The following is a 53,586-nucleotide window of genomic DNA, read 5'->3' on the forward strand; positions in this document are numbered from 1 at the left end:
ATATGGTGATCTCAGAAAATCTTTTTCAGTTTCTGGTTCCTCTATTGGTTGTTCCGCAGCTCACTCATTATCTTCTGGACGGCTTTATTTGGAGAAAACCAAAAAAAGTTAGTTAACTTTGTCCGGAACGTTTAAAATCTGAAAATGAGACAATATTTTTTATCATTAACAATTTTTATTGGAATTATTGTTGGAGCCCAGCAGAAAACTTTCTGTAATCCTATCAATATCGACTACGGATATACCCCTTTTGAAGCCTTTTCCAAGCAGGGAAAGCACCGCGCTACAGCAGATCCGGTAATTGTCAATTTTAAAAATAAACTTTTCCTTTTTTCTACCAATCAGGAAGGATACTGGTACAGTGATGATATGCTGGATTGGAAGTTTGTAAAAAGGAAATTCCTCAGAGATAACAAATACATCCATGATCTTAATGCCCCGGCAGTCTGGGCAATGAAAGATACTTTGTATGTGTATGGCTCTACCTGGGAACAGGATTTCCCGATCTGGAAAAGTACTAATCCCACCAAAGACGATTGGAAAATTGCAGTGGATACTTTAAAAGTAGGAGCGTGGGATCCTGCCTTCCATTATGATGAGGATAAGAATAAATTATATCTGTACTGGGGTTCAAGCAATGAATGGCCATTGCTGGGAACAGAAGTGAAAGTAAAAAACCTTCAGTCCGAAGGTTTCGTAAAACCGATTATTAAGCTAAAACCTGAAGACCACGGTTGGGAAAGGTTTGGGGAATACAATGATAATGTTTTTCTGCAGCCTTTTGTAGAAGGAGCGTGGATGACGAAGCATAACGGGAAATATTATATGCAGTATGGTGCTCCGGCAACAGAATTCAGCGGCTATTCCGATGGAGTGTATGTAAGTAAAAATCCTCTGGAAGGCTTCGAATATCAGCAGCATAATCCGTTCTCTTATAAACCGGGCGGTTTTGCAAGAGGTGCAGGGCACGGAGCGACATTTGAAGACAATTACAAAAACTGGTGGCATGTTTCGACCATCTTTATTTCAACTAAAAATAATTTTGAAAGAAGACTGGGAATCTGGCCGGCAGGTTTTGATAAAGATGATGTGATGTACTGTAACACGGCTTATGGCGATTATCCGACTTATCTTCCCCAATATGCACAGGGAAAAGATTTTACAAAAGGTCTTTTTGCCGGATGGATGCTGTTGAACTATAATAAACCGGTGCAGGTTTCATCTACTTTGGGTGGATATCAGCCCAACTATGCGGTAGATGAAGATATCAAAACGTATTGGAGCGCTAAAACAGGAAATTCCGGGGAATGGTTCCAGACGGATCTGGGTGAAGTTTCTACGATTAATGCCATTCAGATCAATTATGCGGATCAGGATGCAGAATTTATGGGAAAAACGTTGGGGAAAATGCATCAATATAAAATCTATGGCTCCAATGACGGGAAAAAATGGAATGTGATTGTGGATAAAAGTAAAAACATGAAAGATGTTCCTCACGACTATGTAGAACTTGAACAGCCTGCAAAAGCCCGTTTCCTTAAAATGGAAAACCTTAAAATGCCAACAGGAAAATTTGCATTAAGCGGTTTCAGAGTATTCGGAAAAGGAGCAGGAAAGCAGCCTGCTAAAGTGGAAGGGTTTGTTCCTCTGAGAGCTGATCCAAAGAAGTATGGTGAAAGAAGAAGTATCTGGATGAAGTGGCAGCAGAACCCTGATGCGGACGGCTATGTAATCTATTTTGGAAAAACTCCCGATAAATTATACGGAAGCATCATGGTATACGGAAAGAATGAGTATTTCTTTACCGGAGCAGACAGAACGGATGCCTATTATTTCCAGATTGAAGCTTTCAACGCGAATGGTGTTTCTGAAAGAACAGCCGTTGCAAAATCTGAATAGTAAAAAAGAAATAAAAATTAAACCCTTAGAATTGTTATATTCTAAGGGTTTTGTATTTTTATAAAAACTGAAACTACATGGAATATGATTTAATATTGAGAGAAAATTCTAAAGAAGAAATTTTAAAAAGATATTATTTATTTAATAATAACAAATCCATTGAATACTTACCTGATGTAAAGCGAATAAATATTTTCGTTGGGGCTAATAATAGTGGGAAAAGTTGGATGATGAGACATCTTATGGATATAGAAAATTATAGATATTTGAGATTTTCTGAATTGCTATATCAGATTAATTGTTTTAATATGATTTTAAATAAAGAGATTCATGTAAAACAAAGAAATGACAGGTGGAATAGTGGCTTTACAGCACCTACAATAACAATAAAGAGATTTGATAATAGTTCAATCACAAATATCATTAATATTTCTGCAATAAACAGAGAGAACTTTGATAAGCTTTTTAATTTTAATCATTGGGAGTTTTTTGATGAAATCTTAGATAGAGAAGGCGTTTCAAATTTAAGAGAAATTAATATAACAATTATAAATATCTTAACTCAAAATAATAGATCAGAAACTCCAAACAAATATTACATACCAACTCTAAGAACAGCTCATTCGTTATATGATTTGAATGGAGATAAGTTTTTTAAGATAGAAGATGATATATTTCTTTATACATTAAACAGGAATTATTCAACTCCTAAAGATGTAAAAGTATTTACAGGTTTACATTTATATAAATCAATACTCAATTCAAGAAATGCTAGAAAAGAAACTAGAAAAAGATTTGAAGATTTTGAAGCCTTTGTTCAAGATAGCTTTTTTGATGGTAAGAAGATAGATATTGTTGCAGAATTCGATAAAGATAAAAGTTTAAGTGGGGATAATTCTGATGAAATAATAAGTATTCATATTGACGGTGAAAATGATACGAGAAAACTTCATGAATTGGGAGATGGTATTCAGGCAATTATTATATTAATGTATCAAATATTCATGGCTGATATAAATTCTGTTATTTTTATTGATGAACCAGAATTAAATCTTCATCCAGGAATGCAAAGGTTGTTTTTTGAACAAATTTCATTTAATAAAGATATAAGTAAGAAAAATTTAACATATTTTATTTCAACACATTCAAATCATCTATTAGATTTAACTTTAGAAAGTAATGATGTTTCTATTTATTCTTTTAATCCATTATTAGAGAATGGGAATAAAAAAATTATTATAAAAAATGTGAATTTTGGAAATATTGAATTATTGAAGGATTTAGGGGTTAATAATACCTCTGTATTTCTTGCTAATTCTAGTATTTGGGTCGAAGGGATTTCAGATCGTAACTATATTAAAGCATTTTTAAAAGCTTATTGTGATGATAAAGAGGATAGAGTATATCCAAAAGAAGATATTGATTTTACCTTTTTTGAATATTCTGGAGGAAATATTGAGCATTACATTCTAGGAGAAGAATTTAGTGAAAATGAAGAGCACCGATTTTTAGAGGAAATAAGTTCCTTAGCTATATCTAATAGAATTTTTTTATTAGCTGACTCTGATATGGCGAAGGAAGGAACAAAAAAGTTTTCCAGATTAAAATCATTAGAGGATAAGTTTGCTAAAAATAAGAATTTTGAAGGTCTTATTCTTTGGAATATTAGAGAGTCTGAAAATCTTTTACCTAAAGAAATTTGGCGAAAAATATTAATTGAATTCTGTAATAAACATAATATAGATAATCAAACACAAAATAAAATTGATATGTTCTTTATGAGAAATGAGGACTTGAATCGGTCAGAATATATTGGAAAGTTTCTAAAAAAAATAAAGGAATATGGGGTTCCTTTAAAGGAAATTTGTGAGAAAAAGAATAGGGGTAATGGAGAGGAATGGAAAACATTTAAAGATAAAGCTAATTTAAGTAGGATTATATTAGAGAAAACTTTTAACAAAGAGATTACTTGGAAAGATTTTAAGAGCGTTCCCGAAATATTAATTCTTACTGAGAAAATTTATAATTTTATCTATGATCATAATACTCCAATTTATTGATTCATCTTTCGATCAATTCTTTGGAGAAATCGATCAATTCTATTAATTAAAAATTTTTGATTGAAATCTTTATCCCAATCCAGATGTCCTCCATTAAATTGATAAGATTCATGGATAATATGATTGGCTATCAAGGCCGAATCCAGTCTTTTTTCTTGTGTAAACGGAATTACGCGGTCCGAATTTCCATAGTAAGACAAAGTAGGAGGGGAATCGCTTTTTATCCATTTCACAGGACTGGCAAAACCTATCTTTGATGTTCCGGTTTGAATTATTTCAGGAGCCACAAGTCTGCTTTCCACAAAAGAATACTCCTGATAGTTTTTAAACCCCGGATCAGACAGATCAGCCGGACCCACAATATTTATTACAGCTTTTACTTTTTTATCCGCATCAAACTTGTAGGCATACAACATCGATAAATGGCCTCCGGCGCTGTTGCCTAATAAAATCACATTGGGATGGTAGCCTAGTTTATTTTTTAATAATTCAGTTACCTTTTTAATATCATTAGTTTGATTTGGAAGTCCAAAGCTCGTAGCTGAAGCAAGTCTGTAGTTCATATTAACGAAAATATGATCAGGAAATTTCTGCATCATAGAGAGTGTGAAAAAGGTGAGCTGCGATTTATCTCCAGCCCTCCAGCCTCCACCATGAATCATAATAAAAATATCCTTTTCTTTATTTGTTCTTGTAGATGGAATATAGAGATCCATCACCTGCTCTGGATTGTTTCCATAGTGAATATTTTCCTCCTTATCAAAGTGAATATCTTTGCCAAGTTTTATCTTTTTTTCTTTGCAACCTGTCCATAGAAAAAGGAGGCTGAAGGATGTCAAAATAATTTTTATATCTTTTTTCATAATGATTAAATATAAAAAATCCGCTGAAAAGAATCAGCGGATACCGTAAGAATAATTAAATATGAAGAAAGATAATTCTCTATCTTGTTCTGCTTTTGATGGCATCTGATGCCCCTTCGATGTCTCTCACCTTTTTCACTTTCTGGTTTCCGAAATTGTAGGTAAGGCTTACGATTAAACTTCTGTTATAGCGGTTTTGGTGGATATAATTATAATTTCCGTTCTCCTGAAAGTCTTCAATTTTAACAATATTGGTATTCAGTACATCATTTACATTCACTGCAAAAGTCCAGTCGTTCCACATTTTTTTAAGACTGAGATCCAGACTCATTAAGTTTTTCAGTGAACCAAGCTCAATCTGCTGTTTGTCAACAAAGAAATAATTAAGTCCGAAGAACCATGTTTTCTTTTTATCAAGACGGATGGTATTATTAGTCTGGATCAGAAGACTGGTAGAATTGGTTTTATTGGTGTAGGTAATAAAGTTTCCATTAGGCCCTTTTTGATCTTTGAAGCGGTCTCCGGTTGTAGGATCAGTATCAAGACTTCCATTGTTGATATTATGCTGGACTCCGATATTGAAGTTGGTTGTCCAGTACTGTTTGAAAAACGACTTCTGGATACCTACCATGGCCGACATTTCCTGCTTATTTCCAAAGTTGGTTCTGATATATCGTAATGCAGGATTATCTCCGATCTTACCATCCGGCGATACCGGATATCCCTGAAGCGGAACCTGTGTAATGACGTCCTGAATGTAAGAATGGTTTAAAATCAGGAAATACGAATTTCTGTACATATAGGTCAGTTCCTGATTGTAGTTGGAAGAGGCCTTTACAAACGGATCGTTCTGAGTATAATTATCATCGGTCAGAATATTTTTTACCGGATTAAGTTCCCAGAAACTTGGTCTTCTCATTCTGCTTGAAAAGGAATAGGAAATATTGTTTTTATCATTAATCGCATAATTCAGGCTGAGGTAGGGAAGAAGGTTTTTGTAATTTCTCTCAATTCTTCTAAGGGCTTCTGTGGGAGCGTTGTCAGACGTACCAAGACTGTTGGTGATCTCGTATCTGGCACCTACTTTTCCTGAAAGTTTGTCGGAAATTTTTTTCTCAACGGTAAGATACATTCCGTAGATGTTTTCATCATAGATAAAATGGTTGGGTCTTGAATCCGGAGCTGTTACGGGATTAAATGAATAAGTGATGTTTTTAGAATCGTTATCTGTTTTAGTCTTGTTATAATTTCCCCCGACGGAAACGGTAAGATCATTTTTAAACTTTTGATTATAATCCACCATTCCGGAGAAATTATTAATGATCTGCGGAAGGTCCTGAATAACTTGTTTTGTTCTTGCTCCTACATTTCGGTTGATATCTGAGGTAAAGGTTTGGTTATCCGTAAACTGGAACCTTCTGTAGTTGAGATAGGCTGCATTTACATTCAGTTTGCTACCCAGAGAATCCGTTTTTAATTCATAGTTTAAATTCACAGAATTGTTATAAGATCGAGTATTCTCTCTGTTTTTAGACCACGTATATTCCGTATTCGTTTTTTTTATGGTATTGAATAAGTCTACCGTTGAATTATAACTTTTATTGGCCCATGTATTCCATGATAAGGCAAGGTTGCTTTTGTCGTTCAGCTGGTAATCAATATTCAGATAACCTCCTATGTTTTTATTCGGATCGTCAATATCTCCGGTAGATTCGTTGGAAGTTGTTGAGGTTCCGTTTCTCAGGGTATAGGTTTGTGCTTCAATATTTTCACCACCGCTAAGACTGGCACTTACTCCCAGTTTGTCTTTTCTGTAATTCGCTGAGAAACTTGCCTGGCTTCCGTTATACTTATTCGTTGTGTTAGACATTCTCATGTTTCCATTGAGACCGTCACTCATTTTTTTCTTTAAAACGATATTGATGATTCCATCAGAAGATTCTACTTGGTACTCGCTGCCGGGAACAGTAATCACTTCTATTTTCTGGATATTTTCAGCCGGAGTATTTTTCAGAAACTGAGCCAGTGACTCAGAATCCATATTGCTTTTTCTTCCGTTGATATAGACCAGTGCATTGTTTTTTCCTGCTATTTTTAATGTTTTATCATCTGTAGAAGATAACAAAGGAGTTTGTTTTAAAAGGTCAAAAGTGGTGTTTCCTTTGGCAACTGGTGATGCTGCCACATCGTATACAAAACGGTCGCTTTGCTTTTTGAAAACCTGCTTTGTGATGGTAACACCTTCTATGTTTTTTGTTTTTGCCGTATCAGATTTCTTCTCTTGTGCAAATGCACAGGTACCGAATACAATAGCCATTGACAAAATTATACGTTTCATGTTGTTTTTATTTAAGAGTGGATTTAGTGAAATAAATGATTATAGATTAGGTTCTTGATTTTACAGCATCATTAGCCGATTTCATTTCCCTTGCTTTTTTCAGTTTCTGATTTCCGAAATTATAAGTAACCCCGATGCTCATAAGCCTTGGATAATTGAAGTTGGTGATATTGTTAAATTTCCCATCGGGCTGTACGCCTCTAATGCTGTAGAAACTTTGATTAAATAAGTCACTCACTTCCGCTACAATAGTCCAGTCTCCTGCAATTTTTTTCAGACTGAAATCGAAGCTTTGTCTTGCCCGGATCATACCTCCTTCCATGGCAGTCTGGCTGGCAAAGAAGTAATTCACTCCCAGGAACCAGTCTTTTTTAGAAGACAGTCTGATCACATTATTGATGGTTGCAGACATATTATAGTTTTTAACATCAATGATATAAGGATCCACTACTTCAGTTTCTCCCGGAACCGGCATGGAAGTAGGATCTTCAAATACTCCGCCTTTGTAGGTAACATATCCCAGATTGACAGAATAATTGGTTGACCAGATGTCTTTGAACCAGGACTTGTTCATTCCAAGAGTAAGAGCAATCTCTCTGTTTTTACCATAATTGGTTCTGATGTATCTCAGGAATCTGGTAGTTTCCATAATTGGATTTCCTTTGATATCCTTGATGATTTTCCCCTCAGCATCTTTTTTAGGAGCTGTTACCGTTCCCTGCAATGGAATCAAGTCTGAAGCTGCTGCATCTTCCACCATATTAAAACTAAGATTGGCATAGAATGCATTTTTGTACATATAATTTAACTCCTGATTATAATATTTGGAAGCCAGTATAAATGGATTGTTCTGTGTATAATTGGTTGGAGTAAAATAAGTTCTTGAAGGATTCAGTTCCCAGAATCTCGGTCTTCTGATTCTGCTGGAGAAAGTATAGCTCAGATTATGATCGGAATTGATGGCGTAATTTAAATTCAGATAAGGCAGAAGGTTGTTGTAATTTCTTTCAAAACCTGTTTTATCCACAATATCTCCGGTACTTCTGGTCATTTCGTAGCGGGCACCAATCTTTCCTGATATTTTTTCAGTAAGTTTTCTTTCATAGTTCAGGTAAATTCCAAGAATATTTTCTTTATAAATGAAGTGATTGGTTTGGTTGGGATCGATGATAAATTCTCCTTTTATTAGTTTATCCTGTTTGGTATCGTTATCTGTATTGGTGTGATTGTAGCTGATTCCCATTAACCATGTTGCACCCTTTGCCGTTTTTTTCAGATAATCAATATTGGCTGCATAGTTGTTGATAATTTGGGGTACCGCCTGATGCAATGCAGAATATTTATTGATTGTATCATTCGTTAAAGGAAAACTCTCATTGAAACTTACTTTATCTCTGTTGAACCACAGGTAAGAAACGTTTGATGTAAGTTTACTTCCAAGAGAATCTGTTTTCATCTCATAATTTAAATTGAAAGAATGATTTCTGGTCTGTGCATCCTCGTTATTTACTGTTCTGTTGTTTAAGACTCCGTTTTGCCAGTTGGTAATATCCAGTACAGAGTTGAAACTTTTATTGTATCTCATGTTGTAGGAGAATCCCAGACTGTGTTTTTTATTAATCTCATAATCAAGATTGAAACCGCCTCCAAAATTTTTGTTAGGATCATCATTGAAGCCAAAGGATTCATTTTTGAAAGTAGGATCTCCGTTGGACAGCGTATATCTTTGTCTGTCTGTCCAGCTTCCCGTTCTGAAATTGGAATTACCAGACCATTTACCTTGTCTGAAATTAAAAGAAGCTCCTGCATTAGGATTATTGTAATAAGCCTGCTCGTTCTGCATTTTCAGCGTTCCGTTGTAGCCGTTGTTTTTGCTTTTTTTCATCACAATATTGATCACCCCTTCTTTGGATTCAACCTGGAATTCACTGCCGGGAACTGTAATCACTTCAATTTTCTGGATATCCTCAGAGGGAGTAGACTTCAGCATTTCAATCAACGCCTCGGAATCCATATTGGTTTTTTTGTTGTTGATGTAAATGATTGCATCATTTTTTCCCAAAATCTTCAGCGTCTTTCCGTCAATGCTGGAAATCATCGGTGTTTGTTTCAAAAGAGTAAAGGTGTTGGTTCCTTTAGCAATAGATGAAGAAGCTACATCGTATACCAAACGGTCACCTTGTTTTTTGAAAACCTGCTTCTTGAGAGTCACTGCATCAATAGCATTTACTTTCAAACTGTCTTTTTTCTGCTGGGCAGTGATAAGTCCACCGAAAAATAGTGCTGCAATAAGAATTTGAGTCTTCATGATTATTCTTTTTTAATTAATAGCTTGTATGGTTTGTTATTTAACATTACAAAGATATATAATAAATTTAGTATTATGCAATACAAAGTACTTAAAAATATTTTTAAATCATCGCAATTGATTGATTGTCAGTTGATAAAAATTTAGTTTAAAATATTGATTGCTTAACCTTTCTGTATAATAAGACAAATAAATGATGCTAAATGTTACATCGATGAAAGAAATTATGAAGGATTTTAAAAAAAAAATGGATAATTAATACCTGGAATTTATCCCCGTGGTCCAGGAATTATGCTTCACACAAAGGTATCTGCGAAACGGGCTGTAATATCCGTAAAATAAAAAAGGACCGAAAAGGTCCTTTCATAATATTGTTTATTCTCTGTCGAATCGGGCGAGCTTTTTATCTACCCAAACCGTTGCAAAGGGGAAGAATGCAGATAATAAGGCAAAAACAAAATCTTCATCATCCCAATTATAAATTTTTCTGGCAGGAAGGCAGAGTAAAAGGTAAAGGGTAAAAAATAAACCATGTAAACTACCAATAACACTGATGAAGATGATAGAATATAAATTTTCATCGTATCGTATCCAGATCATCGCAACACCATACAACAAAAGACATGAAATGGCCTCCGCAAGACAAATCTGCTTAAACCATCTGATGATTTTTTCCTGAGAATATTTTGAGAATATTTTTTCGATGAAGTCCATGAATAATTATTTATAATAGATAAAAAAGGATGTTTTGCTTTTTACGGGATACCCTCTGTATTTTACAGGCTCAAATTTAGTGTATTTTATAAACTTTTTGATCTCTTTTTCAAAATATGGAATGTATTTCAAATTGTGATCATTATAAATATCATGACTAAATTGATCCTTCAAAACCTTTCCATTTTGATCTAAAATGAGTGTAACCACCGTGCTTGAACGGTATTTTTGAAAAGACCGATTGTAATTTTCATAGCCTTCCGGATAAATAAAATTATTGAAGAAGTCTTTATTTAACTGATCATTATCATCTGTATAGCTGAGATACTTACCTTTATAGGTCCATTCACAATGTTCATCATTATCAAAGATTTTACCAGGATGTTTTTTTACATATAGGGCTACAGATTCTTTAACGAGACCATCCATAAAATCTTTACCAAATTTTTTTTCAGTCAATTCAGTCATTACCGAGTAATAACATTCATCATAATACCAACCTATATCACTGCCCATCCATTCTCCGCCCCAAATGATATTATGCTTTTTTAAAATTGTTTTGAGCTCTTCTCCGGGTAAAAACTTATCACCATCGGGAGCTGCTATATTGATAAAATATTTGTTTTGAATTTCCGAACTTTTTACAGCCCTGATTGAATCTTCGCTGCAATGCTTTTTATTATAGCTTTTTCTTTCAGCAATAGCAATTTTCTGTAATTCTTTAAGAGAGTCACTTTTTAAAGTTGTTGATTCCTGGGCATATAAACAACTTAGCAAAAAAACAGAGAATAAAAATAAATATAGCTTCATTGCTTATTGATAAAAACTACTACCATCCAAATACTCAAAAACTTCTGGTGGCAGCATAGGTCTTACATTTTTACCATCCTTTATCATATTACGGATTTCCGTAGCTGAAAGCTCTATTATGGGTGCTTTTACCAGAGAGATATTTTCATGCTGTAAATATTCAGAATCTTTTTTCTCGCCTTCAAATACCCTTGGGTAAACAATAATATGATGATTTTTGATCAGGATATCAGCATTTTTCCATTTGTGAAGGCTTTTCAGATTATCTTCTCCCATGATCAGACTGAAAGAATAATCAGGGTATTTCTCATGCAGATATGTTAAGGTATCAATAGTATAACTTGGTTTCGGAAGAGAAAACTCCACATTGGAAGCTCTCATATTGGGGTAATTCTTTACTGCCAGTTGTACCATATCAAGCCTGTTATGATCATTCAGTAAAGACTTTTTGTCCTTAAACGGGTTTTGCGGGCTTACCACAAACCAAAGTTCATCCATATCAGAATTTTCCAGAATATAATTGGCCAGAATAAGATGCCCGATATGAATAGGATTAAATGATCCGAAAAATAAACCGATTTTTTTCATTGTTATAAGGAACTAGGTAGCAGGAATTAGGTTTTAGGGGTGTGAAGCTTTGTAATTATTGCATTCAGCATTTTTGATATTTCAGATGTTTTTTTAATTAAAATTTGAAACTCTTCAGGATTCAAATAATGTAAGTTTTTTGAAATAATCAATTGGGTTTCTAGTTCAGCACAACTACCTCTTGCAATTTTTAAAAACTGGAGGTAGTCATTGGTAGACCTTCTGGAATGGCCTTCAGCAATATTAGATGGAATTGAAATTGATGATCTTCGGATCTGGTTTGTAAGTCCGTAAAGTTCCTCTTTTGGGAAGGCTGTCGTCGCGGTATAGATTTCTGTAACGAGATCTACAGACTTTTGCCATACAATTAATTCCTTATAATTTCCCATATGATTCTCCTATTCCCTTATTGCTAAATCCTAATCCCTGAATTTTACATCCTTGATATTAAGATAATGAGTGACATTGCCTTTCCAGTGATTCTCTTCCAGGGTAAAAGCAAGATCAAAATTTTTATTTTTAAAATCTTCAGCAAACTGTCCGAGTTTGAATCCGACACATTCAATATTTCGTCCCGTAGATTCCTGCTTGATATAAAACTTCAGGTGATTATTATCTTTTCCCATGGTTTTTACATATCCGGAAAGCTTCTGATTGGTTAATGTAAAAATAGGCTTCATATTATGAGGCCCGAATGGCGCCAGTTTTCTGTGGAAATTGATGAACTCTCGGTTGATTTCGTCAATTCTTATTTCCGTATCAATCGTAATAGAAGGTTCCTTTTGGTGCTCCTGGATTTTTTCAGAAACAATTCTTTCAAATTTTTCCTTGAAGGCATCAAACTTATCTTTTTCCATCGAAAGTCCGGCGGCAGCATGATGGCCTCCGAATTTAAGGAAATACTCAGAACACATATCAAGAGCTTCATGTACATCGAAATCAGAAACAGACCTTGCGGAAGCTACCATTTCTCCGTTATTGCCATCGGTAAAAACAAGTGTGGGTTTATAATAGGTTTCAATAAGTCTTGAGGCTACAATACCAATCACTCCTTTATTCCATTCAGGATGATAAACGATAGTAGTATGCTTGGTTTCCTGCTGGGATTCTATAATCTGATTCAGAGCGGAAAGGGTGGAATTCATATCCAGTTCACGCCTTTCATCGTTGAGGTTCATGATATCATTCACAATCTGGTTGGCATGTTTCAGATTGTCAGAAACCATAAGCTCTACAGCTGCTTTACCATGAGAAATTCTTCCGGCAGCATTAATTTTGGGAGCTATTTCAAAAACGATATTGGAAATTTCGAAATGAGAAAGTTTATCCTCAGGAATCAATAACCTTAAACCAAGATTTCTGGTTTTCCTCAGGGTTTTTAATCCCATTTTAGCCAAGACCCTGTTTTCTCCCGTCATCGAAACAATATCTGCTGCAATGGAAATGGCGAGAAGATCTGTAAGTTCAAATAATTCTGCTTCCGGTAATTTATAAATCGTATTCAGTCCCTGGCAAAGCTTAAAGCCAACACCGCATCCGGAAAGTTCTTTGAAAGGATAACGGCAGTCACTTCTTTTAGGATCAAGAACAGCTGCAGCATTTGGAATCTCTTCACCCGGCAGGTGATGATCGCAGATAATAAAATCTATACCCAGATTGCTGGCATAGTTGATCATATCAAGTGCCTTGATTCCACAGTCCAGAGCAATGATTAATGAGAAACCATTTTCTTTGGCGAAATCAATTCCTTCCGTGGAAATTCCATATCCTTCAGAATTTCTGTCCGGGATATAATAATCTAAATATTTTTTCTCAACAATTTTGCTGAGATACAGGTACATTAAAGCAACCGCTGTGGTTCCGTCCACATCATAATCACCATATACCAATATTTTTTCACCGTTTTCAATGGCGGTGGCAATACGCTCTACAGCTTTTTGCATATCTGCCATTAAAAAAGGGTTGTGGATATCGTTAAGGTTCGGTTTGAAGAATTCTCTGGCCTTTTGATAATTGTCAATTCCCCTAAGAACGAGGATTTTAGATTCAAAAGTACCAAAACCAAGTGACGAACTTAGTCTGTCCACAACTTCCTCATCGGGTTCAGGCTTGTAAATCCATTTTTGACTCATTTCACAAAAATAAGGAAAAAAAATAGCATTCAGGGAAGAACTGAAACGAAGTTTTGACTTAATAATTGTTAAAAAAAGACTATCTTCGTGCTCCAAATTTTTAAATGACTATGAAAAAAATTACTCTATGCTTCCTGTTACTGGGAACAGCATGTTCGATCAACGCACAGAAAATTAATCTTGGCAAAGCAGCCGGAATGGTTTCAAATGGTGCAAAAGCCTTAACATTTACCAACGAAGATGCGATTAAATTATCCAAAGAATCAGTAGAGTGGATGGATAAAAATAATCCTGTAGCAGGACCGAAAGATCCTTACACTGTGAGACTGAACAGGCTGTTTGGAAAACACAAATCTCAGGATGGTCTGAACCTTAATTATAAAGTTTATAAAGTAAAAGATATCAACGCGTTTGCCTGTGCAGACGGAAGTGTACGTGTATTCTCTTCCTTAATGGATATTATGACTGATAATGAACTGCTTGCCGTAATCGGACATGAGATCGGGCACGTAAAGAATCAGGATACTAAAGATGCTATGAAATCGGCTTATCTGAAGGCGGCTGCATTAGACGCCGCTTCCTCAGCTTCGTCAGATGTAGCTGCGCTAAATGATAGTCAGGTAGGGAAGATGGCAAATGCATTTTTAGATGCTTCGCACAGCAAAAAGCAGGAATCTGAGGCAGATACTTATTCCTATGATTTCATGAAGGCCAATAAATATGATGTGGTAGGAGCGTATACTGCTTTTAAAAAGTTAGCCTTACTTTCACAGGGAAGCACACAGACTAACTTTGAAAAGATGTTCAATTCTCACCCCGATAGCAATAAAAGAGCGGAAGCGATTAAAAAAAGAGCTGAAAAAGACGGCTTGTGGAAAGATCCGGGAACCGTTTCTTTGCCTGCATCCAAATTAACAAAGTAGGTTTTAATTAACTATTTAAAATAATACAACTGTTTTAAAAGTCAAAATTTTCTGAGCTGTTGTTTGACCATTTCAAACATCACGGTAATCTTAGAATAGGCTTTTAAGGCAGTTTTATTTTTTCTTACCTTTTGATTGCAAAAATTGTAATTTTTATTACTGTCTTATAAGCATGCAATATGATCTAAGGTGGATCAGGATCTCCATTTTCCTTATTTTCTTTCAATAGTTCCAATATGAATGGGCCTTTCAACAAAGCGATTTTGAGCTTTCCAACAAAACGAAATCGTGATGGGCTATGTAATTTTGCTTTATCAGGAATACAGGATAAAGTAAAAATATTTTTTGAATAAACTCCGAGCAAAAAATTAAATAAATTAAAACTAGTTCAAAATGGATTTACAATTAAAAGGAAAAACGGCTCTCGTTACCGGCTCAAGCTCAGGTTTAGGTGAGGCTATTGCAAAATTACTGGCAGACGAAGGGGCTTCTGTGATTATTCATGGCAGAGACAAAGATCGCGCAGAAAAAGTTATGCATTCTATATTGGAGAAAGGAGGCACTGCTGAAATTGCTGTAGGTGACCTTTCAACGGATGATGGTGCAGATCAGGTTGCATCTGCGGCTTTGAATTCCGGGAAGATTGATATCCTCATTAATAATGCAGGCACTACTTCTCACAAATCATGGGGTGAAGCTAGTGCTGAGGATTGGCTGGACATTTACAATACTAATGTAGTTTCGTATGTCCGGATGATTCAACGCATTGTTCCTCAGATGAAAAAATTAGGATGGGGAAGGGTAATACATATTGGTGGAGGACTTGGTATACAGCCTATTAAAGAGCAGCCTCATTATAATGCTACTTTGGCGGCCCGACACAATTTGTCTGTTTCTCTTGCAAGATCAGTTAAAGATACGGGAATTACCTCTAATGTAGTTTCACCGGGAGCAATCATGAATCCAATGGTTGAAGAATGGCTAAAAAATGCTGCACCGAAGTTTAATTGGGGAACTGATCCGAAGGAAATTAAATACAAAGCTGTACAGGAGCTCATTCCTAATGATACGGGCAGATTTGGTGAACCTGAAGAAATTGCAGGAGCTGTGGCCTATCTTTGTAGTCCTTTTGCTGATTATATCAGTGGTTCTGTACTTAGGGTTGATGGCGGTACCATCCGTTGCTTGTAAAACAGATATGATTATAAAAAAGGCTGTCCTGAAAGACAGCCTTTGATTTTTATCTGATATTCTTGAAAGATTAAGAATACATTTTCTCTCTTAATTCTTTTACTTTTTTATCAGCAAGGTACTCGTCATAAGTCATTTCTCTGTCGATGATTCCGGTAGGAGTCAATTCGATGATTCTGTTACAGACTGTTGAAAGCATTTCGTGGTCATGAGATGCCAGTAAAAGGTTTCCTTTAAAGTTGGATAAAGAGTTGTTCAAAGTTGTGATACTCTCAAGATCCAGGTGATTGGTAGGTTCGTCCAATAAAAGAACGTTCGCTTTTTGAAGCATCATTCTACTGAACATACATCTCATTTTTTCACCTCCTGAAAGTACTTTACAGGATTTCAAAGCTTCATCTCCTGAGAATAGCATTCTTCCAAGGAATCCTCTTACGAATTCTTCATGGCGCTCTTCATCATTTTTTGTAAACTGTCTCAACCAGTCAACTAAGCTTAAGTCTTCCTGGAAGAAGTTGGTGTTGTCTAAAGGCATGTGAGACTGGTTTGTTGTTACTCCCCATGCGACTGTTCCTTTATCAGCTTCTACATTTCCAGCAAGAATCTCGAAGAATTCTGTGATGGCTAAAGAGTTTTTAGAAAGTACTGCTACTTTGTCCCCCTTTTTAAGATTTAAATCAATATTTGAGAATAATAATTCCCCGTCTTTGGTTTTTTCAAGACCTTTTACATCTAAAATCTGATCTCCGGCTTCTCTTTCCATTTCGAAAATAATAGCAGGATATCTTCTTGAAGAAGGCTTGATATCGTCAATATTTAATTTGTCGATCATTTTCTTTCTTGCAGTCGCTTGTTTGGCCTTAGCAACGTTAGAACTGAATCGAGCAATGAAGTCCTGAAGTTCTTTTTTCTTCTCTTCAGCTTTTTTGTTGGCCTGAGCTCTTTGTCTTGTTGCCAATTGAGACGCCTGGTACCAGAAAGAATAGTTACCTGTATAAAGGTTAAGTTTAGAATAATCAAGGTCACCGATGTGTGTACAAACCGTATCGAGGAAGTGACGGTCGTGAGATACAACAATTACCGTGTTTTCATAATCCGCAAGGAAGTCTTCCAACCATGAGATCGTGTCGATATCAAGGTCATTGGTAGGCTCATCCAGAATCAAAACATCAGGGTTTCCGAAAAGTGCCTGAGCCAAAAGAACTTTTACTTTGTCTTTGTTCTCAAGTTCGCTCATCAGCTGCCAGTGCATATCATCAGAAATACCTACGTTTGAAAGCATGGTCTGTGCATCAGATTCTGCAGTCCAGCCACCCATTTCGTCATAAATTACACCTAGTTCACCGGCTTTAATACCGTCTTCGTCAGAGAAATCTTCTTTTGCGTATAACGCATCCATTTCCTCTTTTATCTCAAATAATTTCTTATTACCTCTTAAAACAGCTTCAAGAACTGTAAACTGATCATAAGCAAAGTGATCCTGCTCCAAAACTGACATTCTTTTCCCTGGTTCCAGAGATACATGCCCTGTTGTAGGATCCTGCTTTCCTGTTAGTATTTTCAGGAATGTAGACTTTCCCGCACCGTTTGCTCCGATGATTCCGTAGCAGTTTCCTTTGGTAAACATAATATTTACCTCGTCAAAAAGAACTCTTTTCCCGAATTGTAAAGATAAGTTAGATACTGTTAACATATAGTTTTGTAAATTTGGCGCAAAAATACGAAAAGAATTTGGGTATTTTGTAATAATATAATAGTCAAGTTTTTAAATGTACGGTATTTTTTATATATTTCATTAACGAAATTTTAAAATGATGAAGATTGAGAAAACAGTTAACATATTAAACAAAAGAGCCCGTTTTGAATATGAAATTCTTGAAGAATATGAAGCCGGAATGGTTTTAACGGGTACCGAAATAAAATCTTTACGTTCATCCAAAGCATCTATCACAGAATCGTTCTGTCAGTTTATTGATGGGGAATTGTACATCATCAACATGATGATTGATGAGTACAAATTGGGAACTTTTTACAACCACAAAACAAAAAGGGAACGGAAATTGCTCTTGCACAAAAAAGAATTACAAAAACTTGAAAAAAAGTTAAAGGATGCCGGGAACACCATAATACCTTTAAAATTATATATCACCGACCGAGGGAAAGCAAAGGTGCTGATAGCGCTTGGTAGAGGGAAAAAACTTTTCGATAAAAGAGAGGCGATAAAAGATAGAGAAAATAAACGGAACCTCGACAGAATATTAAAGAAAAGTTAAAAATCATTTGAAAAACTTTGTATATAAAGAAAAATTATATTTATTTTGCATTATCAATTATTTAATCATTTAATTCTATGAAAAATCTAAAATTAGGAATTTCAGCATTGGCGCTTACTGTTGCCTCTACTGTTTTCGCACAGACTACCAACAATCCGTGGTTAATCGGAGTTGGTGCTCATGCTGAAAACCATGTAGCAGCAAGAAGTAACTTCAGTAATACGTTCTCTGCTAACAATTTGACAAAAAGTATGTTCAATGTGAACAACTTTTCTATTACACCTCCACTATCTAAGTTAACAGTTGCTAGAAACGTTGGTAAAGGTTTAGTAATTGACTGGCAAACTTCTGTTGGAAATGTTGAAAACAAAAGATTCAACATGGGGAAAGAATTTTTCCTAATGACAGGTCTTGGTTTCCAGGCTCACGCTGCAGGTCTTTTATGGAACGAAGAATCTTGGTTTGATCCATATTTAAGAGTTGGTGCTAACTACTTAAGACATGACTATACAGCTCTTACTTTCCCTAGAACATCTGTTGATGATAACGGTAACCCAATCGAGCCGGTTGTTAACGGTAAGGATGGTAACGAAAACGGTAAAGCAAATCACTTTACTGTAGCTACAGGTGCTGGTGCTAACTTCTGGGTAACTAAGAACTTCGGTCTTGGTATTCAGGGAGATTATGTATCAACTCCAGGTGACCACTCTACAGTGGCTAACTTCTGGCAAGCTTCTGCTTCCATCTTATTCAGATTCGGAAACAGAGACAGAGATAAGGATGGTATCCTAGATAAAGATGACCTTTGTCCAGATACTCCAGGTTTACCAGAATTCCAAGGATGTCCTGATACTGACGGTGACGGAGTTCCAGATAAAGACGATCAATGTCCAGAAGTGGCTGGTCCAGTTGAAAACAACGGATGCCCTTGGCCAGATACTGACGGTGATGGTGTAATCGACAAAGATGACGCTTGTCCTACAGTAGCAGGTCCTGCTGAAAACAACGGTTGTCCTTGGCCAGATACAGACGGTGATGGTATCTTAGATAAAGATGATGCTTGTCCTACTGTTCCAGGTCTTCCAGAATACAACGGATGTCCTAAACCAAAAGAAGTAACAGCTACTGACGTTGAGAAAAACCTTAAGAGCGTATACTTCGATTTCAACAAAGCTACTATCAAGCCTGAATCTAAAGGAGCTTTAGATACTGCTGCTGAAATCATTAAGAAAGACGGAGGTAGATTCCTATTAGTTGGTGAAACTGACAAAAAAGGAAGTGATGCTTACAACTTGAAGTTATCTAAAGAAAGAGCTGCTTCTGTAGTTGCTGCTTTAGATGCAAGAGGTGTAGATACCAACGCATTAAAATCAGTTGGTATTGGAGAGCAAAATGCTAAAGTTGCAGAATCTGCTTCTGACGCTGAAAGACAAGCTGATAGAAAAGTAACTGTTAGATACATTGGTGATGACAGTGAGTGGAACAAATATCAGAAATCTGATGTTGTAGCTCCAGCTAAAAAAGCTACTAAAGCTAAAAAAGCTACTAAAAAAGCTCCAGCTAAGAAAAAAGCTGCTGCTAAAAAGAAAAAATAATTAATTTTTCTAAATAATGAATACCTCCAATTTGATTGGAGGTATTTTTTTTTTGTGGACTTTTGAGTAATTTTGTTGGAAATTTAAAAATTAAAATGGGAAGAGCATTTGAATATAGAAAAGCTTCTAAAATGGCCAGATGGGACAAGATGGCCAAAACATTCTCTAAAATAGGAAAAGATATCGCACTGGCAGTAAAAGCTGGAGGAACAGATCCTGAATCTAATCCTGCCTTGAGAAGATGTATCCAAAACGCAAAAGGGGCTAACATGCCTAAGGATAATGTTGAAAGAGCAATTAAAAAGGCAAGCGGTGCGGATGCAGAAAACTATGAAGAAATCACTTATGAAGGTTACGGGCAAGGTGGTGTTGCTTTTTTTGTAGAATGTACTACAAACAATACTACAAGAACGGTAGCCAATGTAAGAGCTATCTTCAATAAGTTTGACGGTAACCTTGGTAAAAATGGTGAATTGGCATTTATCTTCGACAGAAAAGGTATTTTCACCATAGATTTGGCTCAGATCAAAATGGATTGGGATGATTTCGAAATGGAAATGATCGACGGAGGAGCAGAAGATGTAGAAAAAGATGAAGAAGAAGTAATGATTACTACTGCTTTTGAAGATTTCGGTTCTTTATCTCACAAATTGGATGCGCTTGGAATTGAAGCAAAAAGTGCAGAACTTCAGAGAATTCCTAACAATACAAAAGAAGTAAACGCAGAACAGTTCAAAGCGAATATGAAAATGCTTGAGCGTTTCGAAGAAGATGATGATGTGCAAAACGTTTACCACAACATGGAAATCACAGAAGAGCTGATGAACTCTCTATAAAAAATAATATAGCATTCATATACAGTTAATTTTCAATTAGTTTCTTTGTACAAAACTATGAAAAGAAACGTTGAATTAGTTGTTATATCGGATGTTCATTTGGGAACTTATGGATGTAAGGCTAAAGAATTGCTAAGATATCTCAATTCTATCCAGCCTAAAACTTTAGTTTTAAACGGTGATATTATCGATATCTGGCAGTTTAAAAAGTCTTACTTCCCTAAACCTCATTTGAAGGTAATCAGAAAGATTCTTTCACTGGCTACCAAAAACACAGATGTCTATTACATTACAGGCAATCATGATGAAATGTTCCGTAAGTTCACAGATTTTGAACTGGGAAAACTTAAAGTCTGTAACAAGATCTGTCTGAATATCGATCAGAAAAAAACCTGGATTTTTCACGGTGATGTTTTCGATGCATCCGTCCAGCATTCCAAATGGATCGCCAAACTCGGCGGAAAAGGTTATGATCTCCTTATTATTATCAATAATGTTGTAAATTGGTTCTTGGAAAAAATGGGTAAAGAGAAATACTCATTTTCCAAAAAGATCAAAAACAATGTGAAAAAGGCGGTAAAATATATCGGGGATTTTGAATTGACAGCTTCAGAGCTGGCCATTGATAATCAATATGATTATGTGGTATGCGGGCATATTCACCAGCCACAGATCCGCGAGGTTGTTAATAAAAAAGGATCCTGTACTTACCTGAATTCCGGTGACTGGATAGAAAATCTTTCTGCTTTGGAATATCATGATAAACAATGGAAGATTTTTTATTATGATGAACATAAACATTTACTGAAAGATGATGAAGCAGAAGAAATCCCGGAGATGGATAATTCTGCTCTTTTAAAAATTGTAACTAATTTTTCCTAAATGAAGATTCTGTATGCATTCCAGGGTACCGGAAACGGGCATATTGCCAGGGCACAGGAAATTATTCCTCTTCTCAAGAAGCATGCGTCTGTTGATACCTTGATCAGTGGTCATCAATCGCAATTGAAGGCTGATTTTGACATTAACTTTCAATACAGAGGTATTTCCCTTCTTTATAATAAAACAGGCGGTCTATCTTACCGAAAAACATTTACCGAAAATAAATTCTTTGAAGCAGCTAAAACAATCAGAGAGCTAGAGCTGTCACAGTATGATTTAATTATTAATGATTATGAACCTCTGACTGGCTGGGCTTCCAAACTTAAAAAGCTACCGTTGATAGAACTCAGCCATCAGGCTTCCATGAGTTTTCCTGAAACACCCAAACCAAAGGAAAAAGATTTTCTGGGAGAAATGATCCTAAAATATTACGTTCCCAGTAAAAGGAAAATCGGGTTTCATTTTGAAAATTATCATCCGCAGATCAAAAAGCCTGTCATCAGGAGAAAGATCAGAAACCTTAATCCTTACAAACATGGATATTATCTTGTTTACCTGCCTAGTTTTGCAGATGAAAATATCATCAAGGTTTTAAGAAAAATTCCTGTGGAGTGGAAAGTTTTTTCAAAATACAGCAAAGTACAGGTGAAAATAAAAAATGTAGAAGTATTTCCCATTGATGAAAACCAGTACCTGAAATATTTTGAAGGCTGTGACGGAATTTTATGCAATGCAGGTTTTGAAACCCCGGCAGAAGCACTATTTATGGATAAGAAACTATTTGTGATTCCTATCCACAATCAATATGAGCAGGAATGCAATGCATGTGCTCTGGATAAAATGGGAATTCCCAATTCCAAGGTGTTAAATCTTCAGGAAATAATGGAATGGGTAGCATCAGATCATCATCTCAGAGTAGATTATCCGGATGATATTGAAGATATCCTGGTAAACGAGGTTTTAATTCTTTAGAAAAATATCGTCCACATCACTCATTCTCATCATCACAGACCTTGCATAAGAACAATGCGGATATACTTTCCAGTTATTTTCTCTTGCAAATCTGATGGCTTCTTCCACTAAAAATTTTCCCATTCCTCTGCCTTCAAATTCGGGATGTACCAATACAAAAGAAATAATAAATTTATGATCTTCAGGGAAAATAGTGTAGGTAAGCCTTCCGACTTCTTTTATTTCGTTATTTAAAGTGAGAACTCCGCCGTTCCCGGATTTATTGTTTTCAAATTTCATTGCAGTAAAAATTTGTTATTATTGTTTTTCCAATATTTTTATACGCTTTGTAAGTTCCTGAATTTCTTTTTTTAGAAGGTTAATATATTCCTGCTGATTTTGAAAAAGAAATTCAGGAATGTTATAAAAGTAATTGTTACTAGCGGAATAATTACCAGAAATATTGTCGTAATTATTCACATGATGAATATTAGCTGGATCATCCTCTTTTATATTTTCTACACAAGTATTCAGAACTTTTGCCATACGCTCCCATTCTTCATCTGAAATCTTAATTTCACCCTTTTCTCTTCTATGGTATTGTGATTGCGTCATATGCAGTATTTTGGCCATACTTTCCTGTGTGTATTCTTTGTCCTTTCGGGCTTTGATAAGTTTGTTTTTGATCATCTTTGTGTTTTTATGTTGATACAAATATAGTATTTTACGGATTAGATAAATATAAAAACAGTCATACCTATATCTTTTTTAATAATTCATGAGGGGGTGGTTTTATTACAGGAAAAAATATTATTTAATAATTATAATTAGTATTTATGTGGTAAAATCACATAAAATTCACATAAAAATCATGGATTTATTTCATTCTTGTTTGATATATTTGGAATGGTAAAAACACACAAAACAATTTTAAAAAAATTATTATGAGAAAAATTAAATTACAAAAGGTGCATTTGCATGATGCAAAACCATTATCCAGAACAGAATTGAAAAACGTTTTTGGAGGTAATACTCCGACATCCCCTGGCGGCGGCGGTAATTATAAATGCTGTTCAAATAATAGTGATAGATGCAGTGAATGTGTATATATCGACAGTAATCCTGTTTGTAGTACTGGCTCATATGTTGTGAAATGTTAGATTATTGCCACCATTTATAATAGCTATAATGGTGGCTTTTTATGTAATCTTATAACTTAGTTTTTAATGATGAAAAAAAAGCAAATTTTATTTATTCTGATTATGTTTTATGTATGTTCATCTATAAAAGCACAATATATTCGTTTTATGTACGAATATAGATCAGTTCCTGATACTCTTCAGAAAGATAGTATCATTAAAGAAGTTATGTTTTTAGATGTGTTACCCAATAAAAAATCCATTTTCTATAATGGGAAAAGATTTATTTCAGATTCAACAATGAAAGCTGATGCTAAAAAAGGAGTGATTACAATGCCGGATAAAACTATCAGCACATACTATATAATCAAAAAAAATTATGCAGACTCAAAAACAACTATGGTTATTGATGATCTTTCGACGATCTTAAAATTTCTTGTTGATGAGAATGTCAAATTGGATTGGAAAATCCTTACAGATAAACAACTTATTAATGGATATGATTGTCAAAAAGCCACTGTGGCTTTTGGAGGAAGATTTTGGTATGCTTGGTTTACCAACTATTTTCCATTTAATGATGGACCTTATAAATTTCAGGGGTTACCTGGCCTAATCGTAAAAATAGAGGATGCTCAAAGGTACCATATTTTTCAATTAAAAGGGGTGAAAAAAATTAATCAAGATTCATTGTATGAAGACAATGTCCAAAGTAATAAAAATATAAAAAGACTAAGCAAAGACAAATTTATAGCTTTCTACAGGACGTACCGAAAAGATCCTGCGAGAGAATTTAGACAAAAAGCAATGAATGGAATGATTTATTATGAATCTGATGAAAAAAGACGTGAGCATAATATAATGGTTGAAAAGCTACGGGAAGAAAAAATTCTTCATGATAATAATATAATTGAAATCAATTGGATAAAATAAATGGTTGCAGATGAAATCACTAGTAACACAAAATTGTATGTAAAATCAGACAATGGTTAAATACTTTACGAGCATATGTTGAAGTAAGTCAATAGTAACATGGAAATATGATACAGGAAAAATGTAAATGACCTGATTTTCCTCCTTTCCTTTATACATTACAAATAATGAAAAATATTCTATTTTTTCTTCTTATCATAATAAATATTAATGCTCAAAAGAAGAGATTTATATATGACTATCAATATGTTTCCGATTCTACAAAACACTCAGAAGTAAAATCTGAAACCATGTATCTGGATATTGGGTCAAAAGGGTCTGTCTATTATAGCAGTAGTGCTTATGTGAATGATTCAACTATGATTGCTGATGCAAAACTGGGAAAAATGACTATGCCTGCTGAAGGAAAAATTAATGAGCGTGTATGCAAAAATTACCTGATTATAAAACTTTTCTTTGTACGAAATTCTATATAGAAAAATATAAGGTTTTAGACGAAAGGCAGCAAAATTGGAAAATACATAAAGAGAAGGATAAAATAAGCGGTTTTAATGTCCAAAAGGCCAGCCTGGAATTTGCGGGAAGAAAATGGATAGCTTGGTTTACCACAGAAATCCCAATCCAAGATGGACCGTATAAATTTCATGGATTACCTGGTTTAATATTGAAAATTGAAGATGAGACGAAAAGCCATTGTTTTTTATTGAAGGGCATGAGGTCATTATCTAACAATACAGTTTATCCTAATATTGATCAATCAAAAAAAGAAATAGAGATTAATCAAAGGAAATATGGGAAGTTATTTAGAGAATACAGACAAGATCCTGTAAAAGATTTAAAACAGTTATTTAATGAAGGAAAAATGGTGAGTTATACTGACAGATCCGGAAATATTGTTACTCCTTCACAAATAATTAAAAATTTAGAATCTGAGCGCAAGAGGATGATGTTAAAGGACAATAATATTATAGAGCTTGACTTATTACAATAATTTTCTTTCAGTTACAGATAAGATAATTCAATCAGATTTATTTTGAAGAAACAGTAACAGTTGGAACTTAATATAATCCGATTGGGTTAGACGGTCGTTAAATACACAAAAATGATATTTCTTTCGGCGCAACCAGATGACACATACTTTATATGGCAGCTGGAAATACAACTGAGAAACTTTCGTTCATTAGGAATTTTAAAAGAAAAAATTCATATTGTGATTGGTTACCATCCAATAGTAGGATTGAAGTCTGATTTTAAGGTGTTCATTCATAATAATATGGATTTTGCTCTTTTTTTTCTTTACCCCGATACAAGGAAAAGGAAGAAATACCTTTCTTCCATAAGACCTCATTTGCTGAAAAAGCATTGGAAACAATTTCCATTTCTGGAAAATCATTATATTTTTTATCATGACTCTGATATTTTGTTAAGCAGGATTCCAGTTGTTAATACTAATGCTATGAATTATGTTTCCGATACACGCTCTTACCTGAACTGTCAATATATTACCTCAGGAGCCGATACTGATCTTCTGTATAAAATGGCTGAGTTGGTAGGAATTACGGTAGAGACAGTCTTTAGAAATGATGATCATATGGGTGGAGCCCAATATCTTTTACATGATATTTCGTCTGAATTCTGGGATAAAGTAGAGGAAGATTCTGAAAATATTTTTAATTTACTTACTCAGTATAATACAAAAGAAAAGCAAAAAAAAATAAATCTTCCAGATTATCTGCCAAAAGAAATCAATGCATGGTATGCTGATATGTGGTCTGTACTCTGGAATCTATGGTTTTTTAATAAAGAAGTCCGGATACATGAAGAAATGAATTTTTCATGGCCTACATATCCCATTGAATATTGGAAGACTAACCCAATTCTTCATTATGCTGGAGACCATGATGATAAAAAACAATTTTTTTATAAGAGAGACTATGTACATTATGCCCCATGGTATGATGAAAATTTGCATTTTATTCCTGATACAAACTGTAGTTTCCCAATTATCGAACTTATAAAAAAAAGCAGAGAGGAACGTGATGCTCAAAGACTAGAATTAAGGAATATCACATTTTCTTTTATGGAAGACATCGGAAAGAAATATTTTGATAAATATTTTGTCACCAAAGAAAATCAGAATACCATTGAAATCTCCGGTTTTATAGTAATTCCTGAAAGTTTAGTAAATGAGATAGATATTCTTTTGAAAGAAGACAGCTATACAGAAATACAATTTACTAAAGTGTATATAGTAGATGAGCTCTTTACAGAAGCCTTTAAAAGAGTACTGGATATTATGATTTTAGAATTAAATAGGGGAAAGTTTTCCTTACATGATACAGATTGGATTATAAAAGTTAAAGAAAGTTATAATACAACCCCTCTTAGAATTACTAAAGAAATCTACCTCTTACAATGAATGTTGGCTTGCTCAATGGCTTATCAGGAGAAGCTCTCCGACTATTCTTAAGTGAGAATGAAGCTTGTCATAAAAAAGGTCTGGCTTTGCTGGATTTTATTGCTGAAAAAATATTTTCTTGTAAAGATTATAGTTTTGAAAATGGGATTACGGGATTCGGCTGGCTAATTGCTTTTTTGCATCAAAAAAAATACTTGAACATTAACAGCGATGAAATTTTAGAAGATGTGGATGATCAGATTTATAAAATAACACTTTCTTACATTGGGTATGAAGAACCATATATTGATCAGGTATTAGGGTTAGTTAACTATTTTTTGATTAGATATAGGAATAGCAACGTTGGGGAAAATCATTACAGGAAATTTGCTCATTCGGAATGTCTACATTTACTCTTCAATTATCTCATAAGCTACATTGAAAATTGTATTCGTGATACTCATATTACCTCTTATGAATTTAACTTTTGCTGTAAAATCTTACTAAAGCTGGGATATAGTACTGAGTATATAAGCTTTAAAAATGTCAATGATCAATTAATTGAATTTCATATTCATTTTATTCTTTTGTATGAGGCAAAAATCAAAATATCCAAAGACTTTGGAAACGAAATATGTACTGAAGGATTACTGTACCTTCTTTTGTCTGCGAAACAAAAAAAGTATGAAATTCTTGAGCAAAAACTTCTTTATATAGGCAAAAAAGCAGGGAAATTATTCCTGCAGCATTTTATGTACAAAATATATTCTAAGGGAGAATTTAATTATTCTTTATTAGAAGGTAAAAAATTATTGTTCGTACTCACCAATTATATAGACGAAGAAATATAATTATTTAAATATTAATATGGTAAACATTCATTGTTGAATACCTACCTAATTATCTTTCCCCGTATAATAATTATAATCTTTGATAATTACACCGATGAACTGTCTTTCCGTCATTTTAGTGGGATCTATTTCCAGTTTCAGAATACTTTTAATTTTATTGGATAGTTTACTGATGATCTGGCGGTCATCTGCTTTCAATGCTTTGGTATAATTGTCTTTGATAATTCTCATATCATTATCACTCAAAGCAATCACCTGAGGGAAAGAGGGAATGTAATTTTCATGGATATTCTCCAGAATGGTATGGGAGATATTAATATTGTTCTTTAAAGAAATAACAGCTGTTCCGGAAGCGATATCACCCAAACGCTGATTGTTTTTAGAAACAATCATAGAAATAAGTCCTACTACTCCGGCAAATGAAACATCTACAATTCTGAAAACCCACCGGATCATATAATCTGCGAAACTGGCCTGGTAACCGTCAATTTTCACCACTTTTATTTTCATGAGTCTTTTACCGGGAGTCTGGCCTTCCATCAAACTTTCCAATACAAGAGGATAAACGTAAACAGGAAAAGTAAGGACAAGATATACCGCACGTATCGACCAGCCGTCAAGACCATTCAGAAGATATCCCAAATCAAGAATATTGAAGAACAGATACAGGATAGCAACTACATAAGCAATCCTGATCAGAAGATCAATAATGAAGGCAAGCATCCTTTCTCCTACACCTGCAACAGTAAAATTAATATTTACATTTTGTGAGGTATTTATCGCAATTTGAGACATATTTTTTATTATTTTAGCCTTAATAATTATGAGAGAAGTTTATTTCATTAAACAAAATAAAGAAAAATGGTTGGGAATCGAACAGGTTATTCAAGGGAAAATTAAAAAAAATCCTGATGACCTGTCTTCATTGTATATAAACCTGATCAATGATCTTTCTTTTGCCCAGACTTATTATCCCAAAAGCAATACTACCGTTTATCTGAACCATTTATCTGCCCAGATTTTTCAGAAGATTTATAAAACAAAAAGAGTAGAGGAGAACAGGCTGGTTTATTTTTTCAAAACCGAAGTTCCGCTGCTGATGTACCAGTACCGGAGATATCTGATGTATGCCTTCCTCTTTTTCATTTTATTTACATCAATAGGAGTGCTTTCTGCCATTTATGATAAGAACTTTGTGAATATTATACTGGGCGAAGAGTATGTGAATGAAACGATCGAAAATATTAAAAATAATAATGCGGTAGGCGTTTATCAGAGCGGAAGCACCTGGGGAAGTACAATTGGGATCATTTTTAATAATATTCAGGTTGGAGCAAAGTTGTATATTTACGGTATTGCCGGAGGAGTGGGAACATTGTTTGCACTGCTCTCCAACAGTGTGATGCTGGGTGCTTTTCAATATTTTTTCTATGATTATGGAGCATTGAAAGACAGTGCAAGAGGAATATGGCTTCACGGAGTCTTTGAAATTTTTGCCATGGTTGTGGAAGCCATGTGCGGATTGATTCTGGGAGCTTCTATCTTATTTCCGAGAACGTTTTCAAGATTTAATTCATTTAAAAAAGGATTTAAAGATTCATTTAAAATATTTTTGAGTACGGTTCCTTTCACTATTTGTGCAGGGATTATAGAAGGATATGTCACCAGACACGCATTGAAGATGCCTTTAATTTTGAACCTTATCATCATTTTTGGCTCACTGGCAATTATTGGATACTACTATTTTGTATATCCGTCTGTTGTTTACAAAAAAACTAATAAACACATTAATGATACAATTTTATAAAAAAAGAGACTTCGGAACTTTTATCAGTGATAGTTTCAATTTTTTCAAATTATACGGGAAGAATTATTTTAAAAACTATATTCTGATCAACGGCTTGCTTTTGATCTTAATGGTTACAGTTGTTATTTTCGGCTATAAGGAACTGTTTTCACAGATATTCGGATCTAACCTTGGAGGAGAAACCTATTATTTTGAACAGTATTTTTCAGAAAATTCCGGAATGCTGATCACAGTAGGATTACTGACTTTCCTGCTTTTCATGGTCCTGATGATTGTCAATTATCTGTATCCTGTTTTTTATTTAAAAAGAATTGCACAGGGAGCAGAAAAAATAAAGACTGATGAAATTCTCGGCGACTTTAAAAACAATGCCGGAAGAATCGGAAAACTATGTCTGGGAATGATCTTTATCGTTACTCCGGCCATTTTATTTGTAGTAGGTTTTTCTTATATCCTGGTTCTTATCATTATCGGATTTTTCCTCATCCTGCTTCTTTATCCTACGATATTTAATTTTACTACATTTCTGATGTATGATTATTTTAATTCGGACCGAGGGTTCTGGGGAAGCTTGAGCTATGCTTTGCGTTCTCAGTTTTCTTATCCCAATGGAAGTGAAAAATCACCATTCTGGAAATATTGGGGAGCTGCATTTGTGATGTTTATTATCATGTATATTATAACGTCTATCTTTACGTTTATTCCGATGATGTTTTTTTACGGATCACTGCTTACCTCTACACCGGACGGAAATTTTGAACAGAATCCTTTTACCGGAACTGTCGGAATCATTTTTTTTGTATTCTATGGAGTTTCTATGTTACTTTCATTTTTTCTTTCCAACCTTATGTATGTGAATGCGGGATTAATGTATTATGACAGCAGAACAGATCTTCACCAGAAAGTTGAATTGGCAGAAATAGACACGATTGGAATCAATGAATAAAACTCTTTTTTTCATACTGCTTTTCTTTTCTCCCGGGCTGGTTCATGCTCAGGATAACCCTCCTGCTTCTGATGATCTGGTAGATTCATTGTACACAACCGGGCATTACAGAAATATGCTGCGTGCAGATTCTGTACTGATGAAATACCCGGTATCGGAGAATGAAGTGTACCCGAAAACATTTAAAGAGAATATTCCGTCAAGATACAAAGGAAATGAGTTTGATTATTCCGTTTCAAAGCCGAGAGAATCTTTCTTTCAAAAGCTGATGCGTAAGATCAATCAGATTATACAGGGAATCTTTGGAGATACGGCACTCACGAAGTCGGCAGAACTTACTACTGTTCTTATCAGACTGTTTGCTATTATTCTTGTTGGATTTCTGCTTTATTTCATCATCAGATACATCATGGGAAAAGACGGGAATTTTATTTTTGGTAAAAAGAATAAAAAACTGGATCTTAATGTGCAGGAACTTCATGAGAATATCCATGAAATTAATTTTCCTGAAAGTATCGCGAAATTTGAACTTGCAGGGGATTACCGTTCAGCAGTCCGTTATCAGTTCCTGTTTATTCTTAAAAAGCTGAGTGATAAAAAACTGATCAACTGGAATCCGGAAAAAACCAATAAAGATTATACTGCAGAGTTAAAAGCGGCCCACCTGAAAAATGACTTTTCTGATCTGTCTTATATTTTTGATTATGTCTGGTACGGAGAATTCAGTATTGATGAAGAAAACTACCGGAAATTTAAAAATCAATATCAGGCCTTTAAACCATAACAATAATAACCATGAATAAAACTTTCAAAACATATGCTGTAATTTTCGTCATTGTGATGATTATTCTGGCATTGCTTGAAGTTAACAAAAAAGAAACGACAGACTGGCGGAAGAATTTTGATATCAACGAAAAATCTCCGTTCGGGTTGTTTGTTTTCAATAAAGAAGCCAACAATCTTTTTAAAAATAAGCTGAAGAAGATTGAGCAGGTTCCTTACGAATATTACAGCCAGCATACAAAACAGGCTCACAATATTGTCGTCATTGAAAATAATCTTGACAGAGAGTCATGGCATAAAATTCTGACTCAGATATCTGAAGGCTCAGATGCATTTCTGATGGTAACCCGTATGCCTAAAGAAATTTCAGACAGTATCGGATACTATGATTCTGAAATCTCTTTTGAAGAAGAAAATGTTTTGAAACTTACCGACAAAAAATTTCAGAATGATTTTATTAAGCTGGATAAATTTCCGTCGGGCAGAGGATTCTCATTCATAAAACCGGGAGTGCAAGTACTGGGAAAAACTGTAGAGAAAAAGAATACAGATCAGGCTAATTTTATTAAGGTGAAGTTTGGTAAAGGATATATCTATGCTCATACCGAACCTCTTTTCCTGACGAATTATTATCTTCTGAAGCCCGGAAATGTGAAATATGCTCAGGACGTATTTTCATATCTTCCTGATAGGGAAACCCTTTGGTTTGTCTCAAACAAAAGCTATGAATCGCGTTTTTTTATGAGGTTTATATTGTCAAATCCGGCTCTAAAATATGCATGGTGGGTATTTTTAGGAGGGATGGTTCTTTTTATCTTTTTTAATGCAAAAAGGAAGCAGAGAATAGTCCCAGTAACAGAACCATTGAGAAATACTTCCCTGGATTTTGTGAAAAGCATTGGAAATCTGTATCTTCAGGAAGGCGATTTCCACGATATGATGGCCAAGAAAGCTCAATATTTCCTGAACAAGATAAGAATGGATCTATTGATAGACACCCAGAGTTTAGATGAAGAATTCGCGAAAAAATTACAGTTGAAAACCGGGAAAACTATGGAAATGATCAATGAAGCTATGGCACTTATCAAAAAAGCCCAGGATCCTTACGCCAGCGTAATGAAAGAAGACCTTACAAGGATCAATAAGCTCCTTGATGAAATACTTAAATAATATAACAATAGAAATAACCTAACAATGTAGATTTGCTCAATGCTATCACCAAAGGGATACACTGTTAGAATGATAAATAAAAATTTTATTATGGAAAACCTGGATAACCCCAACATAGAAAACCCAAACTCTATTAATCTTAATAAGCAGGAGGAGCAGTTTCAGTCGAGAATTGATATGATTGAACTTCGTGCAAGTTTGGAAAAAGTAAAATCTGAGATCGGAAAAGTGATCGTAGGGCAGGAGAAAATGATTGAACATCTTTTGGCAGCTTTGCTTTCAAACGGACATGTTTTGATTGAAGGTGTTCCGGGAGTGGCAAAAACAATCACTGCAAAACTATTAGCCAAAACCATTGATGTAGGTTTCAGCAGAATTCAGTTTACACCGGACCTTATGCCTTCCGATATTTTGGGAACATCCGTATTCAATGTGAAAAACTCAGAATTTGAATTTAAAAAAGGACCTATATTCTCCAATTTCATCCTGATTGATGAGATCAACAGATCGCCGGCAAAAACGCAGTCCGCATTATTTGAAGTCATGGAAGAGAGACAGATCACGATGGACGGCACACGGTATACCCTTGAGGAACCTTTCCTGGTGATCGCTACACAAAACCCTATTGAACATGAAGGAACGTACAGGCTTCCGGAAGCGCAGCTGGACCGTTTTTTATTCAAAATCAATGTAGGATATCCTGATCTTGAGCAGGAAATTGCGATCATTAAAAATCAGCACGAAAGCAAAAAAGAAGATAAAACAGAAGGAATCAACCGCGTTATCACAGCTGAACAATTGAAAAACTACCAGCATCTGGTAAAAGAAATCATTGTGGAAAGCCAGCTGATGGAATATATTGCTAAAATTATTATCAATACCAGAGAAAACCAATTCTTATATCTGGGAGCTTCACCACGAGCTTCATTGGCACTTCTTACGGCATCAAAGTCATTTGCCGCTTTAAGAGGCAGAGATTTTGTGACTCCTGAAGATATTAAAGAAGCAAGCTACGCCGTATTAAGACACAGAGTCATCGTATCTCCGGAAAGAGAAATGGAAGGTCTTACCGCAGATGAAATTATCCGTCAGATTTTAGAAGGAATAGAAATACCGAGATAGGTTAGTAGAAGAAGGGTTTGGATTATAATTCCTAAAACCTATCATCTGCAACCTGCCACCTAACCAATGAAAAACTTATACATCAATACACGTTTCTTTTTTGCACTCATCGGAGTGGGGATTCTGTATGTCCTTGCATTTTTCTTTCCGGTGCTGATGTGGGTAGCCCATATCACACTCCTGATTTGTTTTTTGGCAGCAATGGTAGATTTTCTGTTGATTTTTAATCAGAAGAATGCATTGCAGGTTCAAAGGATTCTGCCGGAAAAATTGTCTAATGGAGATGAGAATTTTGTGAAAATTGATATCAAAAATAATTACAACTTTACCATAGCCACTAAAATTATTGATGAAATCCCGTTCCAATTCCAGAAAAGAGATTTTCTGATCGAAAAGCAGATCGCTTCCGGAGGAAATACATTTTTTCAATATTCATTAGAACCTAAAGAAAGGGGAGAATATCATTTCGGAGGTTTGAATGTATATGCATCATCACCAATAGGACTGATTTCAAAAAGATTTATTTTCCAGAAAGATGCAATGCTTCCTTCCTATCCATCCTTTATTCATCTCAGAAAATATGAGCTGATGGCCATTCAGAGTGAATTTTTATTAGGCGGAATCAAGAAAGTCAGAAAGCTGGGACATACCATGGAATTTGAGCAGATCAAAGAATATGTACCCGGAGATGATATCAGAACGATCAACTGGAAAGCAACTTCGAAAACAAATCGTTTAATGGTCAATCAGTTTCAGGATGAAAAATCACAGCGTATTTTTATGCTGATTGATAAAGGACGAACCATGAAAATGCCTTTCAACGGATTGAGTTTACTTGATTATTCTATCAATGCAACCATGGCGCTGTCTCATATTATTTTGAGAAAAGGAGACAGAGCCGGAATGATGACCTTTTCCAAGAAAGCTGAAAATAAAATTGCTGCAGATAATAAATCCGGACAGCTGAAGAAAATTTCCGAGGCACTTTATAATATTAAAACAGATTTCTTCGAAAGTGATTTCAACAGATTGTATCAGGATGTAAAATATTCCATCAACCAAAGAAGTTTAATTCTGCTTTTTACCAATTTTGAAACGTTAGACGGACTAAACCGACAGCTGAAATATCTTCGCGGAATTGCAAAAAACCATTTGCTGGTCGTGGTATTCTTTAAAAATTCAGAACTGCAGACGCTGATCAACAAAAATCCTGAAAGTATGCAGGAAATTTATGACGAGATCATTGCTGAAAAATTTGAGTTTGAAAAGAAACTGATCATCCAGGAACTCCGCAAATATGGAATCTATACCGTTTATACCCTTCCGGAAAATTTGAATATCGATATTATCAATAAATATCTGGAGATAAAAGCGAGAGGAATTTTATAAAATATGTAAATACAAATCACAAAAAATAAATGGAACTAAAAGAAAAAGCAGGTGCTCTGTTGAAAATAGCAGCATTAAATGAAGGGGCAAAGGAATATATTCTTAACAATCCTGAGCTCTTTAAACTCCTGCTTAAAGCAGCTAAAAGATATATAGGAGGCGAAAAAATGGAGGAAGCTATTGCTACTGCTAAAAGAATTAATGCTAAAGGAATTCCCACTTCATTAGAGTTTATGGGAGAAAGTACCCGTTCAGTGAAAGAGTCAGAATCGGTAACTCAACATTTCCTTCGTTTGATTAATAATGTGAAAGAAGAGAATATTAATTCTATTGTTTCTTTGGATTTATCACATATCGGACTTGCAATTGATAAAGATATCACTTATAGTAATTTAGTATTGTTAGCGGAATCAGCTTATAAAAAAGATATTGAAATAGTGATTAGTGCAGAAGGAGTTGAAAGAACTGATGATATTATTAATACCTATTGTAAAATATCAAACGATTTTTCAAATGTGGGAATTACCCTTCAGGCTTATTTAAATCGTACTCCAAAAGACCTTGAACGGATATTGGCTGAAACACAAGGAAAAATAAGAATTGTAAAAGGAGCTTTTGCTGTTCCTCCGGGACATGCTGTAGAAAGAGGAAAACACTTAGACGATTTATATATTAAATATATTGAAACTCTTTTCACTAATAACAGAAAATGTTCAATAGCTACCCATCATAATATCATTCAAAATAGAGTTAAAGAACTTATTGAACAATATGATATTCCAAAATCTAAATATGAATTTGAAATGTTACTGGGAATACAGGAAGACCTGTTGAATGAAATCCATAAAGAAGGTTACCCGTGCAGGCAGTATATTGTGTATGGTGATGAATGGTATCTGTACATGTGTAACCGAATTGCAGAAAATCCCGATAATGTTTTTCAGGCTATGGTTGATATCATGTCTTAGCCTCAGGTTTAATCCACAAAGTTTTTTATATTTGAATAAGAATATAAAAAGAATTCTGAATTATAAATTCTTACAATGAAAATTACACTCAACAGAATAAACGACGATTTTTTATTTGAATGTACCAATGCTCAGGGAAATTCTATTCTTTTAGATAATACTTCCCAGCCGGGAGCAAAAGGAGTTTCTCCAATGGAAAGTGTACTGATGGCTGTAGCAGGCTGCAGCGGAATTGATGTAGTTTCTATTTTAAAGAAGCAGCGTCAGGAGATCAGAAGCTTTCAGGCAGAGGTAGAAGGAGAGAGAGTACAGGTAGAAGATGCGAAACCTTTTAAATCAATTAATGTTAAATTCCTTCTGGAAGGAGAAATTGATCCTAAAAAAGCATTAAAGGCCGCAGAGCTTTCTTTTGAAAAATACTGTTCCGTATCAAAAACATTAGAACCGAATGTGGAAATCGGATACGAAGTCTTTGTGAACGGAGAAAAAATTTAATCTCTTATATAAAAAAGGAAAAGCCGGATGTTTCATCCGGCTTTTATATTACTCACTACCAATTACTCATTGCTAATTAAAAGGTGAGCCTTGGTTTTATCAGTTTTGCTACAGTGGCTGTCCATCCTGTCTGGTGAGAAGCACCCACACCACGGCCGTTATCACCATGGAAATACTCAAAGAAGGTAATATAATCTCTGAAATGTTCATCATAATTGAACTTTGGATTCCCTCCGTTGAAAGCCCTTTGGCCATGTTCATCCTTTAAAAATATTGAGCAGAGTCTTTTGCTGATATTCTGGGCTACTTCATCAAGGTTTCTTTTATCGCCGCTGCCTGTCGGAAGTTCTACTTTCAGACTGTTTCCATAATAATAATGGAAGCGCTGCAGGCTTTCCACAATCAGGAAATTGATAGGAAACCAGATGGGGCCTCGCCAGTTGCTGTTTCCGCCAAACATCCGGCTGTCACTTTCGGCAGGTGTATAGTAGACCATATTTTCCGTTCCGTGCACAGAAAAGACAAAGGGATTTTCTTCATATACCTTAGACATGGCGCGGATTCCGTAAGAACTCAGGAACTCGTTTTCATCAAGCATTCTGGTCAGAACTTTTGTCAGCCTGTTTTTACGAAGTATGCTCATCAGGTGTTTGCGTCCTTGTCCTTCCTCGTCCCAATGGGAAACGAGTTTGGTAAGCTCCGGTTTATTTTTTAAAATCCACTCCATTCGGGTTCTGAAATTCGGCATCTTTTCCAGTAAGCGGTGGTCTACAATTTCAACAGCAAACATGGGGATCAAACCAACAATACTTCTTAACCTCAAAGAAACACTGTCTCCGTTTCCAAGCTGCAATACATCATAGAAAAATCCATCTTCTTCATTCCAAAGCCCTTTTGTGCCTTCACCAAGATTTTCCATAGCCTCAGCGATGTAAAGATAATGTTCAAAAAACTTGATGGCCATATCTTCATACACCTGGTAATATTGGGCAAGTTCCATCGCAATACGCATCATATTCAATGCATACATGGCCATCCAGCTGGTTCCGTCTGCCTGTTCGAGGTGCTGGCCATCCTTTAAAACCATGTTACGGTCAAAAGCTCCGATATTATCGAGACCCAGGAAACCTCCTCCGAAAATATTTTTTCCGTTTTTATCCTTTCGGTTCACCCACCACGTGAAATTGAGCAGGAGTTTCTGGAATACTTTTTCTAAGAATAATAAATCCGGCTTTCCGTTATTTTTTTCATCAATTTTAAAAACACGGAAACAAGACCATGCGTGCACCGGCGGATTCACATCACTCATATTCCACTCATAGGCAGGAAGCTGTCCATTAGGGTGCATATACCATTCTTTCGTAAGCAGTAACAGCTGCCCCTTGGCAAACTCTGCATCGATGATGGAAAAAGGAACACAGTGAAACGCCAGGTCCCATGTTGCATACCATGGATATTCCCATTTATCAGGCATGGAAATAATATCCTTGTTGTGCAGATGATTCCACTCCGTATTTCTTACATATTCATTGAAATTTCTTGGCGCTTCAAAATTGGGATCACCTTTCAGCCATTTTCCGATATTATAATGATAAAACTGTTTGTTCCAGAGAAGCCCGGCAAAAGCCTGTCTCTGTACATTTCTCTCATCTTCGTTAACGGTATCACTCTGAATCTCCTGATAAAATTCTTCAGCTTCAGCCTGCCGGGTATTGAAAATTTCATCAAAGTTTTCAAAAGGCTCATCGGCTTCATCCGGGCACAATCTGAATTCAAAAACCTTTGATTCTCCGGCTCCGATAAGCTCATCAATCAGAAAAGAAGCCTTTGTTCCTCTTTTTTCGGGATTTACCGTATCCGTTTGATGGATAATATAATTATTAATTCCGTCTTTGAAATAAGTGTTTTCAACTGCAGGAGCTCCGTAAAGCTTAGAAGTATTGGTTTCATTATCACAAAATACACTTTGTGCATTTGAATTTCTGGAATACAGCTTCTTTATCGAAATACTGTCGTGGGCAATATTGATACTTCCGTCATGAGAAACATTAAGTTCTGCCTTATAGGTGTTGTATCCCCATTTCCAGTTATTTCTGAACCATGCTGTAGGTGCCACCACGATAGGTGCCTCATGCTGGCTTCGGTTACAGACTGTCACCCTGGCCAGAATATCATTGTGATCGGCTTTACAATATTCTATGAAAATATCAAAATATTCATCATTATCAAAAATCCCGGTGTCGAAAAGCTCATACTCAGGTTCCTTTTTGCTGCGTTTTCCATTTTCAGCAAGAATGTCATCATAAGGAAACTCATTGATCGGGTATTTATACACCATTTTCATATAGCTATGGGTAGGCGTATTATCCAGGTAATAAAAGATTTCTTTGATGTCTTCCCCATGGTTTCCCTGAGGATTGCTCAGGCCAAAGAACCGTTCTTTTACCATTTTATCTTTCTTGTTCCAGAATGAAAAAGCAAAACATAAAAGTTGCTTTACATCGGAAATTCCGGCAATGCCTTCTTCACCCCAGCGGTAGGCATAGCTTTCGGCATTATTATGATTGGTGAAATTCCAGGCATTCCCGTTCGGGCTATAATCTTCACGTACATTTCCCCACTGCCGGTTGCTTACATAAGGTCCCCAGTTTTTCCATTTGGTATCTTGTAATCTATCTTTTTCGGCGGTCATATGGCATCATTTTTCAATACGAAGTTAGTTTTTTTGAGAAGTAATTCCAATTTTTTTCATCTGAACAATTATTAATATGGTCTTGGAATACTTGTATTTAAGGGCTTTTTTAAATATTAAAATAATTTTTTTTTGAAATTAAAAGAAAAGAACTACCTTTGCACCATTCGTTCATTCAAATATTGAAAATGTTATCAAGAAAGGTTGAGGGATTAGACCCTATGAAACCTTAGCAACCCTTTGCGCAAGCAAAGAAGGTGCTACGTTCTACCAAATAATTTTGGACAGATAACTCACTGAAGTTCTTTTTCAGCCATTTCCTGTGGCATTTTCAATTGTATTAAAATTTAATAGAATTGAAAACAGAACTAAACTATATTAATCTTTCTTATCAAACTCATTCCCAAAAGGAATACCATATCCCGTTGAGCTATCAGCTCTTTGGGAAAGATCTGTTTACAGCCCCTGTTATCTTAATCAACCATGCTCTCACCGGAAACTCAAATGTATCCGGAGAAAAAGGCTGGTGGAAACAGCTGGTAGGGAAAAATCAGATTGTTGATACTGATCGATATACTGTTCTATGTTTTAATATACCCGGAAACGGATACGACGATTTTTTAATTGAAGATTATGAAGACTTTACTCCTTCAGATATCGCTGCGATATTTCTGAAAGGGCTTGAAGTTTTACAGATCAAAAATTTATATGCCATTATAGGAGGCTCTCTGGGAGGAGGGATTGCCTGGGAAATGCTTGCCCAGCAGCCTGATCTTGCTGAGATTTTTATTCCTATTGCCTGCGATTACAGAACGCACGACTGGCTTCATGCACAGTGTCTGGTTCAGAAATTTTTATTAAATGATAAGGAAGAACCATTACAGAAAGCAAGAATTCATGCCATGTTGTGCTACAGAACACCGCAGTCGCTCAATGACAGATTTCAAAACCAATATAACCAGGACAAACAACGCCTGGAATCAGAAGACTGGCTGGTTTATCATGGTAATGCACTAAACGAAAGATTTAGTTTGAAAGCGTACAAATTGATGAATCATCTCTTAATGAATATAAATGCTGCTGATACAGCACTGGAGAACATTCAGGCACGAATGCACATGATCTCCGTAGATACAGATTTATTTTTCCCGGCTTCTGAAATCCGAATGTGTTTTGAAAACTTAAAAGAGAAAAATAAAGATGTTTCTTATCACGAGATCCAATCTATACACGGGCATGATGCCTTCCTAATGGAATATCAACAATTAAATAATATCATTAAAAACATTTTATAGAAGTAATGAAAAATGCTAACGAAATAAAATTTTTGAAGAACAGATCAATCGTCAAATTTGAAGGAGAAGATTTCCTGGGAGAAATCGGGATTGACGGACGAATTTTTAAAGCGCTTACTTTGGCGCGTATCAGTGTAGGAGTAATCTCTCAGCAGGCCATAGAAAACGGAATTTCTATTCTGGTTCATGAAAATGATGCAGAAAAAGCAGTTGCCTGTCTTATTGATGAATTTGAGGCAGAAAGAAAATCAGGAAAAGTTTCTCAGATTTATAGTATCAATAATGTTTCTGTGATTGGTTTTGTAGCAGAAGATTTCAATAAAGTTTTTGCTGAGCTGGCAAGAAATAATGTTTTCCCGTTACTTTTAAATCAGGTGGCAGGAGAAAACAGAGTCAATATCGTAGTGACCTCTTCGCAGGATGAAAAAACAAGAAATATCATAGAATCTGAAATTTTCAAAAAGCCGAAGACCGTTCATCTGGCCATTATTGGTCACGGAAACGTAGGGAAAACCTTGATAGAACAGGTACTTGAATCTGCAGAAGAAATTAAAAAACGTAAAAAAATAGACCTTAAAGTAGTTGCAGTAGCCAACTCAAAGAAAATTGCCTTCAACAAAAAAGGGTTTGATGCCAATTGGGGAGATGAGGTTTTAACAGCAGAAAGACCGTCAAATGTTGAAGAACTGATTAATTTCTCCAACGAGAATCAACTGGAAAATCTGATCGTTGTGGATAACACAGCAAGCAAAGATTTTGTTAAAAACTATCATGCCCTGGCAGAAAACGGTTTCGATCTGGTTTCTTCCAACAAGATTTTCAATACCCTTCCGATAGAAGAATACAGAAAACTAAGATATACGTTGAATAAAAATAACAGACGTTACCTGTATGAAACCAATGTTGGGGCTGGATTACCTTTAATTGATACCATCAAATTACTGCACCTTTCAGGAGAAAATATCACAAGAATCAAAGGCGTATTCTCAGGAACATTGAGTTATGTGTTCAATAATTTTTCTTTGAGAGACGATAAATTTTCAACCATCATCAACGAAGCTTTGGAAAAAGGATACACAGAACCGGATCCGAGAGAAGATTTATCAGGAAATGACGTAGCAAGAAAATTATTGATCCTGGCGAGAGAATTAGACTTAATCAACGAGTTCGGAGATATCAATATCCAAAATCTTGTTCCTGAAAGTTTGCTTGAAGTTTCAAAATCAGAATTCCTTTCAAGACTGGAAGAACTTGATGAAGAATATCAGAAAATAAAAGAAAATCAGGAGCCCGGACATGTATTAAGATATGTGGGAGATCTACACGGAGATTTACAGAAAGATAAAGGTGAACTGGATGTAAAACTGGTTTCTGTTCCTGCAACTTCAGCATTGGGACAACTGAAAGGTTCAGACTCCATCTTTGAAATCTACACAGAAAGCTATGGCGAAAATCCAATCGTGATTATGGGGGCCGGAGCCGGAGCAAAGGTAACAGCAAGAGGAGTATTCGGGGATATTCTAAGAGTAAGTGAAACAAAATAATATTTAATGTAACAATCTAATAATGTACCAGTTTACCAATAATTGGTGTCGTTATTCTGAGCAAAGCGAAGATTTTAATTGGTACATTGTTAGACTGCTATATTGGTAAATTAATTAAAACTATATGGAAAATTTTGAAACATCAGCAATAAGAACCCAGACGGAAAGATCTCAGTTTGATGAGCACTCTACACCATTATATCTTACCTCCAGCTTTATATTTCAGGATGCAGAGGATATGAGAGCAAGCTTTGCAGAAGAAAAGTCTAAGAATTTATACAGCCGTTTCTCTAATCCAAACGTAACCGAGTTTACAGATAAGATTGCTAAAATGGAAGGTGCAGAAGCAGGATATGCCTTTGCAACAGGAATGGCAGCCATCTATTCTACATTTGCGGCGTTATTGAATGCTGGTGATCATATCGTAAGCTGCCAGTCGGTTTTCGGGTCGACACACACTTTGTTTACCAAATATTTCCCGAAATGGAATATTGAAACTTCTTATTTCAAGGCAGAAGATGCAGCAAATGTGGAGCAATACATCAAACCTAATACAAAGATCTTATACCTTGAAACTCCTACCAATCCCGCTATTGAAATTCTGGATCTGGAGTTTTTCGGACAAATTGCAAAAAAGCATAACCTTATTTTCATTGTAGATAACTGTTTTGCAACACCTTATCTTCAGCAGCCTATCAAATATGGTGCAGATATTGTTGTACATTCAGCAACGAAACTAATTGACGGGCAGGGAAGAGTTTTAGGAGGAATAGCAGTAGGAAAAGAAGATCTGATCAGAGAAATTTATCTTTTCGCAAGAAATACAGGACCTGCATTATCTCCTTTCAACGCGTGGGTATTATCAAAAAGTCTGGAAACATTGGCAATTCGTGTAGAAAAGCACTGTGAGAATGCCTTGAAGGTAGCGGAGTTTTTAGAAAGCCATCCTAATGTAGAATTGGTAAAATATCCATTCCTGAAATCCCATCCAAGCTATGAAGTAGCCAAAAAGCAGATGAAGCTCGGGGGAAATATCGTAGCCTTTGAAATAAAAGGAGGAATAGAAGGAGGAAGAAACTTTTTAGATAAGATACAAATGTGTTCATTGTCCGCCAACTTAGGTGATACAAGAACGATCGTTACCCATCCGGCTTCTACAACGCACTCCAAATTGTCAGACGAAGAAAGAAATGAAGTAGGAATTACTGCGGGGCTGGTACGTTGTTCAGTAGGATTGGAAAATGTGGATGATATCATTGCAGATTTAAAACAAGCCTTGGATTAATCCAAATAGCAACTGGTTTTAGCCAAAAAAGATTAAAATGAAAAATTCAGAACAATTATATAAAGCTTTATCCGAAAGAATTTTAATTCTTGACGGAGCGATGGGTACCATGCTTCAGAGATACAAATTCGAAGAAGAAGATTACCGTGGAGAGCGTTTCAAAGACTGGGAACATCCGGTAAAAGGAAATAATGACCTCCTTTCTCTGACACAGCCGCAGGCGATTGAAGAAGTTCACAAGAAATATCTGGAAGCCGGAGCAGACATCATTGAAACCAATACGTTCTCAGGAACTACGATTGCGATGGCAGATTATCATATGGAAGATCTTGTATATGATCTGAATTATGAATCTGCAAAGATTGCAAGAAAAGCCTGTGACGAGTACACCGCAAAAAATCCGGACAAACCGAGATTTGTAGCAGGATCTATCGGACCTACAAACAGAACAGCAAGTTTAAGCCCTGATGTGAATGATCCGGGATACAGAGCCATCACCTTTGAAGAATTGAGAGTAGCTTACAAACAGCAATGTGAAGCTTTGCTGGATGGAGGTTCAGATATTCTTCTGGTAGAAACCATCTTTGATACCTTGAATGCGAAAGCAGCTTTATTTGCGATTGATGAACTGCAGGATGAAAGAGGAATTAAGATCCCGATCATGGTTTCAGGAACTATTACAGATGCTTCAGGAAGAACATTGAGCGGACAGACCGCAGAAGCTTTTCTGATCTCAGTTTCCCACCTGAATTTACTAAGCGTAGGTTTCAACTGTGCATTGGGAGCAGATCAGCTGACTCCTTATCTTGAAACACTGGCTCATAATTCAGAATTCTATGTTTCAGCATACCCGAATGCCGGTTTACCAAATGCTTTCGGAAAATATGACGAAACTCCTGAGGACATGGCAAGACAGATTAAAGAATATGTAGAAAAAGGATTAATCAATATTATTGGAGGATGCTGCGGAACTACCCCTGAGCATATCAGGGCGATTGCAGATCTGGTGAAAGATTATCCGCCTAGAAAATTGAAAGAATTTGTCTGATTTGATAGATTTTTTTAATTAAAATCAAGAATGAAGGCTCGGTTATAAATATTATCTTTAAATAAACCACAAAATTTAATGTAATGGAAAAGCCGATTTACTTAAAAGATTCAGAAGATGTTAAGCTTTTTAATGAGTTGAGGAAGAAAGTAAACCAAAGGGTGGAAGGGATTTCTGAAAACAGGGACATCTATATTCAGATTAAAGCAGTTATTCTGCCGATGATCTATCTGGGATTATATGTTCTGGCTTTTTTGAATGCTGAAAAACACTGGATTTATATTCTGAGTTTTGTTTTAATGGGAATCTCTCTGGTTTTAATTTATTTAAACTTAATCCACGAAGCAGCCCATAATAACATTTATAAGAGTAAAAGACTCAATGGGCTAGTCCTTCACATTTTTGATTTTATAGGTGCCAACTCCTATATCTGGAAAAAAAGACATATCGCAAGCCATCACGCCTATCCTAATGTAGATGGATGGGACACGGATATCGAACAGAGCGGACTGCTTTTAATCGTACCGTGGATCAAAGCGAAAGGTATACAGAAGTATCAGGATAAGTTTTTCTTTTTAGTCTATCCGTTGTATTTGTTCAACTGGATGTTTATAAGAGACTTCAGAGACTTCTTTGATAAAGAAAGAGTGATTTTAAAAACCCAGGGAAAAATTCCCACCATTGAAAAAGTAAAAATGATAAGCTATAAGCTGTTCTATTTCTTTTATCAGATTGTGGTTCCTGTAATGTTCTTTAAAGTATCAATAGGGTTGGCTTTAGGAGCGTGGTTTTTACAGGTGATATCAGCAAGTATTTTTGCATTGTTTGTGTTACTGCCTTTGCATCCGCTTCCTGATAATGCCTTTCCAAAATTAAATAAAGAGAATGGTTTGCCGTTTAGCTGGCTTCGTCACCAGCTGGAAGTAACCAATGATCTCAAAGAAAATAACTGGTTTGTAAGAAATGTGTTGGGAAATTTCAATTTTCACGTTGCTCACCATCTGTTTCCCAATTACAGTTATATGTATTATAATGAAATTACAGAGGAGATTGAGGAGTTTGCTAAAGAACATGGTTTAGCATACAAAAGATTTCCGCTGATTACGGCTTTAAGTAAGCATAGGGATTTATTGAAGCAGAATGCCAATAATGCCTACTATATTTTAGAAGAATAAAATGAAGTATTTAAGATTATCAGGCCTCGAGCCTCTTATCATAACCCCGGAAAGTAATTTCATCAACGTTGGTGAAAGAACGAATGTTGCCGGTTCCAAAAAGTTTTTAAGACTTATCAAAGAGGAGAAATTCTCTGAAGCATTAGATATTGCCCGCCATCAGGTAGAAGGAGGTGCCCAGATTCTGGATGTTAACTTTGATGATGGTTTGATTGATGGGAAAGCTTCCATGATCAAATTTCTGAACTTAATTGCCTCAGAACCGGATATTGCAAGAATTCCGATCATGGTAGACTCTTCCAAATGGGAGATCCTTGAAGCAGGTCTTCAGGTGGCTCAGGGAAAATGTGTCGTGAATTCCATTAGCTTAAAAGAAGGCGAGGAAGAATTTATCAAACACGCCAAGGCCATCAAAAGGTATGGTGCAGCTGTCATTGTAATGGCATTTGATGAGGTAGGGCAGGCTGACAATCTTGAACGAAGAATTGAAATTTCAAAACGTTCCTATGATATTTTGGTGAACCAGATTGGTTTCCCCGCAGAAGATATCATTTTCGACTTAAATATCTTTCCGGTGGCAACTGGAATGGATGAGCACAGAAGAAATGCCATCGACTTTATTGAAGCCACACGCTGGGTAAGACAAAATCTTCCTTATGCATCCGTGAGTGGAGGAGTGAGTAATGTTTCATTCTCTTTCCGTGGAAATGATACGGTGAGAGAAGCCATGCACTCCGTATTCCTGTACCATGCGATTCAGGCAGGAATGAACATCGGTATTGTAAATCCGGCTATGTTGGAGGTTTATGATGAAATCAATAAAGAATTGCTGGAGCTGGTAGAAGATGTCATCCTGGATAAAAGAGAAGATGCTACAGAAAGACTTCTCGACTATTCCGAAAAGCATAAATCAGTTAAGAAAGAAAAGACTGAAGACTTAGAGTGGAGAAATAATCCTCTACAGGAAAGGATTACCCATGCTTTGGTAAAAGGAATCGACCGTTTTATTGAAGAAGATGTAGAAGAAGCAAGGCTAACAGCCGAAAGACCGCTTCATGTCATCGAAGTGAACCTGATGACAGGTATGGGAGTGGTAGGAGATTTATTCGGAAGTGGAAAAATGTTCCTTCCACAGGTAGTAAAATCCGCAAGGGTAATGAAAAAGGCAGTAGCTTATTTACAGCCTTTCATTGAAGCAGAAAAAGACGGAACAAAACCTGCCAACGGAAAAATATTAATGGCAACCGTAAAAGGAGATGTTCATGATATCGGCAAAAACATTGTGAGTGTCGTTCTGGGTTGTAACAACTATGAAATTGTTGACCTTGGAGTAATGGTTCCTGCCGAAAAGATTATTCAGACTGCCATTGAAGAAAAAGTAGATGTTATTGGGCTAAGCGGACTGATTACCCCTAGTTTGGATGAAATGGTGTACATCGCTTCAGAATTGGAAAGACAAAATTTAGATTTTCCATTATTAATCGGTGGTGCTACAACTTCAAAAGCACATACCGCAGTGAAAATCGATTTGAAATATAAAAATGCCGTCGTCCACGTAAATGATGCTTCAAGAGCAGTAAATGTTGTGAGTTCATTGTTAGGTGACAGAAATAAAGAATATGTTTCGGATTTAAAGAACGACTACTCTGATTTCAGAGAAAAATTTCTGAACAGACAGGTGGATAAAGATTATGTTTCAATCAAAGAAGCAAGGGAAAATCACTTTAAAATTGACTGGGAAAATGAAGAAATTTTCACACCGAATAATCTCGGAATAAAAGTAATTGAAAATCAGGATCTGAGAGAACTTCTTCCTTTCATCGACTGGTCCCCGTTTTTCAGAAGCTGGGATCTTCATGGAAAATACCCGAATATTCTGGAAGATGAGGTGGTAGGAGTTCAGGCGAAAGAACTATTCAAAGATGCTCAGGTCATTTTGAATAGAATTCTGGATGAGAAACTGTTAACAGCAAAAGCCATTTTCGGAATCTTTAAAGCCAATTCCAATGAATCTGATGATATTTTGATTTTTGACGAAAATAATAATGAGCAGGCAAAATTTTTAACCCTAAGACAACAGGCTCAAAGATCAAAAGGAAAAGACTATCTGGCGCTAAGTGATTTCATTGCTCCTCAAAGCTCTGGAAAAACCGATTATGTGGGAGCATTCTGCGTAACCACCGGATTTGGAACCGATGAGCTGTCTGCGGAATACGAAAAAGCCAATGATGATTACAATTCTATCATGGTCAAAGCTTTGGCAGACCGTTTTGCAGAAGCTTATGCCGAATTCTTACATAAAAAAGTCAGAACAGAATACTGGGGATACGCCAATCAGGAAAACTTAAGCAACGAAGAGCTTATTGCCGAAAAATATAAAGGAATCCGTCCGGCTCCGGGATATCCGGCATGCCCGGACCATCTGGAGAAGAAAACCATCTGGGATCTTTTAAAAGTAGAAGAGAATACTGGGGTTTTCCTTACAGAAAGCCTTGCCATGTTCCCAACAGCATCTGTTTCCGGATATTATTTCGGAAGCCCGCATGCCAAATATTTCGGATTAGGAAAAATTACAGCAGACCAGCTTGAAGATTATGCAGCAAGAAGAGGTTGTAGCATCCAGGAAGCGAAAAAATGGTTGTCACCCAATTTAGCAGATTAACATTAACATGAAGATAACAGAACACATTAAAAATGCAAATGGAAAAACTTTATTCTCCTTAGAAGTTGTTCCACCACAAAAGGGAATAGGTATTGAAGATCTTTATACAAACATAGATCCGTTGATGGAGTTCAAACCTCCTTTCATTGATGTTACCACATCCAGAGAAGAATATATCTATCTGGACAAAGGAAATGGCTTGATGGAGCGTCGTATTACAAGGATGCGCCCCGGAACCTTAGGAATTTGTGCAGCCATCCAGCATAAATATAATGTAGATACAGTGCCGCATCTTCTTTGTGGAGGTTTTACAAAAGAAGAAACAGAATATCTGCTGGTAGATTGTATGTACCTTGGAATAGATAATGTAATGGCCTTAAGAGGTGACGCCATGAAAGGGCATCAATATTTTGAACCTACTCAGGGAGGGCACGCCAGTGCGATGGATCTTGTTAACCAGATTAATGATCTGGGAAGAGGAAAATATCTTCATAACGAAGAACAGGTTTGTGATGAACTGAACAAATTCTGCATCGGTGTTGCTGGATATCCCGAAAAACATATGGAAGCGCCCTCCATGAATTATGATCTGAAGTGGCTGAAGCAAAAAGTAGATGCCGGAGCAGATTACATCGTTACCCAAATGTTTTTTGACAATAAAAAGTATATTGAATTCGTTCAGAAAGCAAGAGAAATGGGAATAACGGTTCCAATTATTCCGGGAATCAAACCTATTGCCACTAAGAAGCACTTGAAAATCCTGCCACAGGTATTCAAAATAGATCTTCCTGAAGAACTGATCAATGAGGTGGAAAATGCAAAAAATAATGAAGCGGTAAAACAGATCGGAATAGAATGGTCTATTGCTCAGTGTAAAGAACTTCTGGACTTTGGAGTTCCTGTTCTCCACTTTTACTCAATGGGGAAAAGTGATAATATCAAAAAAGTAGCCGGCGAGCTATTCTAATAAAAGTACCAAAATGAAGGAACCCTGCCATAAAAAGCAGGGTTTTTATTTTTAAAATCTGATACCGAATTAATTTTAAAGATAGAAGAAATGAAGAAAGCCGTAGGCTATACACCCGCTTAGAAAGAATCAACTTTGTTGATTCCATCTTTGCTCCCTATAAAATATAACATCAGCAAATAAGACTTTGCGTCAAATAAATTAAAGTATCCAAGAAAAATTAAACTTCTATCTTTCTTACTCTAAAGACCAGTATGTCTCTCAAATTCCTTATTTCTGTCAAACAAATACCGGTAAGTAGCAAGCTTTCGCGTTACTGTAGTGTCAAGAGTTTCTGCAATCTTGATCATTTTCGGATTAAAATCACCAATCCACTGTAGTTCAGTAATCGTAAAATCGGTATGTTTTCTCAAATGCTGAGTTCCTTCCCAGATCATATATCCGTCAATACCTTTCTTCTGCCATTCGGGGACAACACCAAAAACAAGCCCCACCATTTTTTCATTCTTTTTAAAACGTTTTAGAAACAAAAATTTAAGCTTTTGAAAAATCCCGAATTTCCCGTTCAGATATTTAAACCACTGGTTGAGATCAGGAATATTGATCCACATCGCAATCGGTTTTTCGTTTTCGTAGACAAACCAGGAGATATGTTCATTAATGATTGGTTTCATGGTGTTGAACATCTTCAGAACTTTTGCTTCTTCCAGATGCTTTCCTTCTCCATGAGATGCCCATGCTTTATTATAAATCTCTGTAAAATCCTTTGCAAACTTTGGCAGATTATTCTTTTTCATTGATTGTGCAGAAATCGCAGGATTTCTTCTGTTCTTTTCATGCGCAATAGTAAATATCCTCGACACTTCCGCAAAAACAGGTCTGGTAAAACATAGCTGCTCAAAATAAATCTGAAAACCATAATTTTCAAAAAGATCTTTGTAATAAGGGAAATTGTAGTTCATTCCAAATAAAGGCTCAATAAAACCTTCAATTAGAAGCCCCCAGAATTTATCCCGTTCCCCAAAATTGATAGGTCCGTCCATTGCTTCCATTCCTTTTCTTTGAAGCCAGTCTTTACAATGGTCAAAAATAAAATTGGCAGTTTCCTGATCATTAATACAGTCAAAAAAGCCAATTCCTCCCGTAGGCTGCTTTTGCTCATAACAGCCGTTCACAAAAACAGCTACTTTCCCAACGGTGTTGCTATTTTTTTTAAACAGAAACCTTTTACATTCTCCGTTTTTGAAGAATTTATTCTTGGCAGGATCAAAAATCTCCTCAATATGTTTATCTAAAGGACGGATATAATTTTTGTCGTGTTCATAAAGGCGGGCCGGGAATTTCAGAAATTCCCTTTTATGGAGTTGGTTTTGTACTTCTTCGACAATAATCATAGGCTTTCTAATCTGAGCTGGTTATAAAAGATAATGTTTTTCATCCCAATTGAATAGAGATGAACAGATATTATCCGTATTTTTGCTGCAAATTAAATAAAAATGGTTGATTTTACTGATAACGACGATGATATTTTCACTGGAAAAGAACATACGCCTATAAGGGAAGATGCTTTTGATAAATCGCCACAGGAAAAAATTGAAAAAATTACTGAGCTTTTTGGTGAGATTATGGAAACGTTGGGATTGGATATGACAGATGACTCTCTGAAGGATTCTCCAAGACGTGTTGCCAAAATGTATGTGAACGAGATTTTCGGAGGACTGCTTCCTGAAAACAAACCAGGAATCTCCACTTTCTCCAACAAATACAAATACCGCCAGATGCTGGTAGAAAAGGATATCACGGTATACTCTTTTTGCGAGCACCACTTTTTACCCATCATAGGGAGAGCCCATGTTGCTTATATTTCCAATGGCGAAGTAATCGGTCTTTCAAAAATTAACAGAATTGTTGATTATTATGCGAAAAGACCACAGGTTCAGGAAAGACTTACCATGCAGATTGTAGATGCTTTGAAAGAAGCTTTGGGAACGAAAGATGTGGCGTGTATCATTGATGCAAAACACCTTTGTGTCAACTGCAGAGGAATAAAAGATACAGCAAGCTCCACAATTACTGCGGAACTCAGTGGTATTTTCAGAACAAACCCTATCACAAGACAGGAATTCTTACATTACGTAGGAAGTCATGCAAAGCTTGATTAATAAACAATGAACTACCAGATCCTTAAAAATATTATTGATGCAGAGCTTCAGAGATTCCAAAATATTACTGAAGAAGAATGGACATATAAAAATTCCTCGGAAAAATGGTCTAAAAAAGAAATTATTGGCCATCTTTGTGACAGCGCTTTTACAAATATCCGTAGATTTGTTGTGACACAATATAAAGAGAACGAAAATATTGTATATGACCAGAACTTCTGGGTAAAAGCTCAGAACTATCAGAATGTTCCTACCTCAGATCTTATTAATCTGTGGAAATCCTTGAACTATCAGATTGTTCATATCGTAGAAAATATCCCGGACGAAGCATTACAGAGAACCTGTGATACGACCAAAACAGAACCACGGGTCTATACATTGGAGTTTATTATCGATGATTATGTAGATCATTTACAGCATCATTTAAAAGCGATTTAATTATGATAAAATTTAAAAAAGTTTCAGATAAGATTTTTATCACGACAATTATTTGTTGTGACAAAAATATTTTTTAACTCAATTTTGAATCTTTAAAATCATTAAATCTTTAACTTAAAATAAATGCAATTAAAATTATATAACTCCCTTACAGCGGAAAAAGAAATATTCAAACCTATTTTGGAAGGAAACGTCGGAATGTATGTCTGCGGACCTACCGTGTACAGCAATGTACATTTGGGAAATGTAAGAACTTTCCTTTCTTTCGACTTTATCTACCGTACCCTGATGCATTTGGGATACAAAGTAAGATATGTAAGAAATATTACCGACGCAGGACACCTTACCGATGATGGAAATGTAGATAACGACAGATTCGTAAAACAAACCAGACTTGAAAAGCTGGAACCTATGGAAATTGTACAGAAATATACTGTAGATTTCCACAAAGTACTGGATATGTTCAATCTGCTGCCACCCAATATCGAACCTACCGCTACAGGACATATTGTAGAACAGATCGAATTAACTCAAAAGCTGATTGAAAGAGGTTTTGCCTACGAAAGCAACGGTTCAGTATACTTTGATGTTTTGGAATACAATAAAAGAGGACTGAATTACGGTGAACTTTCAAAACGTAATATAGAAGAGCTTTTTGCCAATACCAGAGATCTCGACGGCCAGGGAGAAAAGAAAAACCCACAGGATTTTGCATTGTGGAAAAAAGCATCCCCAGCTCACATTATGAGATGGAATTCCCCTTGGGGAGAAGGTTTTCCGGGATGGCACCTTGAATGTACTGCAATGAGTACAAAATATCTTGGCGAAACATTCGATATCCATGGAGGAGGAATGGATCTTAAATTTCCCCACCACGAATGTGAAATCGCACAAGGGAAAGCCTGCAACGATGCTGCGCCGGTAAATTACTGGATGCACGCCAATATGCTGACGATGAATTCTCAGCGTATGAGCAAATCTACAGGAAACTATATCCTGCCCATGCAGCTGGTGACAGGAGATAACGACTTCTTTGAAAAACCGTTCCACCCTTCAATTGTACGTTTCTGCTTCCTGCAGGCGCACTACCGAAGCGTTCTGGATATTTCAAACGATGCCATGATAGCGAGCGAAAAAGGATTTATCAGATTAATGGAAGCTGTGAAAGTATTGGCTTCTATTACCCCTGATGATTCAAAACAATCCGGTTTCAGCCTGAAAGAATGGAAAAATAAAGCCTATGAAGCATTAACAGATGACTTTAATTCACCAATCCTGATTGCCCACTTGTTTGAAGCGGTGAAATATATCTTTGCGCTGAAAGATGGCAAAGAAACAATTGCAACAGAAGATCTTGAAGACTTAAAATCAACACTGAATGCTTTCATCTTAGACGTTCTGGGATTACAGACCGTAGAAGAAAATAACAATGAAAAACTTGATCAGACCTTAAAAGTTTTGATCGAATTGAGAAACCAGGCAAGAAAATCCAAAAACTTCGAACTTTCAGACCAGATCAGAGATAAACTGCTTGCAGAAGGGATCGAATTAAAAGACGGAAGAGACGGAACATCATACGTTCTGAACTAGAAATATAACTTCGTTTTATCCCCATTCCGTAGGAGTCCCACATATTTAGGATTCTTACGGAATGTTTTTTTATCCTTTCTAGAGAATATGTCCGTATTTCAGATTATGTCTCTTTGTCCTTCACTTTCCCACTCTCAAACTCTATTACCCTCCAACTCTCCAATTTTCTCAGGAGCTATTTCCTGCTATCCATTCATACTCCTCGCGCCCTCGCCCTCCAACGCTCTCACCCTGAGCGAAGCCGAAGGGCCCCCACCCCTAAAACCCGCCCTCCAACGCAAGCTGCGGGGTAACCATTACTATCAGGGCTAGGGTAGGAGTTGTTAATGATGAGAGGTTCGGGTTATTGAGTTTCGAGTTTCGGGTT

General features: G+C 35.9%; 47 protein-coding genes and 1 riboswitch (1 of these 48 running past the window's edge). Of the genes, 33 read left to right on the plus strand and 14 right to left on the minus strand.

Annotated elements, in window-relative coordinates; translation table 11 throughout:
* From AC5YGI_RS16575 to AC5YGI_RS16585, 3 genes are all read left to right on the plus strand, one after another.
* Nucleotides 1-116: the 3' end of a hypothetical protein gene (locus tag AC5YGI_RS16575; RefSeq protein ID WP_446106873.1), read on the plus strand. It extends 910 nt beyond the left edge of the window; the window shows 116 of its 1,026 coding nt (coding positions 911-1,026); its start codon lies beyond the left edge, outside the window; it ends in the stop codon at nt 114-116.
* A 28-nt stretch (nt 117-144) separates the two neighbouring features.
* Nucleotides 145-1,899 (plus strand): discoidin domain-containing protein, encoded by a 1,755-nt coding sequence (locus tag AC5YGI_RS16580; RefSeq protein ID WP_496169020.1) that lies wholly within the window; start codon nt 145-147, stop codon nt 1,897-1,899.
* Between the two features lie 77 nt (nt 1,900-1,976).
* Nucleotides 1,977-3,959 (plus strand): AAA family ATPase, encoded by a 1,983-nt coding sequence (locus AC5YGI_RS16585; RefSeq protein WP_496169021.1) that lies wholly within the window; start codon nt 1,977-1,979, stop codon nt 3,957-3,959.
* On the opposite strand, the gene AC5YGI_RS16590 is transcribed toward AC5YGI_RS16585, so the two are convergent.
* From AC5YGI_RS16590 to recJ, 8 genes are all read right to left on the minus strand, one after another.
* Nucleotides 3,953-4,822, minus strand: a complete 870-nt coding sequence (locus tag AC5YGI_RS16590; RefSeq protein WP_496169023.1) for an alpha/beta hydrolase fold domain-containing protein — start codon at nt 4,820-4,822, stop codon at nt 3,953-3,955. The genes AC5YGI_RS16585 and AC5YGI_RS16590 overlap by 7 nt on opposite strands.
* 79 nt (nt 4,823-4,901) lie before the next feature.
* Nucleotides 4,902-7,160, minus strand: coding sequence for a TonB-dependent receptor domain-containing protein (locus tag AC5YGI_RS16595; RefSeq protein WP_496169024.1), 2,259 nt, complete (start codon nt 7,158-7,160; stop codon nt 4,902-4,904).
* Between the two features lie 46 nt (nt 7,161-7,206).
* Nucleotides 7,207-9,468, minus strand: coding sequence for a TonB-dependent receptor domain-containing protein (locus tag AC5YGI_RS16600; RefSeq protein WP_496169025.1), 2,262 nt, complete (start codon nt 9,466-9,468; stop codon nt 7,207-7,209).
* Nucleotides 9,469-9,843: 375 nt separating this feature from the next.
* Nucleotides 9,844-10,182 (minus strand): DUF3817 domain-containing protein, encoded by a 339-nt coding sequence (locus AC5YGI_RS16605; protein ID WP_062673669.1) that lies wholly within the window; start codon nt 10,180-10,182, stop codon nt 9,844-9,846.
* Between the two features lie 6 nt (nt 10,183-10,188).
* Nucleotides 10,189-10,992: a hypothetical protein gene (locus AC5YGI_RS16610; RefSeq protein WP_496169027.1), complete on the minus strand. Its 804-nt coding sequence runs from the start codon at nt 10,990-10,992 to the stop codon at nt 10,189-10,191.
* Between the two features lie 3 nt (nt 10,993-10,995).
* Entirely contained in the window at nt 10,996-11,580 is a 585-nt protein-coding gene (gene nadD, locus AC5YGI_RS16615; RefSeq protein ID WP_496169028.1) for a nicotinate (nicotinamide) nucleotide adenylyltransferase, read from the minus strand.
* Between the two features lie 26 nt (nt 11,581-11,606).
* Nucleotides 11,607-11,969, minus strand: a complete 363-nt coding sequence (locus tag AC5YGI_RS16620; protein WP_330745129.1) for a four helix bundle protein — start codon at nt 11,967-11,969, stop codon at nt 11,607-11,609.
* Nucleotides 11,970-11,999: 30 nt separating this feature from the next.
* The gene (recJ, locus tag AC5YGI_RS16625) at nt 12,000-13,712 is read right to left on the minus strand and encodes a single-stranded-DNA-specific exonuclease RecJ (RefSeq protein ID WP_227940877.1); all 1,713 of its coding nucleotides are present in this window, start codon (nt 13,710-13,712) and stop codon (nt 12,000-12,002) included.
* Nucleotides 13,713-13,822: 110 nt separating this feature from the next.
* On the opposite strand from recJ, the gene AC5YGI_RS16630 reads away from it, so the two are divergent.
* Together AC5YGI_RS16630 and AC5YGI_RS16635 are read left to right on the plus strand one after the other, a co-directional pair.
* Nucleotides 13,823-14,635, plus strand: a complete 813-nt coding sequence (locus AC5YGI_RS16630) for a M48 family metallopeptidase (RefSeq protein WP_330745130.1) — start codon at nt 13,823-13,825, stop codon at nt 14,633-14,635.
* 393 nt (nt 14,636-15,028) lie between these two features.
* Nucleotides 15,029-15,826, plus strand: coding sequence for an SDR family NAD(P)-dependent oxidoreductase (locus tag AC5YGI_RS16635; RefSeq protein WP_330745131.1), 798 nt, complete (start codon nt 15,029-15,031; stop codon nt 15,824-15,826).
* Between the two features lie 70 nt (nt 15,827-15,896).
* On the opposite strand, the gene AC5YGI_RS16640 is transcribed toward AC5YGI_RS16635, so the two are convergent.
* Entirely contained in the window at nt 15,897-17,519 is a 1,623-nt protein-coding gene (locus AC5YGI_RS16640; RefSeq protein ID WP_330745132.1) for an ABC-F family ATP-binding cassette domain-containing protein, read from the minus strand.
* A 121-nt stretch (nt 17,520-17,640) separates the two neighbouring features.
* On the opposite strand from AC5YGI_RS16640, the gene smpB reads away from it, so the two are divergent.
* The 5 genes from smpB to AC5YGI_RS16665 all read left to right on the plus strand — a co-directional run bounded on the left by smpB (nt 17,641) and on the right by AC5YGI_RS16665 (nt 22,384).
* Nucleotides 17,641-18,099: an SsrA-binding protein SmpB gene (smpB, locus tag AC5YGI_RS16645; protein ID WP_047427948.1), complete on the plus strand. Its 459-nt coding sequence runs from the start codon at nt 17,641-17,643 to the stop codon at nt 18,097-18,099.
* A 77-nt stretch (nt 18,100-18,176) separates the two neighbouring features.
* Nucleotides 18,177-19,694, plus strand: coding sequence for an OmpA family protein (locus AC5YGI_RS16650; protein WP_330745133.1), 1,518 nt, complete (start codon nt 18,177-18,179; stop codon nt 19,692-19,694).
* Between the two features lie 95 nt (nt 19,695-19,789).
* The gene (locus AC5YGI_RS16655; protein WP_076596963.1) at nt 19,790-20,530 is read left to right on the plus strand and encodes a YebC/PmpR family DNA-binding transcriptional regulator; all 741 of its coding nucleotides are present in this window, start codon (nt 19,790-19,792) and stop codon (nt 20,528-20,530) included.
* A gap of 57 nt (nt 20,531-20,587) precedes the next feature.
* Nucleotides 20,588-21,412, plus strand: coding sequence for a UDP-2,3-diacylglucosamine diphosphatase (locus AC5YGI_RS16660; RefSeq protein WP_330745134.1), 825 nt, complete (start codon nt 20,588-20,590; stop codon nt 21,410-21,412).
* Entirely contained in the window at nt 21,413-22,384 is a 972-nt protein-coding gene (locus AC5YGI_RS16665) for a glycosyltransferase family protein (protein WP_330745135.1), read from the plus strand. It begins immediately after the preceding gene.
* Here AC5YGI_RS16665 and AC5YGI_RS16670 read toward each other — a convergent pair.
* Both AC5YGI_RS16670 and AC5YGI_RS16675 read right to left on the minus strand, forming a co-directional pair.
* On the minus strand, nt 22,373-22,663 hold the full coding sequence (locus AC5YGI_RS16670; RefSeq protein ID WP_105683371.1) for a GNAT family N-acetyltransferase: 291 nt from the start codon (nt 22,661-22,663) through the stop codon (nt 22,373-22,375). The genes AC5YGI_RS16665 and AC5YGI_RS16670 overlap by 12 nt on opposite strands.
* Before the next feature lie 18 nt (nt 22,664-22,681).
* Nucleotides 22,682-23,053 (minus strand): helix-turn-helix transcriptional regulator, encoded by a 372-nt coding sequence (locus AC5YGI_RS16675; RefSeq protein ID WP_330745136.1) that lies wholly within the window; start codon nt 23,051-23,053, stop codon nt 22,682-22,684.
* A gap of 536 nt (nt 23,054-23,589) precedes the next feature.
* Here AC5YGI_RS16675 and AC5YGI_RS16680 point away from each other — a divergent pair.
* The 5 genes from AC5YGI_RS16680 to AC5YGI_RS16700 all read left to right on the plus strand — a co-directional run bounded on the left by AC5YGI_RS16680 (nt 23,590) and on the right by AC5YGI_RS16700 (nt 27,681).
* On the plus strand, nt 23,590-24,432 hold the full coding sequence (locus AC5YGI_RS16680; protein WP_496169029.1) for a GLPGLI family protein: 843 nt from the start codon (nt 23,590-23,592) through the stop codon (nt 24,430-24,432).
* Nucleotides 24,433-24,599: 167 nt separating this feature from the next.
* Nucleotides 24,600-24,908 carry a hypothetical protein gene (locus AC5YGI_RS16685; RefSeq protein ID WP_330745138.1) on the plus strand — a complete coding sequence of 103 codons (309 nt, stop codon included), beginning with the start codon at nt 24,600-24,602 and terminating at the stop codon, nt 24,906-24,908.
* Entirely contained in the window at nt 24,857-25,423 is a 567-nt protein-coding gene (locus AC5YGI_RS16690; RefSeq protein ID WP_330745139.1) for a GLPGLI family protein, read from the plus strand. Before AC5YGI_RS16685 ends, AC5YGI_RS16690 begins: the two co-directional genes overlap by 52 nt.
* 111 nt (nt 25,424-25,534) lie before the next feature.
* On the plus strand, nt 25,535-26,851 hold the full coding sequence (locus AC5YGI_RS16695; protein ID WP_496169030.1) for a hypothetical protein: 1,317 nt from the start codon (nt 25,535-25,537) through the stop codon (nt 26,849-26,851).
* Complete coding sequence (locus tag AC5YGI_RS16700; protein WP_330745141.1) at nt 26,848-27,681, plus strand: glycoside hydrolase family protein; 834 nt, start codon at nt 26,848-26,850, stop codon at nt 27,679-27,681. Before AC5YGI_RS16695 ends, AC5YGI_RS16700 begins: the two co-directional genes overlap by 4 nt.
* A 45-nt stretch (nt 27,682-27,726) precedes the next feature.
* Here AC5YGI_RS16700 and AC5YGI_RS16705 read toward each other — a convergent pair whose 3' ends face one another.
* Nucleotides 27,727-28,476: an RDD family protein gene (locus tag AC5YGI_RS16705; RefSeq protein ID WP_330745142.1), complete on the minus strand. Its 750-nt coding sequence runs from the start codon at nt 28,474-28,476 to the stop codon at nt 27,727-27,729.
* 28 nt (nt 28,477-28,504) lie between these two features.
* Here AC5YGI_RS16705 and AC5YGI_RS16710 point away from each other — a divergent pair, with 28 nt between their 5' ends.
* The 8 genes from AC5YGI_RS16710 (at nt 28,505) to AC5YGI_RS16745 (ending at nt 36,361) form a co-directional block, all read left to right on the plus strand.
* A complete protein-coding gene (locus tag AC5YGI_RS16710; RefSeq protein ID WP_110008586.1) occupies nt 28,505-29,488 on the plus strand; it encodes a stage II sporulation protein M in 984 nt (327 codons plus the stop codon).
* Nucleotides 29,472-30,434, plus strand: a complete 963-nt coding sequence (locus AC5YGI_RS16715) for a DUF4013 domain-containing protein (protein ID WP_330745143.1) — start codon at nt 29,472-29,474, stop codon at nt 30,432-30,434. Before AC5YGI_RS16710 ends, AC5YGI_RS16715 begins: the two co-directional genes overlap by 17 nt.
* Nucleotides 30,427-31,218: a DUF4129 domain-containing protein gene (locus AC5YGI_RS16720; protein ID WP_227940847.1), complete on the plus strand. Its 792-nt coding sequence runs from the start codon at nt 30,427-30,429 to the stop codon at nt 31,216-31,218. The genes AC5YGI_RS16715 and AC5YGI_RS16720 overlap by 8 nt, the downstream gene beginning before the upstream one ends.
* 11 nt (nt 31,219-31,229) lie before the next feature.
* Nucleotides 31,230-32,387 (plus strand): DUF4350 family protein, encoded by a 1,158-nt coding sequence (locus AC5YGI_RS16725; protein WP_330745144.1) that lies wholly within the window; start codon nt 31,230-31,232, stop codon nt 32,385-32,387.
* A 90-nt stretch (nt 32,388-32,477) separates the two neighbouring features.
* Nucleotides 32,478-33,509 carry an AAA family ATPase gene (locus AC5YGI_RS16730; RefSeq protein ID WP_330745145.1) on the plus strand — a complete coding sequence of 344 codons (1,032 nt, stop codon included), beginning with the start codon at nt 32,478-32,480 and terminating at the stop codon, nt 33,507-33,509.
* 66 nt (nt 33,510-33,575) lie between these two features.
* Nucleotides 33,576-34,898, plus strand: coding sequence for a DUF58 domain-containing protein (locus AC5YGI_RS16735; protein WP_330745146.1), 1,323 nt, complete (start codon nt 33,576-33,578; stop codon nt 34,896-34,898).
* A gap of 29 nt (nt 34,899-34,927) precedes the next feature.
* Nucleotides 34,928-35,866 (plus strand): proline dehydrogenase family protein, encoded by a 939-nt coding sequence (locus AC5YGI_RS16740; RefSeq protein ID WP_330745147.1) that lies wholly within the window; start codon nt 34,928-34,930, stop codon nt 35,864-35,866.
* A 75-nt stretch (nt 35,867-35,941) separates the two neighbouring features.
* Complete coding sequence (locus AC5YGI_RS16745; RefSeq protein ID WP_330745148.1) at nt 35,942-36,361, plus strand: OsmC family protein; 420 nt, start codon at nt 35,942-35,944, stop codon at nt 36,359-36,361.
* A 76-nt stretch (nt 36,362-36,437) separates the two neighbouring features.
* Here AC5YGI_RS16745 and AC5YGI_RS16750 read toward each other — a convergent pair whose 3' ends face one another.
* A complete protein-coding gene (locus AC5YGI_RS16750) occupies nt 36,438-39,053 on the minus strand; it encodes an MGH1-like glycoside hydrolase domain-containing protein (protein WP_330745149.1) in 2,616 nt (871 codons plus the stop codon).
* 188 nt (nt 39,054-39,241) lie between these two features.
* Nucleotides 39,242-39,348, plus strand: a riboswitch (SAM riboswitch).
* A 61-nt stretch (nt 39,349-39,409) separates the two neighbouring features.
* Here AC5YGI_RS16750 and AC5YGI_RS16755 point away from each other — a divergent pair.
* The 7 genes from AC5YGI_RS16755 to metF all read left to right on the plus strand — a co-directional run bounded on the left by AC5YGI_RS16755 (nt 39,410) and on the right by metF (nt 49,029).
* Complete coding sequence (locus tag AC5YGI_RS16755; protein WP_330745150.1) at nt 39,410-40,348, plus strand: alpha/beta fold hydrolase; 939 nt, start codon at nt 39,410-39,412, stop codon at nt 40,346-40,348.
* Nucleotides 40,349-40,353: 5 nt separating this feature from the next.
* Nucleotides 40,354-41,892, plus strand: coding sequence for an ACT domain-containing protein (locus AC5YGI_RS16760; RefSeq protein WP_110008596.1), 1,539 nt, complete (start codon nt 40,354-40,356; stop codon nt 41,890-41,892).
* Nucleotides 41,893-42,016: 124 nt separating this feature from the next.
* Nucleotides 42,017-43,177, plus strand: coding sequence for an O-succinylhomoserine sulfhydrylase (locus tag AC5YGI_RS16765; protein WP_330745151.1), 1,161 nt, complete (start codon nt 42,017-42,019; stop codon nt 43,175-43,177).
* A gap of 37 nt (nt 43,178-43,214) precedes the next feature.
* On the plus strand, nt 43,215-44,225 hold the full coding sequence (locus AC5YGI_RS16770) for a homocysteine S-methyltransferase family protein (protein WP_202840782.1): 1,011 nt from the start codon (nt 43,215-43,217) through the stop codon (nt 44,223-44,225).
* Between the two features lie 83 nt (nt 44,226-44,308).
* Nucleotides 44,309-45,400 carry a fatty acid desaturase family protein gene (locus AC5YGI_RS16775; protein ID WP_330745152.1) on the plus strand — a complete coding sequence of 364 codons (1,092 nt, stop codon included), beginning with the start codon at nt 44,309-44,311 and terminating at the stop codon, nt 45,398-45,400.
* Between the two features lies 1 nt (nt 45,401).
* A complete protein-coding gene (gene metH / locus AC5YGI_RS16780) occupies nt 45,402-48,062 on the plus strand; it encodes a methionine synthase (protein WP_330745153.1) in 2,661 nt (886 codons plus the stop codon).
* A 7-nt stretch (nt 48,063-48,069) separates the two neighbouring features.
* Nucleotides 48,070-49,029: a methylenetetrahydrofolate reductase [NAD(P)H] gene (gene metF / locus AC5YGI_RS16785; RefSeq protein ID WP_110008601.1), complete on the plus strand. Its 960-nt coding sequence runs from the start codon at nt 48,070-48,072 to the stop codon at nt 49,027-49,029.
* 242 nt (nt 49,030-49,271) lie between these two features.
* Here metF and AC5YGI_RS16790 read toward each other — a convergent pair whose 3' ends face one another.
* The gene (locus AC5YGI_RS16790; protein ID WP_330745154.1) at nt 49,272-50,423 is read right to left on the minus strand and encodes a hypothetical protein; all 1,152 of its coding nucleotides are present in this window, start codon (nt 50,421-50,423) and stop codon (nt 49,272-49,274) included.
* A 102-nt stretch (nt 50,424-50,525) separates the two neighbouring features.
* On the opposite strand from AC5YGI_RS16790, the gene folE reads away from it, so the two are divergent.
* The 3 genes from folE (at nt 50,526) to cysS (ending at nt 53,219) form a co-directional block, all read left to right on the plus strand.
* Nucleotides 50,526-51,191: a GTP cyclohydrolase I FolE gene (gene folE, locus AC5YGI_RS16795; protein WP_002983392.1), complete on the plus strand. Its 666-nt coding sequence runs from the start codon at nt 50,526-50,528 to the stop codon at nt 51,189-51,191.
* 6 nt (nt 51,192-51,197) lie between these two features.
* A complete protein-coding gene (locus AC5YGI_RS16800; protein ID WP_330745155.1) occupies nt 51,198-51,629 on the plus strand; it encodes a DinB family protein in 432 nt (143 codons plus the stop codon).
* Nucleotides 51,630-51,752: 123 nt separating this feature from the next.
* Nucleotides 51,753-53,219, plus strand: coding sequence for a cysteine--tRNA ligase (cysS, locus tag AC5YGI_RS16805; RefSeq protein WP_496169031.1), 1,467 nt, complete (start codon nt 51,753-51,755; stop codon nt 53,217-53,219).
* The last annotated feature ends 367 nt before the right edge of the window (nt 53,220-53,586 follow it).

Source organism: Chryseobacterium sp. CS3K3.1, from assembly GCF_059515165.1.

What these genes read in the sequence shown, in the direction of transcription:
- AC5YGI_RS16580 (WP_496169020.1), top strand. Translation starts at nt 145, where the DNA reads ATGAGACAATATTTTTTATCATTAACAATTTTTATTGGAATTATTGTT.
- AC5YGI_RS16585 (WP_496169021.1), top strand. Translation starts at nt 1,977, where the DNA reads ATGGAATATGATTTAATATTGAGAGAAAATTCTAAAGAAGAAATTTTA.
- AC5YGI_RS16590 (WP_496169023.1), bottom strand. Translation starts at nt 4,822, where the DNA reads ATGAAAAAAGATATAAAAATTATTTTGACATCCTTCAGCCTCCTTTTT.
- AC5YGI_RS16595 (WP_496169024.1), bottom strand. Translation starts at nt 7,160, where the DNA reads ATGAAACGTATAATTTTGTCAATGGCTATTGTATTCGGTACCTGTGCA.
- AC5YGI_RS16600 (WP_496169025.1), bottom strand. Translation starts at nt 9,468, where the DNA reads ATGAAGACTCAAATTCTTATTGCAGCACTATTTTTCGGTGGACTTATC.
- AC5YGI_RS16605 (WP_062673669.1), bottom strand. Translation starts at nt 10,182, where the DNA reads ATGGACTTCATCGAAAAAATATTCTCAAAATATTCTCAGGAAAAAATC.
- AC5YGI_RS16610 (WP_496169027.1), bottom strand. Translation starts at nt 10,992, where the DNA reads ATGAAGCTATATTTATTTTTATTCTCTGTTTTTTTGCTAAGTTGTTTA.
- nadD (WP_496169028.1), bottom strand. Translation starts at nt 11,580, where the DNA reads ATGAAAAAAATCGGTTTATTTTTCGGATCATTTAATCCTATTCATATC.
- AC5YGI_RS16620 (WP_330745129.1), bottom strand. Translation starts at nt 11,969, where the DNA reads ATGGGAAATTATAAGGAATTAATTGTATGGCAAAAGTCTGTAGATCTC.
- recJ (WP_227940877.1), bottom strand. Translation starts at nt 13,712, where the DNA reads ATGAGTCAAAAATGGATTTACAAGCCTGAACCCGATGAGGAAGTTGTG.
- AC5YGI_RS16630 (WP_330745130.1), top strand. Translation starts at nt 13,823, where the DNA reads ATGAAAAAAATTACTCTATGCTTCCTGTTACTGGGAACAGCATGTTCG.
- AC5YGI_RS16635 (WP_330745131.1), top strand. Translation starts at nt 15,029, where the DNA reads ATGGATTTACAATTAAAAGGAAAAACGGCTCTCGTTACCGGCTCAAGC.
- AC5YGI_RS16640 (WP_330745132.1), bottom strand. Translation starts at nt 17,519, where the DNA reads ATGTTAACAGTATCTAACTTATCTTTACAATTCGGGAAAAGAGTTCTT.
- smpB (WP_047427948.1), top strand. Translation starts at nt 17,641, where the DNA reads ATGAAGATTGAGAAAACAGTTAACATATTAAACAAAAGAGCCCGTTTT.
- AC5YGI_RS16650 (WP_330745133.1), top strand. Translation starts at nt 18,177, where the DNA reads ATGAAAAATCTAAAATTAGGAATTTCAGCATTGGCGCTTACTGTTGCC.
- AC5YGI_RS16655 (WP_076596963.1), top strand. Translation starts at nt 19,790, where the DNA reads ATGGGAAGAGCATTTGAATATAGAAAAGCTTCTAAAATGGCCAGATGG.
- AC5YGI_RS16660 (WP_330745134.1), top strand. Translation starts at nt 20,588, where the DNA reads ATGAAAAGAAACGTTGAATTAGTTGTTATATCGGATGTTCATTTGGGA.
- AC5YGI_RS16665 (WP_330745135.1), top strand. Translation starts at nt 21,413, where the DNA reads ATGAAGATTCTGTATGCATTCCAGGGTACCGGAAACGGGCATATTGCC.
- AC5YGI_RS16670 (WP_105683371.1), bottom strand. Translation starts at nt 22,663, where the DNA reads ATGAAATTTGAAAACAATAAATCCGGGAACGGCGGAGTTCTCACTTTA.
- AC5YGI_RS16675 (WP_330745136.1), bottom strand. Translation starts at nt 23,053, where the DNA reads ATGATCAAAAACAAACTTATCAAAGCCCGAAAGGACAAAGAATACACA.
- AC5YGI_RS16680 (WP_496169029.1), top strand. Translation starts at nt 23,590, where the DNA reads ATGATGAAAAAAAAGCAAATTTTATTTATTCTGATTATGTTTTATGTA.
- AC5YGI_RS16685 (WP_330745138.1), top strand. Translation starts at nt 24,600, where the DNA reads ATGAAAAATATTCTATTTTTTCTTCTTATCATAATAAATATTAATGCT.
- AC5YGI_RS16690 (WP_330745139.1), top strand. Translation starts at nt 24,857, where the DNA reads ATGCAAAAATTACCTGATTATAAAACTTTTCTTTGTACGAAATTCTAT.
- AC5YGI_RS16695 (WP_496169030.1), top strand. Translation starts at nt 25,535, where the DNA reads ATGATATTTCTTTCGGCGCAACCAGATGACACATACTTTATATGGCAG.
- AC5YGI_RS16700 (WP_330745141.1), top strand. Translation starts at nt 26,848, where the DNA reads ATGAATGTTGGCTTGCTCAATGGCTTATCAGGAGAAGCTCTCCGACTA.
- AC5YGI_RS16705 (WP_330745142.1), bottom strand. Translation starts at nt 28,476, where the DNA reads ATGTCTCAAATTGCGATAAATACCTCACAAAATGTAAATATTAATTTT.
- AC5YGI_RS16710 (WP_110008586.1), top strand. Translation starts at nt 28,505, where the DNA reads ATGAGAGAAGTTTATTTCATTAAACAAAATAAAGAAAAATGGTTGGGA.
- AC5YGI_RS16715 (WP_330745143.1), top strand. Translation starts at nt 29,472, where the DNA reads ATGATACAATTTTATAAAAAAAGAGACTTCGGAACTTTTATCAGTGAT.
- AC5YGI_RS16720 (WP_227940847.1), top strand. Translation starts at nt 30,427, where the DNA reads ATGAATAAAACTCTTTTTTTCATACTGCTTTTCTTTTCTCCCGGGCTG.
- AC5YGI_RS16725 (WP_330745144.1), top strand. Translation starts at nt 31,230, where the DNA reads ATGAATAAAACTTTCAAAACATATGCTGTAATTTTCGTCATTGTGATG.
- AC5YGI_RS16730 (WP_330745145.1), top strand. Translation starts at nt 32,478, where the DNA reads ATGGAAAACCTGGATAACCCCAACATAGAAAACCCAAACTCTATTAAT.
- AC5YGI_RS16735 (WP_330745146.1), top strand. Translation starts at nt 33,576, where the DNA reads ATGAAAAACTTATACATCAATACACGTTTCTTTTTTGCACTCATCGGA.
- AC5YGI_RS16740 (WP_330745147.1), top strand. Translation starts at nt 34,928, where the DNA reads ATGGAACTAAAAGAAAAAGCAGGTGCTCTGTTGAAAATAGCAGCATTA.
- AC5YGI_RS16745 (WP_330745148.1), top strand. Translation starts at nt 35,942, where the DNA reads ATGAAAATTACACTCAACAGAATAAACGACGATTTTTTATTTGAATGT.
- AC5YGI_RS16750 (WP_330745149.1), bottom strand. Translation starts at nt 39,053, where the DNA reads ATGACCGCCGAAAAAGATAGATTACAAGATACCAAATGGAAAAACTGG.
- AC5YGI_RS16760 (WP_110008596.1), top strand. Translation starts at nt 40,354, where the DNA reads ATGAAAAATGCTAACGAAATAAAATTTTTGAAGAACAGATCAATCGTC.
- AC5YGI_RS16765 (WP_330745151.1), top strand. Translation starts at nt 42,017, where the DNA reads ATGGAAAATTTTGAAACATCAGCAATAAGAACCCAGACGGAAAGATCT.
- AC5YGI_RS16770 (WP_202840782.1), top strand. Translation starts at nt 43,215, where the DNA reads ATGAAAAATTCAGAACAATTATATAAAGCTTTATCCGAAAGAATTTTA.
- AC5YGI_RS16775 (WP_330745152.1), top strand. Translation starts at nt 44,309, where the DNA reads ATGGAAAAGCCGATTTACTTAAAAGATTCAGAAGATGTTAAGCTTTTT.
- metH (WP_330745153.1), top strand. Translation starts at nt 45,402, where the DNA reads ATGAAGTATTTAAGATTATCAGGCCTCGAGCCTCTTATCATAACCCCG.
- metF (WP_110008601.1), top strand. Translation starts at nt 48,070, where the DNA reads ATGAAGATAACAGAACACATTAAAAATGCAAATGGAAAAACTTTATTC.
- AC5YGI_RS16790 (WP_330745154.1), bottom strand. Translation starts at nt 50,423, where the DNA reads ATGATTATTGTCGAAGAAGTACAAAACCAACTCCATAAAAGGGAATTT.
- folE (WP_002983392.1), top strand. Translation starts at nt 50,526, where the DNA reads ATGGTTGATTTTACTGATAACGACGATGATATTTTCACTGGAAAAGAA.
- AC5YGI_RS16800 (WP_330745155.1), top strand. Translation starts at nt 51,198, where the DNA reads ATGAACTACCAGATCCTTAAAAATATTATTGATGCAGAGCTTCAGAGA.
- cysS (WP_496169031.1), top strand. Translation starts at nt 51,753, where the DNA reads ATGCAATTAAAATTATATAACTCCCTTACAGCGGAAAAAGAAATATTC.